This window comes from Streptomyces sp. NPDC016845 (assembly GCF_044332585.1).
In the GTDB taxonomy this organism is placed as follows: domain Bacteria; phylum Actinomycetota; class Actinomycetes; order Streptomycetales; family Streptomycetaceae; genus Streptomyces.
The window spans coordinates 360,802-418,472 of record NZ_JBIRPI010000003.1 but is presented as its reverse complement, the minus strand read 5'-3'; the positions used below and the strand labels follow the sequence as shown (position 1 = coordinate 418,472).

Below are 57,671 nucleotides of genomic sequence, written 5' to 3'. Positions count from 1 at the left end.
GTCGGCAGGCCCGACTCGGTGAACTGCGGGGCGCCCTGGGCCGTCGACGTGCCCTTCGCGGTCACGGCGCCGTAGCCGTGGGTGTACACGAAGTGGTCGTTGATCCAGTTGCGCTTGTCGAGCTTGCCGAGGTTCAGCTCGCGCAGGCCGACGACCGTGTCCACGCCGTTGTACCGGTCCACGTCCAGGGTGGTCGGGAACTGGTAGTACTTCCGCTGCTGTTCGAGCTGCTGGAAGGTGGGCGACACGATGTTCGGGTCGTTCAGGCGGTAGCTGGCGGCCGAGTCGGAGTCCGTGCGCTGCTGCTTGCTGTCGGTCCCGCTCTTGCCGCTGTAGTCGACCGGGTCCGCCTTGTCGATCCCGTACGCCTTGCGGGTCGCCTCGATGTTCTTCTCGATGTACGGGGCTTCCTTGGACTGCTCGTTCGGCTGGACCTGGAACTTCTGGACGATGGCCGGGTACAGGCCGCCGATCAGGATCGCCGAGAGCACCATCAGGCCGAAGCCGATGACCGGCAGCTGCCAGGTACGGCGCCACAAGGTCGCGAAGAAGAGCACCGCGCAGATGACGGCGATGCAGAACAGGATCGTCTTCGCCGGCAGGTACGCGTTCGCGTCGACGTAGCGCAGGCCCGTCCAGTTGTTGGTCGCCTTGAAGTCGCTGGACTTCACGGTGAGCCCGTACCGGTCGAGCCAGTACGCGACGGCCTTCAAGGTCACGAACACACCGAGCAGGACGGAGAGATGCCCCGTCGCGGCGGCGGTGGCGCGCGCGCCCGGGCTGGTCACGCGCAGCCCGCCGTACAGGTAGTGCGTCAGCGCGGCGGCGACCAGGCCGATGACGGTGGCCGCGAAGCCGAAGCCGAGGAGGAAGCGGTACCAGGGCAGGTCGAACGCGTAGAAGGACACGTCCAGGTGGAACTGGGGGTCCTTCTGGTGGAACGGCACCCCGTTGACGAACATCAGCCATGTGCGCCACTGGCCCGCGGCCGAGGCGCCCGCGATGAGGCCCACCAGGGCCGTGATGCCGAGCAGCAGCCACTTCTTGAAGGGCGCGATGCCCATGCGGTAGCGGTCGAGGCTCTGCTGCTCCATCGACATGGCGCTCAGCGGCGGGCGCAGCCGGTGCGCCAGCCAGATGTTCACGCCGACGGCCAGCGCCATGAGCAGACCGAAGACGAAGAAGAGTCCGATCTTCGTCCACAGCGTCGTCGTGAAGACGGACGAGTAGTTGACCGATCGGTACCAGAGCCAGTCCGTCCAGAATCCGGCGAACATGACGAAGGCCATGCCGAGCACGGCCAGGACGCCCAGCGTCAGCAGCAGCGTCCGGGCCCGCCGCGACGGGCGGCCCATTCTGATCCGCGGCCCCGTCGGGCCTCCGCCGCGGTCCGGCATCTGGAAAGCCAAGGTGCGCACCTCGAAGTTGAGTAATCGATCGGCCGGGCCCCCGAGATCGAGAACCCATCACCTATGCAACTTACTCACGCTTTACTCAGTTCCCGGTTCGGGGGAGGAACGAGGCAGGATTGTGACCATGTCCAACACTCCCATGGCAGCGAGCCCCCTCACCCGGGCCGTACTCGAGATCGACGAGTACGCCTCCGGCCTCGGCTGGGACCAGCCCGCTCGCCTCTTCGCCCTTGTCGACACCGGTGCCCTGCGCGCCCAGGAACCCGCTCTCGCCTCCCAGCTCGGTCTGGACGGCGAACAGGAGAGCACCGGCTACACCCCCATCGAGCAGGACGAGATCCCCGCGGGCAAGGCGCTGGACGAGTTCCTGGGCACCATCGCCTGGCCGGACGCCGTCGTGGGCTGCGCCCTGACGGTGGAGCGCCTCATGCTGCCGCCGTCGGCGGAGGCAGGCGTCCCGGAGGGCCTGAGCGAGAAGAAGCTGGCCGCCTGGGTCGCCGAGCACCCGGACCGCCAGGAGGTCCGTATGACGGTCGGCGTGCTGCGGGACGGCACCCGCGACTCCGCGCTGCGGCTGCGCGGGAAGGACTCCGCGACCGAGGTCCTGACCGGCTCGCGGCTGGTGCCGGGGCTCGCGGAGGCACTGTCGGCGACGTTCGCGGACTGAGGTCCGAGGTTCGCGGACCGAGGTTCTGAAATGCAGACGTTCGCGGACTGCGCGGACTGAGGTTCAGGGGCGCGCCGGAGATTCCGGCGCGCCCCTGACGTACTGACGCGTCGCTCTGGTCAGCTCTTCGTCGTGCACTTCGGCAGGGCGGCGGTGTTCCCGCTGCGGATGTCCTTCAGTGCGTCCATGGCGTCGTCGATGGTGTCCACCTTGACGAGCGTCAGGCCGTCCGGGGTGTCCTTCGCGGCGGTGGCGCAGTTGTCCTTCGGCGTCAGGAAGTACTGCGCGCCCTTCTGCCGGGCGCCGACGACCTTCATGCCGATGCCGCCGATGGGACCGACCTTGCCGTCGTCGTCGATGGTGCCGGTGCCGGCCACGAACTTTCCGCCGGTCAGGTCGGTCGGTGAGAGCTTGTCGACGATGCCGAGGGAGAACATCAGGCCCGCGCTGGGCCCGCCCACGTCGGCGAGCTTGATGTCGATCTGGAACGGGAAGGTGTGGTCGGTCCCGGCCTGGATGCCGACGATGGCGCGGTCGTCCTCGGCCTTGGCCGTCTTGATGGTGACCTTCTCCGTGCGGGTCGCCTCCTTGCCCTCCTTCTCGGCGGCGGCGGCCTCCTTGGCGGGCACGACGGTGAAGACGACGTTCTCGCCGGCCTTGTGCTTGGTGACCAGCTTCGCGACGTCGGCGGGCTTGGTGACCTTGGTGCCGTCGACCGCCTTGACGACGTCACCGGCGTGCAGCCTGCCCTGCGCGGGGCTGTCCTTGACGACCGTGGAGACGATCACCCAGGACTTCACGGGGATCATCAGCTCGTTCAGGGCGGCGACCTTGGCGCTCTCCTGGGACTGGCTGAACTCCTCGGCGTTCTCCTGCGAGGACTGCTCCTCGGTCTGGCCGTCCGGGTAGAGCGTGTCGTGCGGGACGACGATGTTGTCGTGCGCCAGCCAGCCGTAGACGGCCGAGACGAGGTTCATGTTGAAGTCGGCGCTGGTGACGCGGACCGTCGTCATGTTCAGATGGCCGCTGGCCTCGTACGTCTTGTGCCCGGAGATCTGGATCACCGGTTCGCCCTCGTGGTCCCCGAGGGTGTTCACCGTCGGACCCGGCGACATCTCCGCGTAGGGCACTTTGATGAGCACACCCGCGCAGAGCAGCGCGATCAGCAGCAGAGTCGAGGCGAGCATCGTCGCGGTGCGGCGTGGCATGGAACGACAGTACGGGACGTGTCTGTCGGCGCACCTGTGGGGCCGGAGCGTGCGGGGTCGGAGCGTGCGGGGCCGACCGTACGGGACCCGTGCATCGTCGGACCCGGGTGTCGGTCTCAGGCCCCGGAGTCGGATCTCTCCAGGGCGTCGGCCCGCTCGATGGCCTCTCGCTTCTCCATCGCCTCGCGGAAGCGCGCGTAGCCGTCGAGCTCGCTGTGGTCACCGGTCTGCGTGCGGCGCCGGCCCGCCCAGGAGCCCCACAGAGCGGCTCCGACCCCGGCGATGACCGGAATAAGCAGCCACATGAGCGCCCCCATGCCGACCTCCCGATCCCGTGTGCGACCGCAATTGACTGATCAGCAGACTAACCGCCCTGGGTGTCAACCGTCACAGCAGGGGTGCCGTTTCGCAACCGGAATTACACGGAGGGCACAACGGGCGTCAGCAGGCTCCGACCCACTCCTCGGTCCCGTCGGAGAGCGTCTGGTGCTTCCAGATGGGCACCTCGTGCTTCAGGTCGTCGATGAGTTTGCGGCACGCCTCGAAGGCCTCTCCGCGGTGCGGGCACGAGACGGCGACGACGACGGCCAGATCGCCCACGGTCAGGTCGCCGATCCGGTGGACGGCCGCGAGGGCGCGCACGGGGTACTCGGCGACGACCTTCTCCGCGACGCGCCGCATCTCCGCCTCGGCCGTCGGGTGGCACGAGTAGCCGAGCCGGTCCACGTCGGCCCCGCCGTCGTGGTTGCGCACCGTCCCCACGAAGAGCGCGGTGCCGCCCGCCGCGTCGTCCCCGACGGCCCGGAAGACCTCGTCGAGGGAGAGCGGCGTCTCCCGGACGGCGCACAACCTGATCGGGTCCTGTGCCGCCTGCTCGCCTGGGTGGTCGTGCTGGGTGGGTGCCATGCGCTCATCGTGCCGTACGCCGCCGACAACCGTGAATAGCGCTTTCACCCGGCACGCGCGCGTGGCGCATTGGAGCCTTCTACAGTCCCACGTGAGCCTTTCTTGGTGCCGCGTGAGCCTTCCGCGGTGCCCGTGTCCCGGGTAAACCTTTTGCGGTGCCGCGTGGGCCTTCCGCGGTGCCCGTGTCCCGGGTAAACCTTTTGCGGTGCCGCGTGGGCCTTCCGCGGTGTCGGGTAGGCCTTCCCGCGGTCCCGTGTGCGGCCGCGCGGGTCTCAGATGCGCCGCCGCGCCTTGCGCACCCGCCGGACCACCGCCGCCGTACCGAGGAGCGCCACCGTCGCGCCCGCGGCCCCCGCCGCCGTCGCGTCCTTGCGGCCGAGGCGGCGGCCCGCGACCGTGCGCCGCCCCGCGACCTCCTCGAGGAGTTCGGCGAGGACCTCCTCGTTGGTCCACCGGGGACGCCACCCGGCGTCGTGCAGCCTGCTGCCGCTGACGACCCAGGGGTACATCGTGTAGGCCAGGTCGCCGGCCGGGGAGGGCGTGAGGCCGATGCGGTGCAGTCGCGCGGCGGCGCCGAGCGCGACGGCCGACGGCAGCTCCATGCGCCGGATGCCGCTGAGCTCCTCGACCTCCTCCTGTTCCAGCCAGCCGTCGCAGCCGACCGCGAGCTCACCGTCGACCTTCTCCAGGACCGCGTGCTCCAGGGCGCTGCACAGGTCCTCCACGTGGCAGAACTGCCAGGCGGGCCGCGACCCGGCCACCACGAGGAGGCGCGGCGACTCGAAGTAACGCGTCAGGGCCGTGTCGGTACCGCCGCCCACGAGCACGGCGGGGCGCACCACGGTCACGTTGAGCCCGGGGTGGGCGCGCGGGGCGCGCCGGGCGAGCCGCTCGATCTCCAGGAGGTCGCCGACGCCGGTGGCCTCCGCCGTGGCGCGCAGCTCGGCGTCCTCGGACAGCGGCAGCTCATTGTCGTCGAGCGCGCCGTAGACCATCGCCGAGGTGCACAGCACGACGCGGTGCACCCCGGCCGCGGCGGCCGCGGTCAGCACGGTCTGGGTGCCGCGCACGTTGTACGCGGTGCGGGCCGCCGGGTCCGACTCCAGGTCGAGGTCGAGCGCCAGGTGGACGACGACGTCCGCGCCCCGCAGCTTCTCGGCGATGGCCGGATCCCGTACATCCAGGACGTGCCAGGTCGCGGAGGCGCACTCGCCGCGCCGCTCGTCGATCGCGAGTACCTGTTTGACGGCGTCGGAGGCGGCGAGCCGCTCGGTGAGCTGGGCACCGACGCCGGACGCGGCGCCGGTGACCGCGACGACGGGGCCGCGTGTGCCGTGACTGGTCGAGGGGTTTCGCGCTGCGCGAACCTGCGGATCTGGGGAACTCACCCGGCGTCTCCAGCGGTTGTCTTCAGTAAGTACGCGTATGACACGTACGTACCAGGAGGCATCCATCCTGCCGCAGGACATCAGTCGGCGAAGCACCGAGGCCCGATCCCGTCACGGTGTCTACGCTGGGTGTGTGTAGTCGGGCAGTCGCCGCCGGGACAGAACCGGTGGCCTTAACAGCCGAGGAATCCCGTGAGTGACACCCCATTTGGTTTCGGCCTTCCGCCGGAGGAGCCGGAGGACGGCGACGAGGGCAAGAAGAAGGGCCAGCAGGGCGGTGGCGGTCAGGGACCTGCCAACCCGCTCGGATTCGGTTTTCCGGGCCTGCCGGGCGCCGGCGGGCCGGGCGGCGCGGGCGGGGACAACCCGTTCGCGGCGATGTTCGGTTCGATGAACCCGAACGATCTGGGGGCGGCGTTCCAGCAGCTCGGCCAGATGCTCTCGTACGAGGGCGGCCCGGTGAACTGGGACATGGCCAAGGACATCGCCCGCCAGACCGTCTCCCAGGGCACGCAGGACGGTGTGAAGGACGCGAGTGTCGGCGCCGCCGACCGCACCGCGGTCCAGGAGGCGGTGCGCCTGGCCGACCTGTGGCTGGACGACGCCACGTCGCTGCCGTCGGGCGCCGGTTCCGCCGTGGCGTGGAGCCGCGCCGAGTGGGTCGAGGCGACCCTGCCGGTGTGGCGCGAGCTCGTCGACCCGGTCGCCGAGCGCGTCGGCCTGGCCATGGGCGACGTCCTGCCCGAGGAGATGCAGGCCATGGCGGGCCCGCTGATCGGCATGATGCGCTCCATGGGCGGCGCCATGTTCGGCTCGCAGATCGGGCAGGCCCTCGGCGTGCTCGCGGGCGAGGTCGTGGGCTCCACCGACATCGGCCTGCCGCTGGCCCCGGCCGGCAAGGCGGCGCTGCTGCCGCTGAACATCGAGTCGTTCGGCAAGGATCTCGGCATCCCCAAGGAGGAGGTCCGCCTCTACCTGGCGCTGCGCGAGGCCGCCCACCAGCGGCTCTTCACGCACGTGCCGTGGCTGCGCTCGCATCTGTTCGGCGCGGTCGACGGGTACGCGCGCGGGATCAAGGTCGACACTTCGAAGCTGGAGGACGTGGTCGGCCAGTTCGACCCGCAGAACCCGGAGCAGCTCCAGGACGCACTTCAGCAGGGCATGTTCCAGCCGGAGGACACCCCGGAGCAGAAGGCCGCCCTGGCGCGCCTGGAGACCGCTCTCGCGCTCGTGGAGGGCTGGGTCGACGCCGTGGTGCACGCGGCCGCCAAGCCGCGCCTGTCGTCCGCCGACGCGCTGCGCGAGACGCTGCGCCGCCGCCGCGCCTCCGGCGGCCCGGCCGAGCAGACGTTCGCGACACTGATCGGTCTGGAGCTGCGCCCGCGCCGCCTGCGGGACGCCTCGCGCCTGTGGGCCTCGCTCACGGACGCGCGCGGGGTGGACGGCCGGGACGGTCTGTGGGAGCACCCGGACATGCTGCCGACCGCCTCCGACCTGGACGACCCGGACGGCTTCGTCCACCGCGAGCAGCTGGACTTCTCGGAGCTGGACAAGATGCTCGGCGAGGCGGCCGGCGGCTCGTCCGCGGCGAAGTCGCCCGAGCGCCCGGCCGACACGGACGGCACCGACCGTTCGGGCGACAAGGACGGCAAGGACGGCAAGGGCGGCACGGACGACACCGGCAGCGAGGACGGAACGGACAGCACCGACGGCAAGGACGACACCGACAAGTGAGCCTGTACGACGACGCGGTCCTCGTGCTGAAGAGCTACGAGGACCAGCCGGAGCTGCGCCAGGCCTACCTGGACCACCTCGCCGCCCACGGTGACGCCGCGATGTGGAAACCCTGCACCGCGGGCCATCTGACGGCGAGCGCGCTGGTGATCGACCCCGAGCGCGGGCGCGTCCTGCTCACGCTGCACAAGAAGCTGCAGATGTGGCTCCAGATGGGCGGGCACTGCGAGCCGGGCGATCCGACGCTGGCCGCCGCGGCGCTGCGGGAGGCGACCGAGGAGTCCGGCATCGCGGGGCTCACGCTCCTTCCGGGCGGCCCGGTCCGCCTCGACCGGCACCCCATCCCGGGGCCCTGCACGCAGCACCTGGACACGCAGTACGCGGCCCTTGCCCCGGCCGGCGCCACGGAGGCCATCAGCGACGAGTCCCTGGACCTGCGCTGGTTCCCGTACGACGAGGTCGCGGGGGTGGCCGACGCGTCGGTGGTGCGGCTGGTGGAGGCGACGAGGGCGCGCCTCTAGCATCCCGCTCACGTGTGGCGTCACGATCACACGATCATGCGTAAGGGGCGGGCACCCATGGTGTCCGCCCCTTACGCGTGCCCTTACGCGTGCCCTTACGCGGCCCTTACGCGTGCCCTTACGCGTGCCCTTGCGGGGCGTCAGCTCCAGACGTTGCCCTGGTTCTGACCGCGGGCGCCCTGCTGCCCCATGCCGTACTGGGCCGCGATCCCCTGCCCGACGGCCGCGTTCTGCGGCGGCAGCAGCTCGCTGGGCTGGACGAGCGCGTAGCCGTGCCCCATGAAGCTGAGCTCCCAGCCCTCGCCGGTGTTGCCGCGCCGCCGCCAGACGCCCGAGGAGTGCGTCTGGGCCTGCATCTGCACCCGTAGCCCGGTCGACCAGGCGACGACGGCGTCCGCGTCGGCGTTGACGTACTTGTCGGGCGTGACCTGGAGCATCAGCGGCTGGCCCGACGTCATCAGGGCGACCTTGCCGCGCCCGGTGATGTTGAGCTGGTACTTGCCGGAGCCGGAGATGCCGAACTGGCTGTCCACGGCGATCACCTCGTGGTGCAGCGTCGAGTCCATCGCGAGGACGTAAGCGCTGTCGACGGTCAGGCCGTCCTGTTCGACATCGACCACATGGATGTACTGGGCGAGGTTCGCGAGGTAGACGGTGCCCTGCCCGTGGCACCGCATCAGGTCGAGTCCTTCGCCTGTGTACGCGCGCGAACTGCGCTGCCCGGACGTCTGGACCTCACCGTCGAACTCCATCAGGCCCTGGTAGGCGACCATGGAGCCCTTGCGGGCGAGGATGTCGTCGTGGCCGTCCAGGGCGACCCGCAGCATCTGCGGGTTCTGCACCGTGTAGCGCTCGTGGGTCTGCTGCTCGTTGTACGCGAAAAGCGGGCTCTGCATGGTGTGTTCGCTCCCCCTCAGCCCCGTGCTCGGAGACGGTCGGTGCTGTCCTCACTGGGCTGTACGACGACGATGCCCTCCCCGGAGAAGCCCATCTGGTAGGCCTCGCCGCTGCCGCGCCCGATGAGCGAGCCGGCTCGGAAGCTGCGCTTGCCCTTCACCTTCAGCGTCGGTGACCAGGCGATGAGCGCGTCGGGGTCGACGTACGTCTCGTCCTCGCCGCGCCCGCAGTCGACGACGATGGGGGTGCCGCGCGAGGTCAGGGCGACGTGCCCCTGCCCGCTGACCTTGATGTTCCACAGGCCCTGCCCCGCGAACTTGGCGAGGCCCTTCACGCGCTCGACGCCCCACTGCAGGTGCGCGTCGAAGGCGAGCAGGTTGGTGCCGTTGACGGAGATCGATTCGCCGCCGAGGTTGATGACGACGACGTCCGCCCCGTAGTCGGCGAGGTACAGCAGACCGTCACCGGAGCACTTCATGAGGGGCGCGCCCTCGCCGGTGATCCAGTCGCGCGCGATCTGGCGCACGGCGGGCGGGTTGGGCTCGTACTGGACGAAGCCTTCGTAGGCGACCATCGAGCCCACGCGCGCGTAGAGGTCGTTTCCGGTCTGCATGGCGACCTTCAGCATGTTGCTGCCGTGGTTCTCCATGCGGGCGGCTGCCGGGGTCGGGGCGAAGCCCGCGAGTGGCTGGTTCATGACGGGCTCCCTCAGACCTCGTACGGCTGGACGACGATGAAGTTGCCGGGTGCGCCCCGGAACTGGAGGTTGACGCTCTCCCCGCTGTCCCCGGGATAGGCGTTGCGGCGCATCCGCACCTGGCTGGAGACGATCGCCTGGGCGGCGGCGGACCAGGCGACGACCGCGTTGCAGTCGGCGAAGGTCGTCGGCGTCACCGGCAGCACGACGGGCGTTCCGTGCGTCTTCACGACGACGGTCCCCGTGCCCTGGAACTGCAGCACGAACAGGGCGCCGCCGGGGATGCCGTGCCCCTCGATCCTGCGCACCTCGTGCTGGAGGCTCTCGTCGAAGGCGAGGACGTTCTCGGCGGAGACGCAGATCGCGTCGCCCTGCAGCTCGATGGGGTGCAGGTAGGTGGCCTCCTCGGCGAGGAAGACCTGGCCGCGTCCGGTGCAGCGCATCAGCTGCATCTCCTGGCCGGTGGCGTTGCCGACAATGCGGCCCGCGAAACCCGCGCCCTTGTAGCTGAACTCGACCTTGCCCTGGTAGAGCACCATGCTGCCCTGCCGGGCGAGCACGGGCTGGTCCCCGCCGGCCCCGAGGTCGACGCGGACCAGCTTCTTGTTCTGCGGCGTCCAGCGCTGCCCGGTGGGCGCCTCGCGGTACTTCTCGAAAGCGGCCGCCACACCCGGCGTCCCGGTCTGCTGCGGGATGCCCTGGGGGGCGCCGTACGGGGATGGAGCGGCGGGCGGCTGTGCGTAGCCGGGCGGCGCGGACGGCGCCTGTGGCGGCTGCCCGTAGCCGGGCGGCAGGCCGGCGCCGCCCTGCCCCGGGACCTGGCCGTACGAGGGCTGTTGCGGTGGCTGCTGACCGTACGGGGCCGGGGCCGGGGGCGGCGGCACCGCGCCCGGCGGTGTGGTCAGCGGCGCGACGACGGTCGGCGCCGCGTGGACGGGGGGCGCGACCGGAGCCGGGGCGGGCGGCGGCGTCTGGGGCTGCGGGCTCTGAGGCGGCGCGGGCGCGGGCGGGGCCGACGGGGCTCCGAAGGCGGGCGGCGCGGGGGCCGGCGCCGGAGCGGGTGCCGTCGGCACGCCGAAGGCGGGCGGCGCGAAACCGGGCGCCTCCGCGGACTGCTGCGGCGCGGCGGGCTCCTCCTCGGCGACCTCTCCGCCGAAGTTCTTCAGCAGGGCGTCCAGACCACCGTCGAAGCCCTGTCCGACGGCGGCGAACCGCCACACGTCCTTCAGGTAGAAGTCGCCCAGCATCACCGCGCGCTCGGTGGAGAACTCGCCCCCGTGGAAGGAGTACCGGGCGACCTCCTCACCACCGGCGACGATGCGGATGTACCCGGGCGCCACCTGCGACATCTGCCCCGCACCGTCGATGGTCGCGGTGAACGACAGCTTGTGGACGGTCGCCGGGATCTTGTCGAGCGTGACGCGGAACGACTCCGTGTCACCGGCCTGCGCGCCGAGCAGCTGGACGGACTCCTCGGGCGTCTTGGGCTGGTTGAAGAAGACGAAGTACCGGTCGTCCGACAGCCGTTCCTCGGCGTCGAGCCCGAAGCAACTGATGTCGAAGGTCAGTCCGGGGCCGGTGATCTGCACGCCGACGTACAGATCCGTACCCGCGGTGAGGTCGCTGATCTTGGCCTTGTGGCCGCGTTGGAATTCCCTGGCCATGCGTAACGACCGTCCCCCATCCCGATGGTGATTGCGTCGCGTCAGGCTAACTGCAAACGCCAGGGGCGGAAGAAGTCGGTACAGCCCTGGTACAGAACCGGGCCAGTGGGACCGTCACTCGCCGCGCGCGGGCGGCAGGTGCGGAAGGCGGTCCGCCGCGACCACTCCTTCGAGGTACCCGCGCGCCCGCTCGGTCCGCGGATACGCCTCCAGGAGCCGCCAGAACCGCGGGCCGTGACCAGGCACGAGGAGATGCGCGAGTTCATGGACGAGCACGTAGTCGACAACGTACTCCGGCATGCCCTGCAACCGGTGCGAAAGACGGATGCTGCCCTCAGCCGGAGTGCACGAACCCCATCGGGTGTTCTGGTTGGTGACCCAGCGCACCGAGGCCGGGCGGGCCTTGCCGTCGAGGTACTGCCCGGAGAGGCGCTGGGCGCGCTCGACGAGTTCGGTGTCGCCGAGGACCCGCTTGCTCTCCTGCGCCGCGAGTTTGTCGAGCATGACGGTCACCCAGCGCTGCTCCTCGGCCTCCGACATCCGGGCGGGGATGAGCACCACGGTGCGGTCGCCCTCGCGGTAGGCGGAGACCGTCCTGCGGCGCCGGGCGCTCCTGCGGACCTCGACCGCGCTCACTCCGGGGCCGCCCGGCGGCGGACTGGTCGTGCTGCGCTGCGGTTTCTTGGCACGGTGCAGAGGGTCGGCGGCCACGCCCCGACGTTACCGGTTGCGCGGTGCGTAAGTCCCGTCTCCGGAACGGTTCGGTGCGCTGCCACGCTGCTCTGTGCGCCGCCTTGGCGCCACCGTTCAACTAGTACGACTATCACCCTCTGCCTGTGGACAACCTTCGGCACGGTTCTCGCCGGGCGAGCATGCTGGCCTTCGACCGGCAGATGATCGACAGACGGCTCGGCACGGGGGACACAGTCATGCATCCGATCTTGAAGCCTGCGTTGCGGCGCGGCTGGCACGACCTGAACACGGTGCAGTTCGGGCTCACCCCGGCGCATGCCGTGGTGCTCGGCCCGGTCGACACGGCCACGGGCAGCTTCCTGACCCTGCTCGACGGGACGCGCGGTGTGCCGCTGCTGCGGGAGGAGGCTCAGCGCATGGGCCTTCTCGACGGCCATGTGGACGCGCTCCTGGAGCGGCTCAGCGGGGCCGGACTGCTCGACGACGCCACGGGTGGTGGCCCGGACGCCGAAGCGCTGCGAAAACGGACAGAGGTGATGGACCGGCTCCGCCCCGATCACGCCGCGCTCACGGTGACCACCGCCGGGCCCGCCGAGGCGGCACAGAAGCTCGCGGCCCGGCACCGCATGCGGGTGCAGGTGCGGGGCGCCGGGCGCGTGGGGGCTCTGGTGGCGTCCGTCCTCGCCGCCGCGGGCGTGGGCCATGTCGATGTGCGGGACGGCGGCTGCGTCGAGCCGTGGGACGTGGCGCCGGGCGGGCAGCCTGCGGAGGCGGTCGGCGAGCGCCGGGACGTGTCGGCACGCCAGGTGGTGCGCGCCTTGGCACCTGCGCGGTCCCCGCGCCCCGACCGGCGCAGGACGCAGGACCTACGGGTGAGCCGGGAGCAGGAGGAGTCCGCGCTCTCCCTCGTGATCATCGCGCCGCGCGACGAACTCGCGGTCCACTCCCCCGCCCCCACGGCCGCCGAGGATCTGATCGCGGCGGGCATCCCTCATCTGTACGCGGGTGTGGTCGAGGCCACCGGGGTCGTCGGGCCCCTCGTCCTGCCCGGCGGCACCGGCTGCGCGCACTGTCTGCTGCTCGGCCGCACGGAGCGCGATCCAACCTGGCCCCGCCTGCTCGCGCAGTGGGGCTCGGGGCAGGCGGGCCGCCAGATCCAGGCGTGTGACCTGGGGCTCGCCACCGCCGTCGCGGGACTCGCCGCGGCTCATGGGCTCGCCTTCCTGGACGGGGAGCTGCCGTCGTCGACCGGGGCGCGCTGGGAGGCGGCCGCACCGGGTCTCGACTGGCACGCCCGGCCGGTCTGGCCACATCCGCAGTGCCCGTGCGGTGCGGGTGAGGGAGGTAACGGGAAGGAGACCTCCGTGGAGCGAGGGCCGCACGACACAATGGCGGTGTAAGCAACGGCTGACGGCGTCATGACGCCTGGGCATGCGCGGCACGGCTGTCCGGTACTTGGAGGGGTGTATGTCTGATCTTCCCCGGAAGGCGGTTACCCGTACCGCCAAGCTGGCCGCACTACCGATCGGCTTCGCCGGCCGCGCGACCTGGGGCATCGGCAAACGCATCGGCGGCAAGTCCGCCGAGATCGTGGGCCGCGAGCTGCAGCAGCGCACGGCCGACCAGCTGTTCAAGGTCCTCGGCGAGCTCAAGGGCGGGGCCATGAAGTTCGGGCAGGCGATGTCCGTCTTCGAGTCCGCACTGCCGGAGGAGGTCGCCGGTCCGTACCGGGCCGCGCTGACGAAGCTCCAGGAGGCCGCGCCGCCGATGCCGACGCGCACCGTACACGCGGTGCTCGAGGAGCGCCTCGGCGCAACGTGGCAGGAGATGTTCCTGGAGTTCGAGGACAAGCCGTCGGCCGCCGCGTCCATAGGCCAGGTGCACCATGCCGTGTGGCACGACGGGCGCGAGGTCGCCGTGAAGGTGCAGTACCCGGGCGCCGGCGACGCACTGCTCTCGGACCTCACGCAACTGAGCCGCTTCGCACGCCTGTTGGGCCCGCTGATACCCGGCATGGACATCAAGCCGCTGATCGCCGAGTTGCGCGACCGGGTGACCGAGGAGCTGGACTACGAACTGGAGGCGCGGGCCCAGCGCGCGCACGCCGAGGAGTTCGCCGACGACCCCGACGTCGTGGTGCCGGACGTCGTGCATCAGAGCGAGCAGGTCCTGGTCACGGAGTGGATCGACGGGACACCGCTCGCCGAGGTCATCAACGACGGGGACAGGGAACAGCGGGACCGCGCGGGCCAGTTGCTGGCGCGGTTCCTCTTCTCCGGCCCGGCGCGCACGGGCCTCCTGCACGCGGATCCGCACCCGGGGAACTTCCGGCTGCTCCCGGACGGCGAGGGCGGCTGGCGGCTGGGCGTCCTGGACTTCGGCACCGTGGACCGGCTGCCGGGCGGACTGCCCGCCACGATCGGCCGCGCCCTGCGGATGACGCTCGACGGCGAGGCGCTCGCGGTCTACGGGATGCTGCGGGAGGAGGGCTTCGTCAGGGAGTCGATCGAGCTCGAACCGGATGCGGTCCTCGACTACTTGCTGCCGATCATCGAGCCCGCGCAGGTCGAGGCGTTCACGTTCACCCGCTCCTGGATGCGCACCCAGGCGGCGCGGATCGCCGATCCCCGTTCCCCCGCTCACCAGTTGGGCAAGCAACTCAACCTGCCCCCGTCGTACCTGCTGATCCATCGTGTGACGCTCAGCACGATCGGGGTGCTTTGCCAGCTCGGCGCCACGGTGCGGCTGCGGGACGAACTGGAGGCGTGGGTACCCGGGTTCGTGGCCGGGGCGGAGGAGGAGCCCGAGCAGGAGTCGGCCGCGGAGGCCTGAGCACCGGCGACGGGCCGGTCACCACCAGTCGGAGTCCAGCCGGGTCTCGATGGCCCTGATGTGCTCACGGGCACAGGAGTCGCACACGTGTCGGCCCACCCCGTCCTCCACGGAGTACGACCAGGTGAGCGGCGTACCCTGCGCGCTCGTGCCGCACCGGGCGCACACCACGTACTGCTGGTGGTTCGGCTGCGCGGAGTCCCCGCCAGGAAGAGACGTCACTCCGCGACGATAACTCCATGGACCGATGATCGTCCGGTACAACGCACCGCGGGGACCGGCCCTTTCGGACCGGTCCCCGCGGTGCTGTGCCGGGTTTCACTGCATGACGGCCTGGGCCAGGGCCCGCCGGGCGCGCAGGGAGGCGCGCTCGGCGCGCCGCTGCATCCGGCGGGCGACCACCAGGCGCAGGGCCTGGCGCTCGGCATGGGCGTCCCGCAGCTGCTCGTGCATATGCGCACGGGCCAGGGCTTCTGGGATGAGTTGCATCTGACGGGTCCTGTTCTGGCGCGAGTCGTTCGCGTCGGACGTGGGAAAGTCTGGGATCGCGGAGCCGGCGGGCTCGCTCGTGGACGGCTTCATCGGGGCCTGCTTCTTGGGGTCGTGCGTCAGGGGGCGGTCGATCGTTCCTCGGGTGTTCATGCCGCGACCGGGTTCTTGCGCGGGCGGCCACGCGGCCGCTTCCGGGCGACGACGACGCCCTGGACGAACAGTTCGCCACCCCAGACGCCCCACGGCTCACGCCGCTCCTTGGCGCCGGCGAGGCAGGCCTCCATCAGCGGGCAGGTACGGCAGAGCGACTTGGCGTACTCGACGTCCGCCGGCGACTCCGCGAAGAAGACCTCGGGGTCGTAGGCACGGCAGGGGACGGGCACGCCGAGGTTCTCGATGGCGTCGTCGAGCGCGGTGAGCGCAGTCAGCGGGTTCAAGGTGGAGTCCTCCGTGGGGACGGGCGGGGGAAGAGGGTCCGAAGGCGGTACGGACGGGGCGTGCGCTTCGAGTTGCACGGTGTTGTCTTCCTCGTCTGGTCGTTCCGGCGGGTGTGCCGGGTGGCGGTGGTGCCGGGTTTTTTTGTTGTCCCGAGGCCCCTTCGAGCTGGCTCCTCGGAAGATCGCTGGTTCTTCCGGGAAAACAGAAGGGCCGCGGATCCCGGGTGGGGTTCCGCGGCCCTGAAGGCGCCGGCCTGATCGTCGATCAGGCTGGATCACTCCAGGGTTCGAGCCCACGGAAGGCCCACATCGTGTGGTGCTGCGTCGTCTGCTTCCGGAATCCGGCACCGGCCGCCGCGAAGGCATAGGCCTGAGCCTCTGCCGCCGCTACTGCTTCCGGTGCCTTGGTCGGTCGCTCATTGCCCTCGCGAATGGGAAGACCCGCGAGAGACAGGCCGGACTCCGGACGCATGGCGCTGACGCCAGACAGACCGGTGCCCAGGTTCGAGAAGCCGAGCAGGCAGGAAGCGACCACCGAGCGATCGGTCATTTTCACGGTGGTGATGGGGCTGGTGTTGATGCTGATCACTGGAATCGCCTCCTCTCGGCGTCTTGGGGACCGGGATGAACCGGTCCGACGGCTTGTAAGTACAGCACGAAACCAGTGCCTCCGAGAAGGCCGCTGCTTTCGTGCTTAAGAACCTATGGGGATCGCTGGGGCATGCGCAAACTATTTTTTCGACGAGTTTGCATCAGTCCCTCTCACCGGCCTCCGCCTCCTCGCCCTCCAGTATCTGACCTGCACAAATGGCCAGCACGTCAGATCCATGGGCCCGAAACTTCCGCACGCCGACGCCCGGGATGCGGGACAGCCCGGCCTCGTCCTCCGGTGCCGCCTCGGCGATCGCGATCAGCGTCTTGTCGGTGAAGACGCAGAACGCCGGCTGGCCGAGAGCTGCCGCCGTGCGGGCACGCCACTCCACGAGCCGCTCGTACACCCCCTCGTCCATGTCCGAGGGGCAGTCCTCGCAGCGCATCAGTTTCATCTCGACCGCTTCGAGCGTGCGCCCGCAGACCCGGCAGCGCGCCACCTTCCGGGCGCCTCTGCGGCGCACCGCGCCCAGCGGCTCGGCAGTGGCCGGCCGCGTCCCGTGCTCGACGCCACCGCGCCCTCCGCCACCGCTCCGGCCGACCGAGCCGGTGGAACCGGGCCGCAGCCCGTCGAGGAAGCGGCTGGCCCTGCGGGTGGGGCGGCCGCCGGGCGAGCGGGACAGCGCCCACGACAGGCTCAGATGGTGGCGGGCGCGGGTCACGCCGACGTACAGCAGCCGGCGCTCCTCCTCGATCTGCTCCTCCGTCTTGGCGTAGGTGATCGGCATCATGCCCTCGGCGAGACCTACGAGGAACACGACGTCCCACTCGAGGCCCTTCGCCGCGTGCAGCGACGCGAGCGTGACGCCCTCGACGGTCGGGGCGTGCTGGGTGGCGGCCCGCTCGTCCAGCTCGGTGACGAAGTCGGCCAGGCCGGCCGCGGGCTCGGCGCGCGCATACTCCTCTGCCAGCCGGGCGAGCGCCGCGAGGGACTCCCAGCGGTCGCGCACGACGCCCGAACCGGCAGGGGGCTCGGTCGTCCAGCCCTCGCCGGAGAGGACCGCTCTGACCTGGGAGGGCAGGTCCACAGCGTCGTCGAGTTCCGTGTCGTTCTTCCCGAAGCGCGCGGCTGCCCGCAGCCTTCGGTGCGCCTTGCGGACCTCGTCCCGCTCGAAGAACCGCTCCGCCCCGCGCAGCTGGTAGGGCACTCCGGCGTCGGCGAGCGCCTGCTCGTAGATGCCCGACTGGCTGTTCGTGCGGAACAGGACCGCGATCTCGCCCGCGGAGACTCCGGAGGCGATCAGCTCGCGGATGCGGCGGGCCGCGCCTTCGGCCTCGGTGGGCTCGTCGGCGTACTCGACGTAGGCCGGCTCGGGTCCGCTCTCGCGCTGCGAGATCAGCTCCAGGCGGTGCTCGGCGGCGCGGCCCCCGGCGCGTGCCAGGACTCCGTTGGCGAGGTGGACGACCTGGGGCGAGGAGCGGTAGTCGCGGACGAGTTTGACGACGGTGGCGTCCGGGTGGCGGGTGCGGAAGTTGAGCAGGTGGTCGGGGGTGGCGCCGGTGAAGGAATAGATCGTCTGGCTGGCGTCACCGACGACGCAGAGGCTGTCCCGGTCGCCGAGCCACAGGTCGAGCAGGCGCTGCTGGAGGGGGCTGACGTCCTGGTACTCGTCGACGACGAAGTGCTGGTACTGAGCCCTGACCTGGTCGGCGATGTCGTGCCGGTCCTGGAGGATGCCGACGGTGAGGAGCAGGACGTCCTCGAAGTCGATGACGGTACGGTCCCGCTTCAGGGTTTCGTAGTTCGCGTAGATCTGGGCGATCTCGGCCGGGTGGCGGACGGTCTCCCGCCCCGCCTTGTGCGCCGCGGCAGCGTAGTCCGTGGGGACGGTCTGGGTGACCTTGGACCACTCGATCTCCCCGGTCACGTCCCGCAGCTCACCGCGGTCGAGACGTACTCCACAGGCGGCCGCCGCGTCGGAGACGAACTGGATCTTGCGGTCGAGGAGCCGGGGCAGCTCGCCGCCGACGGCCTTGGGCCAGAAGAACTGGAGCTGGCGCAGGGCGGCGGAGTGGAAGGTACGGGCCTGGACCCCGCCCGCGCCCAGCTGGCGGAGGCGACCGCGCATCTCGCCCGCGGCGCGGTTGGTGAAGGTGACGGCGAGCACGCTGGCGGGCTGCAGGATCCCGGCGCGCACCCCGTAGGCGATGCGGTGGGTGAGCGCCCGTGTCTTTCCCGTCCCCGCGCCCGCGAGCACGCACACCGGGCCGTGCAGGGCCGTCGCCACGGCGCGCTGCTCGGGGTCGAGCCCGTCGAGCACCTCGTCGGCCGTCTGCGGAACCTGTGGGAACAGGGTGGAGTGCGTTGCTGCTGTCACCCCGCCATGCTGCCAGGTCGGCGGGGACGGATGCGTCGCGTTGTCCACAGGCGGCCGGGGTTAGTCGTACTAATGCGGAGGACGGGCGGGAATGGCGGGCCCGTCGCTTGCGTTCGTCTGATTGCGAACACGCACCCCAGCCCCTAAGGAGCGCGACGAACATGCCGGGCACTGTGACGATGTACAGCACCACCTGGTGCGGCTACTGCCAGCGACTGAAGAAGCAGATGGCGCGCGAGGGCATCGAGTACACCGAGATCAACATCGAGCAGGACCCGGAGTCCGCGGCCTTCGTCGAGAAGGCGAACGGCGGGAACCAGACGGTCCCCACCGTTCTCTTCGACGACGGCTCGACGCTCACCAACCCCTCGCTGGCGCAGGTCAAGCAGAAGATCGGCGTCTGAGGCCCTTACCGGCGAACGTACCGGCGGGCGCTCACAGCGCGTCGCTGGGCTTCGGCAGGGGCTCGCCGTACCAGAGCTCGATCAAGCGGGCCGCAATCGAGATGCCGTAGGGAGGCATGACCTCCCCGGTCTCGAAGGCGGCCCGCAGGTCGTCGCGGGAGAACCAGCGCGCCTCGTGGATCTCGTCACCGTCGACGTTGATCTCCGTCGAGGTGGCGTGGGCCATGAAGCCGAGCATGAGGCTGGAGGGGAACGGCCAGGGCTGGCTGGCCACGTAGGAGACGTCCCCGACGAGGACGCCCGCCTCCTCGAAGACCTCGCGGCGCACCGACTGCTCGATGGACTCCCCGGGCTCCACGAACCCGGCGAGCGTCGAGAAGCGGCCCTCGGGCCAGTGCACCTGGCGGCCGAGGAGGATGCGGTCCTGCTCGTCCATGACCGCCATGATCACCGCGGGGTCGGTGCGCGGGTAGTGCTCCGCCCCGCAGGCCGGGCAGCGGCGGATGTGGCCCGCGGCGGCGATGACGGTGCGTTCGCCGCAGCGGGAGCAGAAGCGGTGCAGACGCTGCCAGTTCTCCAGGGCGACGGCGTGCACCATGAGGCCGGCGTCGCGCTGCGACAGCAGGAGGCCCGCCTCGCGCAGCCCGGCGGGGCGCGCGGACTGGTCCATGCGCCCGGGAAGGCTGTCCTTCTGGAGCGCGAAGTAGCTCACGCCGTCCTCGTCGGTGCCCAGGAAGTAACGGTGGGCCTCGGTGAGGGGCGCTTCGAAGGCCGGGGTCATGACCAGTTCCGTCGCGCCGTCCGGCGTCTCGTCGATGAGCACCTGACCACCGGAGACCACGAAGACGCGGGTCGAGGGGTGGCTCCAGGCCGCGGCGAGCCAGGCCTCGTCGAGGCGGTGGTGTGCGGCGCGGTCGATCCCGCTCGGCGCGGCGAGCGTCAGCGGGCGGCCTGCGGCGAGGTCGGCGGTGCGGTCGGTCCAGGTGGTCACAGGTGCTTCCAACTCCCCCGGTCGTGAAAAGGGTGGTTCGGCGGGCGGTTCGACGGGTCGTGCGGCGGGGGCGGGGCTTCGTTCAGTGCGCATCCGTCCAGTTCTCCGCGAGGTCGCCCCACAGGTAGGCGGTGGTCTCGACACCCTTCATGAGGAGGTCGAGCTCGACCTTCTCGTTCGGGGCGTGCCAGCCGTCGGAGGGGACGGAGATGCCCAGGAAGAGCACGGGGGCGTCCAGGACGTCCTGGAGGTCGGCCGCCGGGCCCGAGCCGCCTTCGCGCGTGTAGCGGATCTTCTGCTCGAAGGCGCGGCCCATCGCCCGTACGACGGACTGCAGGGCCGGATGGTCGAGTGGGGTCAGACACGGCCGGGTGGCGGCCCCGAAGGTGATCGTGTGGCTGATTCCGGCGGGCAGCTGCTCGGCGACCCAGGCGGTGATCGCCTTCTCGACATGGTCGGGGTCCTGCCCGGCGACCAGCCGGAACGACAGCTTCAGCATGGCGGAGGACGGCACGATGGTCTTGCCGCCGGGGCCTTGGTAGCCGCCCCCGATCCCGTTGACCTCCGCGGTGGGCCGGGCCCAGATGCGCTCCAGGGTGCTGTGTCCGGCCTCGCCGTGGGTGGCGTGGGACTTGGCCGTGCGCAGCCACTGGCCCTCGTCGAAGGGCAGCTCCGCGAAGAGCGCGCGCTCGCGGTCGGTGAGCTCCTGGACACCGTCGTAGAAGCCGGGCACGGCCACGCGCGCGTCCTCGTCGTGGAGCGCGGCGACGAGGCGGGCGGCGGCGGTCGCCGGGTTCGGGACGGCGCCGCCGAACGATCCGGAGTGGATGTCCTGGTCGGGGCCGCGCAGTTCGATCTCGCAGTCGGCGAGGCCACGCATCCCGGTGCACACCGTGGGGGTGTCCTCGGACCACATGCCGGTGTCGGAGACGATCACGGCGTCGGCGGCCAGGCGCTGCGCGTGACGCTCGACAAGGGCGCGGAAGTTCGGCGAGCCCGACTCCTCCTCGCCCTCGACGAGCAGCTTGAGGTTGACGGCGGGGGCGGTCCGCCCGGTCACGGCGAGGTGGGCGCGCACTCCGAGTGTGTGGAAGAACACCTGCCCCTTGTCGTCGGCGGCACCGCGCGCGTGGAGCCGATCACCGATGACGACGGGTTCGAAGGGGTCGGTGTCCCAGCCGTCCTCGCGGGCGGCGGGCTGTACGTCGTGGTGTCCGTAGACGAGCACCGTGGGCGCCTCCGGGTCGCCCGAGGGCCACTCGGCGAAGACGGCGGGGGCGCCGGCCGTCTCCCACACCTCGGTGGTCGGGAAGCCGGTCGCGGCCAGTTGCGCGGCGAGCCAGTCGGCGCTGCGCCGCACGTCAGGAGCGTGGGCGGGCTGGGCGGAGACGGAGGGGATCCGCAGCCAGACCGCGAGGTCGTCGAGGAACGCCGCTCGGTTGTTCTCGATGTACGCACGGACCGTGCTGACCACACTGTCAGCGTTCTCGACGGGCTTGCTCATGGTCACGAGCCTAGTCCCCCACCGGAGCGTGCTCGGTCGGCGGCTCCTCGACGGGCTCCTCCGCCGTCCCCGCGTCCTGGGTGAGGAGTCGCTCCAGCTCGGCGCGGCCTGGCAGCCGCCTCGGCCGGACCGTCTCCCCGCTGCGTACGTAGACGAAGGCGGCGCTGACCGACTCCAGGGGGATGCCTTGCCGCTCGGCCCAGGCGAGCCGGTAGACGGCGAGCTGGAGGGGGTCGCCGTTCTGCTGGTGGCCGGTCTTCCAGTCGATGATCTCGTACGTCGCCGCGTCGCCGTCGCCCTGCTTGTAGACGGCGTCGATGCGGCCGCGCACGACGCGGTCCGCGACGGCCAGCTGGAAGGGCAGCTCGATCCGGTAGGGAGTGCGGTGCGCGTACGGGGTGCGCTCGAAGGCTTCCTTGAGCGTCTCCAGGTCCTGCTCGTCGGCGACCTCCGCGTCGCTGCCGGGCAGCTCCTCCGGGTCGAGCATGGGCAGGCGCAGCTCTTCGAAGCGGGCCTCGATCCAGGCGTGGAAGCGGGTGCCGCGACGGGCCGCCGGCTGGGGCGGGCGCGGCATGGGGCGCGCCAGCTCCTGCGCGAACCCGTCGGGGTCGGCGGCCAGGCGCAGTACCTGGGACGCCGTGAGCGAATGCGGCACGGGCACCTCGCGCACCCCGGCGCGAGCGCGCAGCAGCTCACCCGTGAGGGCGTCGAGGTCGCGGTCCCAGGAGGCGATGGTGCGGGCTTCCTCGGCGGTGAGCGTGGGCTCCGGGGCGGGATGCGGAACAGCGGGCAGGGCGGGCTCGTCCGGCGGCTCCGGCACGCGCGCGTGGGAGGGCGGTTCCGGCGTCGGGTGCGGGAGGGCGGGCCGCTCGGTGGGCAGGGCGTCCCAGTCGCCGGGGAGCTCCTCGGCCGACGTCTCGTCCGCGAAGGGCGGTTCCTCGTCGTCGGGCGGGGGCGGCCAGTCCGGATCCTCGAACGGGGGCTCGGTGTGCGCGGCGGGATGTGTCTGCGTGTGCGCGCGGCCTTCCGCCGGATCGGTGGCGCGCTCCGCATACGCGAGCACCGTGTCGGCCGCCGCGCGGCGGCGTGCGAAGGACGCCTCGTCGAGCGGCAGCGGCCAGGCGTGCTCGGCCGACGCCTCCTGGAGGGCCGGGTTCTCCGCGTCCTTTGCGGGTTCGTCCGCCCATGCCTCGATCTCGCCGTACCCGGCGGCGCAGTGCTCGTACAGCGCCTGGAGGAAGTCGGACGGGCCGCGCGGCTTCTTCTGGGACGGTCCCCACCAGTGGCCGGAGCCGAGCAGCAGAGTGCGGGGGCGCGTGAAGGTGACGTAGCCGAGGCGCAGCTCCTCGGTGTGCTGGTGGTCCTTCATGTCGGCGTGGAACGCCTTCATGCTCCGCGAGTCCCACGCCTCTATGCCGGGCAGGGTGGCGGCGTCGCCGCGCAGTTCGTGCGGCAGCACCTTGCCCTGCGCGGTCCACTTCTCGCGGCCCTGGCTGCTCGGGAAGGTGCCGTTGACGAGACCGGGGACGGCGACGACGTCCCATTCGAGGCCCTTGGACTTGTGGGCGGTGAGCACCTTCACCGTGTTCTCGCCGCCAGGCAGCGCGTTGTCGAGGCCCTTCTCGTACTGGGCGGCGGTGCGCAGGAAGCCGAGGAAGGCGAGCAGGGACGCGGAGCCGTCGTTGGCCGCGAAGGAAGCGGCGACATCGAGGAAGTTGGACAGGGTCTCGCGGCGGCGGGCGGCCAGCGCGTGCGGGGACGCGGAGAGTTCCACCTCCAGGCCGGTGACGGCGAGGACGCGGTGCAGGACGTCCATGAGCGGGTCGGACAGGGAGCGGCGCAGCTCGCGCAGTTCGGTGGCGAGCCGGGCGAAGCGCACGCGCGCGTCCGAGGAGAACGGCAGCCCGTCGTCGTCCCCGTCGGCCTCCACAGAGGTCTCCAGGAAGGTGTCGAGCGCGTCCGCCAGCGATATGACCTCGGACGGGTCGACGCCTTCGACGGCCTCGGCCAGGCGCCGGTCGGGGTCCTCCTCGTCGCCCCCGCGCGCGTGGGAGACCAGCAGGCGGGCCCTGCGCCCGAGGAGGGCGAGGTCGCGGGGGCCGATGCGCCAGCGCGGGCCGGTCAGCAACCGCACCAGTGACGCGTTGGCACCCGGGTCCTGGAGCACCTCGCACACGGCGACGAGATCGGCGACCTCGGGAAGGTGCAGCAGTCCCGACAGACCGACCACTTCGACCGGGATGTCGCGGGCGACGAGGGCGCCCTGGATCTCGGCGAAGTCGGTCGCGGTGCGGCACAGGACGGCGATCTCGCCGGGCTCCTTGCCGGTCCGCACGAGATGGGCGATGGAGTCGGCGAGCCAGGCGATCTCCTCGCTGTGGGTGGCAAGGAGTGCGCAGCGCACGATGCCGTCGCGTTCGGCTCCGGGGGCGGGCCGCAGGGCCTCCACGCCCGCGTGCATCGCGCGCAGCGGCTCGGCAAGGCCGTTGGCCAGGTCCAGGAGGCGGCCGCCGCTGCGCCGGTTCTCGCTGAGCGCGAAGCGGGTGGCCGGGCGGCCGTCGGCGTACGAGAAGTGGTGCGGGAAGTCGTCGAGGTTGGCGACCGAGGCGCCGCGCCATCCGTAGATCGCCTGGCAGGGGTCGCCGACGGCGGTCACGGCATGGCCGGTGTCGCCGCCGAACAGGCCCGCGAGGAGGATGCGCTGGGCCACCGAGGTGTCCTGGTACTCGTCGAGCAGGACGACGCGGAACTCGTCCCGCAGGATCTCGCCGACCTCGGGGCGGGTGCTGGCCAGGGTGGCCGACAGGGCGATCTGGTCGCCGAAGTCGAGGACGTCCCGCGCCCGCTTGGCCTCCCGGTAGCGGTCCACGAGTCCGGTCAGTTCGAGGCGTGCGGCGGCGGCTTCGGGGACCTTGCGCAGGTCCGCGTTGCTGAGCTTGACGCCTTCGAGGGAGCGCAGCAGCTCGTGGTCGTACGCCCGGAGGCGGTCGGGCCGTACGAGGTGCTCGGCCAGCTCGGAGTCGAGGGCGAGGAGGTCGCTGACGAGGTCGGCGAAGGAGCGGGTCAGGGCCGGGTAGGGTCCCGGTGCCTCGCGCAGCACGCGCGCGGCGAGCTGGAAGCGGGTGGCGTCGGCGAGCAGCCGCGTCGTCGGTTCGAGGCCGATGCGCAGCCCGTGATCGGTCAGGAGCCGCCCGGCGAAGGCGTGGTACGTGGAGATCAGGGGCTCGCCGGGAGGGTGGTCCGGATCGATGGTGTCGGGGTCGGTGACGCCCGCCTTGATCAGGGCCTTGCGGACGCGCTCGGCCAGCTCGCCCGCCGCCTTGTTGGTGAACGTGAGGCCGAGGACCTGCTCGGGCGCGACCTGCCCGGTGCCCACCAGCCAGACCACGCGCGCCGCCATCACCGTCGTCTTGCCGGATCCGGCTCCGGCCACGATCACCTGCGGGGCGGGCGGCGCGATGATGCAGGCCGTCTGCTCCGGGGTGAACGGGATGCCGAGGAGCTCCTTGAGCTGCTCGCAATCGGTGAGGCGGGTGGTCACCTCAACGAGGCTAACCGGCACCACTGACAGCGCCGGTCCGTTTCGACCCTGCGGAGGCGTACGTCACTCCACGACGTGCTGTCCCTCGGAGCGCGCGCTGCACGAGGCGCGGAAGGCGCAGTGCGTGCAGTGCTGGCCGGTGGTGGGGGTGAAGCGCTCGTCCAGGACCTTTCCGGCGGCGGTGGCCAGGAGATCGCCGACCCACTCCCCTTCGAGCGGCTCCTGCGCCTGCACCTTGGGGAACGTCTCGCCGCCGGCCTTCTGCGGGGCGCCCTGGCGCAGCTGCACCAGTTCGGCGCCGCCGGGGTGCGGCCTGGCTCCGTCGAAGGGCTCGTCAACGGCGCCCTCGCGCACGGCGAGCTGGTAGACGGCGAGCTGCGGGTGGCGGGCCACCTCGGCGGCGCTGGGCGCCTGCTTGCCGGTCTTGAAGTCGACGACGTAGGCGCGGCCCTCGGTGTCGCGCTCGACGCGGTCCATGGAGCCGCGGATGCGCACTTCGTAGGAGCCGGCCTCCAGGGTCACGTCGAAGGCGTGCTCGCTGGCGACCGGGGTGCGCCCGGAGCGGTCCATGACGTGCCACTGGAGGAAGCGTTCGAGCGCCACGCGCGCGTGCTCCTTCTCCTGCGCCGACTTCCAGGGCGCGTCGAAGGCGAGCGCGTCCCAGACGGAGTCGAGGCGCTCCATGAGGACGGCGAGGTCGGCCGGGGTGCGTCCGGAGGCGACCTCGTCGGCCAGGACGTGGACGACGTTGCCGAAGCCCTGGGCGGCGGTGGCGGGCGCGTCGGCCTTCACCTCACGGCCGAGGAACCATTGCAGCGAGCAGGTGTTGGCGAGCTGGTCGAGGGCGCTGCCCGAGAGCACGACGGGCTTGTCCCGGTCGCGCAGGGGGACCTTGCTCTCGGTGGGCTCGTACATGCCCCACCAGCGGTACGGATGGGCGGAGGGCACGAGCGGCCGGCCGTCGTCGTCGCTGAGCGCGGCGAGACGGGCGAGGCGCCGCGCGGCGGCCTCCCGCAGGGCGTCGGAGACGCGCGGGTCGACCGTGGTGGCCCGCAACTCGGCGACCAGGGCGGCCACGGACAGCGGGCGACGCGGGCGCCCGGTGACGTCCTTGGGCTCGACGCCGAGTTCGGTCAGGAAGCGGGAGGGCTGGTCGCCGTCGTCCGCGGGCGCCTTCACCGCGGTGACGACGAGTCGCTCCCGCGCGCGCGTGGCCGCCACGTAGAACAACCGCCGCTCCTCGGCGAGCAGCGCGCCCGGGGTGAGCGGCTCGGCGAGGCCGTCGCGGCCGATGCGGTCGGCCTCCAGGAGGGAGCCCCGGCGGCGCAGGTCCGGCCACAGTCCCTCCTGGACGCCCGCGACGACGACGAGCCGCCACTCCAGGCCCTTGGAGCGGTGCGCGGTCATCAGCCGTACGGCGTCGGGGCGCACGGCGCGTCCCGCCAGGGTGTCGGCGGCGATGTCCTGCGCCTCCAGCTCCTCCAGGAAGTTGCGGGCGCCGCGACCGCCGGTGCGCTCCTCCGCGCGGGCGGCGATCGCGAACAAGGCGCACACGGCGTCGAGGTCACGGTCCGCATTGCGCCCTGCCGCGCCGCCGCGACGGGCGGCGCGCTCCAGGCGATGGGGCCACGGTGTGCCGTTCCACAGCTCCCAGAGGGCTTCTTCCGCGCTGCCCCCGTCGGCGAGCTTCCGGCGGGCCGTGGCGAGGAGTGCGCCGAGACGCTGCGCACCGCGCGCGTAGGCGGGATCGTGCAGGGCGAGGCGCTCGGGTTCGGCGAGGGCGCGGGCGAGCAGTTCGTCGGAGGGCGGTGGCACGGGGTTGCCCGCGGTGCGCTCCTCCTCGCGCAGGGCGCGTCCCAGGCGGCGCAGGTCCGCGGCGTCCATACTCGCCAGCGGCGAGGTCAGCAGGGTGAGAGCCGTCTCGACGTCGAGACGGAAGGCGGTGTCGTCCGCGTCTCCTTCGGACGGGTTCTGTGCGACCGCCTTCAACGCGGTGAGCAGCGGCGCGACAGCCGGCTCGTGGCGCAACGGCAGGTCGTCGCCGTCGATGTCCAGGGGGACACCCGCCGCGGTGAGCGCGCGGCGTACCGACGGGATGCTGCGCGCCCCCGCGCGCACCAGGACGGCCATGTCGCTCCACGGAACCCCGTCCTCCAGGTGGGCCCGGCGCAGGATGTCCGCGATGTTGTCGAGTTCGGTGCCGGCCGTCGGATACGTGTAGACCTCGGTCCCGCCGCCCTCGCGCACCGGCGTGAGCGCGCGGTGGGCGCGCACCTTCTCGGCGGGCAGGCGGGTCAGTGGCATGCGCTGGGTGACGCGCCGGGTGGCCTCCAGGAGGCTGCTTCCGGAACGCCGGGACGTGGTGAGGACCTCGACCGGCGCGGGCATGCCGCCCGCGCGCGGGAAGGCGTCCGGGAAGTCCAGGATGCCGTTCACGTCGGCGCCGCGGAACGTGTAGATCGACTGGTCGGGGTCACCGAACGCGACCAGGGTGCGTCCGCCGCCCGCGAGCGCGTGCAACAGCCTGACCTGGGACGGATCGGTGTCCTGGTACTCGTCGACGAACACGGCGTCGTACTGCGCGGCCAGGTTTCCGGCGACCTCGGGCCGGTGGGCGAGGAGCACGGCGCGGTGCACGAGCTCCGCGTAGTCGACGACACCCTGCATGTCGAGGACGTCCAGGTACTCGGCGAGGAACGTGGCGGCGGCCCGCCAGTCCGGGCGGCCTATGCGGCGCGCGAACGCGTCCAGGGCAGCAGGCCCCAGGCCCAGCTCGCGACTGCGGGCGAGGACCGCGCGTACTTCGTCGGCGAACCCGCGCGTGGTGAGACAGGCGCGCAGTTCGTCGGGCCAGCGGACGTGCGCGAGCCCGCTCTGCTCCAGGCCGATCTGGCCGGCGAGCAACTCGCGCACGGCGACGTCCTGCTCGGGTCCCGACAGCAGGCGCAGGGGTTCGACGAAGAGGTCCGTGTCCTGGTGGGCACGGACGAGCGCGTAACAGAAGGAGTGGAACGTCGTCGCCTGCGGGGCGCGCGCCGCCCCTATGCGCAGCGCCATCCGGTCGCGCAGTTCGACCGCCGCCTTGCGGCTGAACGTGAGCACAAGGATGCGTGCGGGCTCCGTGCCCTTGGCGATGCGCGCCGCCACCGCTTCCACCAGCGTCGTGGTCTTGCCCGTGCCGGGCCCGGCCAGAACGAGCAGGGGGCCGTGGTCGTGGTCAACCACAGCCCGCTGAGGTGCGTCCAGACGAGGGGGGGCCGCGGGGGCCGGCGGGGTGCGCACCAGTCGATAAGCACCCGGGATCCCCTGTCGGACCGGGTGGTGCGACAGCTGCCTGGTGGACGAAGTGGAGCTCACGTGGATCGCTGGTCCTGGTGGGTGTGCGGGTGGTCGAAGCGCCGTCCGTGCGAAACGGTGGCTGTGGGGCGAAGGAGGTGTCTGCCATCGACGGTGCCGTCGACGCTACGCCGTCGAGTGTGGCGGAAGCCGCGCTTCCGACGTCTTCCTCACGCCACTCCGGGCACAGATGTGCCCAGTCTCACGAACGGACACGGTCGTGGCGAAGTGCCCCGAACGCGCCGTTTCCCCCGTACGGGCCATCGGCACCCCACCCGCGCGCGGGATGGCCGAAGCTGTCAATCGTGAGCTTCCGTACGTGTCCGGCCGTCCCATCGGGCCCGCTTCATGTCCAGACGCGGCAGGTGGCCGTCGGCGGAGCGGGAGGCGCCTCGCAGGGGGGTGCTCTCGTCCCGGTAGTGGCCGAGCGCTCTCAGTTCGTGGCCCGGGAGCAGGGCCCCGTCGGCGCGCACCACGCGCCACCACGGCACGCCGCCGCCGTAGAGGGCCATCACCCGCCCCACTTGGCGCGGGCCGCCCTCCCCGAGCCACTCGGCGACGTCCCCGTACGTCATGACCCTGCCGGACGGAATCAGTTCGGCGACCTCAAGGACCCGCTCCGCGTACTCCGGGTGGGCGGGCGGTCCACCCGCCGGTTCGCTCTCCTCGCTCATCCGGTCCATCCTGCCCCACGCCACCGACAACGCGGAGCCTCGTACGAAATGCACCCTGATGCCTTCCTGCGGCGGCGGGACATGCCACCATCGTGCGGGCGGTGATCGGTGATACGAGATCAACAAGAGACGACGGAGCAGCAGAGCGTGCACCCCGACAAGGCGGAGGGCACCTCTGTGACACCGGCGCGCCCTGACGACGCGGCCGGGGAGGCCGCCGAGACCAAGCACGAGCAGCCCCTGCACGACCCCGACTGTGCCGACACGGACACGCACGCGGAGCGGGTCGAGGGCGACGAACCGTTGCTCCCCGCGCGCGTGCACCGCCCTTCGGACCTGATGCGGCTGCTCGTGGGCGTGCTCGCGGTCGCCGTCCTGCTGGCCATCGCCGCGTTCGCGCACGCCACGACATCGGGCTTCGCCCAGGACATCAACAAGGGCACCGGCCAGGCGCCCGACCTGCTGACCAAGTTCGCCGGGCTCGCCTCCAGCATCGCCATCCTGCTCGTCCCGGTCGCCTTCGCCATCGAGCGGCTCATCAAGCGCGACGGACTGCGGATCGCCGACGGAGTGCTCGCGGCCGTCCTCGCGCACGGTGTGACGCTCGCGACCGATCTGTGGGTCGCCAAGGCCTCGCCGCAGTCCATCCAGGACGCGCTCACCAAGGTGTCTCCGGGCGACATCCACGCGCTCACCGACCCGGTGCACGGCTATCTCGCGCCCGTCATCGCGTACATGACCGCCGTCGGGATGTCCCGGCGACCACGATGGCGCGTGGTGCTGTGGGTGGTGCTGCTGCTCGACGCCTTCGCCATGCTCGTCACCGGCTACACCACGCCCTTCTCGATCATCCTGACGATCCTGATCGGCTGGACCGTCGCCTACGGGACGCTGTACGCGGTCGGCTCGCCCAATGTGCGCCCCACCGGGCAGACGCTCCTCGCCGGCCTGCGCCACGTCGGCTTCCACCCCGTCAGCGCCTCCCGCGAGGAGGTGCACGAAGGCGCCACGGAGAACGGCGACAGGGGGCGGCGCTACTTCGTCACCCTGGAGGACGGGCCACCCCTCGACGTCACCGTCGTCGACCGCGAACAGCAGGCGCAGGGCTTCTTCTACCGCGTGTGGCGCCGTCTGACGCTGCGCGGCATCACCCAGCGCCGCAGCCTGCAGTCGCTGCGCCAGGCCCTGGAGCAGGAGGCGCTGCTGGCCTACGCGGCGATCTCGGCCGGGGCGAACGCGCCCAAGCTGATCGCCACCTCCGAGCTCGGCCCCGACGCCGTGATCCTCGTGTACGAGCACATCGGCGGCCGGTCCCTGGACTCGATGCCGGACGAGGAGATCACCGACGACCTGCTGCGCGACACCTGGCACCAGGTGCAGGCGCTGCAGTCCCGGCGGATCGCCCACCGGCGGCTCGCGGGCGACGCGCTTCTGGTGGATCGTTCCGGCACGGTGTTCCTCACGGATCTGCGCGGCGGGGAGATCGCCGCGGGCGAGCTGGTCCTGCGCATGGACATCGCGCAGATGCTCACCACCCTCGGCCTGCGCGTCGGCGCCGAACGCGCGGTCGCGTCCGCCGTCGGCGTCCTGGGCCCCGACACCGTCGCCGACTGTCTCCCGCTGCTGCAGCCGATCGCGCTCACCCGCTCCACCAGGGCGACACTGCGCAGGCTCGGCCGGGAACGTGCCCAGCGCGAGCGCGAGGCCGTCCTGGAGGCGTCCAGCAAGGCCAAACAGGCCCGCCTGGAAGAGTCCTCCGCCGTCGATGGCGCGCAGTCCGTACGCGCCGAGAAGAAGTCGGAGAAGAAGTCCGAGAAGGCCGAACGGCAGGCCGAGAAGCGCGCCATAGACGTCGCCCTGGACGAGGCGCGCGAGGAGGACCTGCTCACCCAGATCCGCCACCAGGTGCTGCGCATCCGGCCGCAGGCGCCGGTCGAACCGGCCCGCCTGGAGCGCATCCGGCCGCGCACCCTGATCAGTTTCATCGCGGGCGCGATCGGCGCGTACTTCCTGTTGTCGCAGCTCACGCACATCGACTTCGGCGCGATCGTCGGCGAGGCCGAGTGGGGCTGGGTCGGCCTCGCGGTGGTGTTCTCCGCGCTCAGCTACGTGGCGGCGGCGATGAGCCTGCTGGGCTTCGTGCCCGAGCGGGTGCCCTTCATGCGGACCGTGGCGGCGCAGGTCGCCGGGTCGTTCGTGAAGATCGTGGCACCCGCGGCCGTCGGCGGTGTGGCGCTCAACACGCGCTTCCTGCAGCGCGCGGGCGTCCGCCCAGGACTCGCGGTCGCCAGTGTCGGCGCCTCGCAACTGTTCGGCATGGGCAGCCACATCCTTCTGCTGCTGACCTTCGGCTATCTGACGGGGACGGAGAAAACCCCGTCCTTGTCGCCGTCCCGCACCGTCATCGCGGGTCTGCTGACCGTCGCCGTGCTCGTCCTTGTCGTCACATCGATCCCCTTCTTGCGGAAGTTCGTCGTCACGCGCGTGAGGTCGCTCTTCGCCGGTGTCGTCCCGCGCATGCTGGACGTGCTGCAGCGGCCCCGCAAGCTGCTCACCGGCATCGGCGGCATGCTGCTCCTCACCGCCTGCTTCGTGATGTGCCTGGACGCATCCATCCGTGCCTTCGGCGACAACACGACGCACCTGAGCCTGGCCAGCGTCGCGGTCGTCTTCCTCGCGGGCAACGCGCTCGGCTCCGCCGCACCGACCCCCGGCGGTGTGGGCGCCGTCGAGGCGACGCTGACGGTGGGTCTGATCGCCGTCGGCCTGCCCAAGGAAGTGGCCGCCCCCGCGGTCCTGCTCTACCGCCTGCTTACCCTGTGGCTGCCCGTGCTTCCCGGCTGGCTGTTCTTCAACCACCTGACGCGCAAGGGCGCCCTGTAACGCGCGCGTGCCTCCCGGGGACGCCCGCGGCGACCTCACTCGCACAGCCCGCAGCCCGAGCGCACCGCACAGCGTCGCCGCAGGATGGACGCATGCCCACTCCGTCCCGGCCCCGCGCCGCCGCTCTGGCCGTCACCGCCGCTCTGCTGTCCACCTCGCTCGCGGCGTGCGGCGGGTCCGAGGACGATGTGGACCTGCCGTCGCAGAAGCTGAGCTGGAAGGACTGCCCCGCGCCCGCCGACTCGCAAGGCGGCGGTGACGCCCCGTCCCCCTTGCCCGGCGGCGCCCAGTGGCAGTGCGCCACGATGAAGGCGCCGCTCGATTGGGGCGACCCGAAGGGCCGGACGATCGACCTCGCACTCATCCGCGCCAAGGCGAGCGGCGACAAGGACAAGCGCATCGGCTCGCTGCTCTTCAACTTCGGCGGCCCCGGCGGCTCGGGCGTCACCAGCCTGCCCGCGTTCGCCACCGACTACGCGAAGCTGCGCACCCGCTACGACCTGGTGAGTTTCGACCCGCGCGGGGTCGGTCGCAGCGCCGGCGTCGAGTGCGAGAGCGACAAGGAGCTCGACGAGTACTTCCAGCAGGACTCCACGCCGGACGACACGGCGGAGCGGACGAGACTCGCCGCCACCATCAAGTCGTTCAACAACACCTGCGAGAAGAACTCCGGCAAGACCCTCCCCCACGTCCGCACCACCGACGCGGCCCGCGACATGGACCTGATGCGCCAGGCCCTCGGCGACGACAAGTTGCACTATTTCGGTATCTCGTACGGGACCGAACTCGGAGGCGTCTACGCGCACTTGTTCCCCCGGCACGTGGGCCGCGCCGTGTTCGACGGCGTCGTCGACCCCACACAGAACTCGGAACAGGGCTCGCTGGGTCAGGCCGAGGGGTTCCAGCTCGCACTCGACAACTACGCGAAGGACTGCACGTCCAAGGACGAGGGCTGCCCGGTCGGCGACACCCCCGAGGAGGTCAAGGAGAAGATCGCCAAGCTGCTCGAGGAGCTGGAGGACGAGCCGATCCCGGGCATCTTCCCCCGCGATCTGACCCAGACCGCCGCCACCAACGGCATCGCCCAATCCCTCTACTCGCAGGACTTCTGGGAGTACCTCACCGAGGGGCTGCAACAGGCGTACGACGGCGACGGCAAAGTCCTCATGATGCTGTCCGACTCGATGAACGGACGCAACGAGGACGGCACGTACAGCAACACCCAGGCCGCCAACGTCGCCATCAACTGCGCCGACGACAAGTCCCGCTACACGGCTGAGGACGTGGAGGCGAAACTGCCCGAGTTCCGTGCCGCCTCCTCGCTGTTCGGCGACTATCTGGCCTGGGGCATGCTCGGCTGCACCGGATGGGCCGTCGACGGCGCCGCCGACCACCCGGACGTCAGCGCCTCAGGGTCCGCGCCGATCGTCGTCGTCGGCAACACCGGCGATCCGGCGACCCCGTACGAGGGCGCGCGGAAGATGGTCGAGGCGCTGGGCGACGGCGTGGGGGTCGAGGTGACGTACAAGGGCCAGGGGCACGGGGCGTACGACAGCGGGAACAAGTGCGTGCATGCCGCGGTGGACAGCTACCTCCTGGACGGGAAGGTCCCGAAAGAGGGAACGGTCTGCTCGTGATCATGGAGTTGTCCACAGGCTGAAGCGGATGTCGGCACCGCCTCCTACGATGGCCTGACTGTTCCTCGAACCGGGGCAGTTCAGGGGGGAGGTGCCATGGCACCAGGACATGCACGTGCCTGCGCGGGCACACGCACACGGGCGGTCACAGGGGTCCGCGCACTCGCGCTGGCAGCGGTGGTCGTGCTGACCACCGGTCTGGCGACAGGCTGCAGCGGCACGGACGGAAGCGGTTCGGGCAGCGGCGGGGACGATCCGAAACCGTCGAAGAGCTCCGCCTCTTCTCCCGCCGCCGCGACCACGCCTCGCGCGGCCCAACCGCCCCCACTCCCCTCCTCCCTCACGGCTCAGCGCCTCGGCTGGGGCCGCTGCGGAGCCACGGAGGGCGCGCCCGCGCCCGGTTCCGACTGGCAGTGCGCGACGCTCGAGGCCCTGCTGGATTACGCGAAGCCGGACGGGCCCACGATCGGCATCGCACTCATCCGGGCCAAGGCCCAGGGCGACCGGGACGACCGGATCGGCTCACTGCTGTTCAACTTCGGCGGTCCGGGCGGCTCCGGTGTCGAGCGCATGCCGGCCTTCGCCCCACAGTACGAGGAACTGCGCGAGCGCTACGACCTGGTCAGCTTCGACCCGCGCGGGGTCGCGGCCAGCGAAGGCGTGCGGTGCCGCGGCGACAAGGACAGGCAAGCCGCCGAATCCGTCGACGCGACGCCCGACAGCCCTGCGGAGGAGGCCGCCTTCCTCAAGGACGCCGCCGACCTCGGCAAGGGCTGCGCGAAGGCCGGAGATCTGCTCCGCCACGTGTCGACCACCGAGGCGGCACGCGACATGGACCTGATGCGACGAATCCTCGGGGACGACGAACTGCACTACATGGGCGTCTCCTACGGCACCGAACTCGGCGGCGTCTACGCCCACTTGTTCCCCGACAAGGTCGGCCGACTCGCCCTGGACGCCGTCATGGACCCGACGGCGGGACGCATCGGGGAGGCCGAGAACCAGGCGCGCGGATTCCAGCGCGCCCTCGACAACTACTTCAGGTCGCGCGGCAAGGATCCGAAACAGGGGTCGCGCGAGATCACGGCGCTCCTGAAGCGGCTCGACTCTCGTCCGCTGCCCACGGCCGGCGCTCGCGAACTGAACGAATCGCTTGCTCTCACCGGCATGGCGGTCACCCTCTACAACAAGGACAGCTGGCCCGCCCTCACACGAGGCCTGCAGGACGCGGAGAGGGGCGACGGCACGACACTGCTCTCCCTGGCCGACGCCTACAACGACCGGGCCGAGAGCGGGCACTACGGCACCGCGAGCTACTCGCAGCGCATGATCTCCTGCCTCGACGACAAGGCACGGCCGACCGTGGCGCAGACGAAGGCCCGGCTCGACCGCTTCCGTGCGCTCTCGCCCGTCTTCGGCCCGTACATGGGCTGGGACACCACGGGCTGGTGCCACGGCTGGCCCGTGCCGGGGCACTGGGACGACATGGACGTGAGCGCGCCGGGTGCGGCGCCGGTGCTCGTCGTCGGCAACACCGGCGACCCGGCCACCCCGTACGAGGGCGCGCGCCGTATGGCCGACGAGCTCGGCAAGGGCGTCGGTATCGAGCTGACCTGGAAGGGCCAGGGGCACGGGGCCTACGGCCGCGGCAGCTCCTGCGTCGACTCGACGGTGGACGCGTATCTGCTGGAGGGCCGAATACCGCGCGACGGCAAGGTGTGCTCCTGACCGCGGAGGCGACCGGCGCGCGGCGGGCTCCGGACACGCCGGACGGGCCCCGCGCGCAGTGCGCGAGGCCCGTCCTGGTGAGTCACGACCGGGCGGTGGCCCGGCGGTCCGGCTAGTAGACCGGCTTGCCGGGCTCGATCTGGTTGACCCAGCCGATGACACCGCCGCCGACGTGCACGGCGTCCGCGAAGCCCGCGGACTTCAGCACGGCGAGGACTTCCGCACTGCGGACACCCGTCTTGCAATGCAAGACGATCTTCTTGTCCTGCGGGAGACCCTCGAGGGCGGTGCCCATCAGGAACTCGTTCTTCGGGATCAGCTTGGCGCCCGGGATGGAGACGATCTCGTACTCGTTCGGCTCGCGGACGTCGATGATCTCGATGCTCTCGCCGTCGTCGATCCACTCCTTGAGCTGCTTGGGAGTGATCGTCGAACCGGCCGCCGCCTCCTGCGCCTCTTCGGACACGACGCCGCAGAAGGCCTCGTAGTCGATGAGCTCGGTGACGGTCGGATTCTCGCCGCAGACCGCGCAGTCGGGGTCCTTGCGGACCTTGACCTGGCGGTACTGCATCTCCAGGGCGTCGTAGATCATGAGGCGGCCGACCAGCGGGTCACCCACACCGGCCAGGACCTTGATCGCCTCAGTGACCTGGATGGAGCCGATGGACGCGCACAGCACGCCCAGGACGCCGCCCTCGGCGCAGGAGGGGACCATGCCGGGGGGCGGGGGCTCCGGGTAGAGGCAGCGGTAGCACGGACCGTGCTCGGACCAGAAGACCGAGGCCTGGCCGTCGAAGCGGTAGATCGAACCCCATACGTACGGCTTGTTGAGCAGCACGCACGCGTCGTTGACCAGGTAGCGCGTCGCGAAGTTGTCCGTGCCGTCGACGATCAGGTCGTACTGGCCGAAGATGTCCATCACGTTGTCGGCCTCGAGCCGCTCTTCGTGCAGGATCACGTTCACGTACGGGTTGATGCCGAGGACCGAGTCCTTCGCGGACTCCGCCTTGGAGCGGCCGATGTCGGCCTGGCTGTGAATGATCTGGCGCTGCAGGTTCGACTCGTCGACCTCGTCGAACTCCACGATGCCGAGCGTGCCCACGCCGGCCGCGGCCAGGTACATCAGGGCCGGCGACCCCAGGCCGCCGGCGCCCACACAGAGCACCTTGGCGTTCTTCAGCCGCTTCTGCCCGTCCATCCCGACATCCGGGATGATCAGGTGGCGGGAGTACCTGCGGACCTCGTCTACGGTGAGCTCAGCAGCTGGCTCGACCAGGGGTGGCAGCGACACGGGGACTCCGTTGGTCGGTATCTACGTACGGTTGTTCTGTCTGCAACACTGCCACGCCCTCCTTCATTCCGAGACACCCGGTCCGACACGCGAGACGATCTCGTCCCAGTAGCCGGGCATCGATTCCCAGGGGTCGCTCAGTCCCCCACGGTCCGTGTGGTCGGTGAACCAGATCGTGCCCGCGCCCTGCCAGCGCGCGATGCGCAGCGCCTCGTCGAGATGGCCGCGGGGCGTGCCGTGGACGAAGTGGCAGAACCGCTCGGGCGGATGGTCGGCGGTCCACTCCGCCACCTGCGACCAGCGGTAGTCGCTCCAGGGGCCGGAGAACGTCACCAACTGGTCGGCGGTCTCGGCGTATCCGGGGTAGGGGTGGGTGCCGTGGCCGAGCACGATGTGGGCGTCGTCGACGAGCGCGCGCAGCGTCGCCACGGTGCGCCGGACCTCGGGCAGCGCGACCCGATCGGTGGGGCAGCGGTCGAGGCTGAACCCGTCGACCCGGTACCAGTCGAGGAAGCGGTGGGCGTCGGAGACGAGCTCGCCGAAGGAGCGGGCGCCGTAGGTCATGTCGAGGTGACCGAGGACACGGATGCCCGCGTTGCGCAGGCGGCCGGCCGCTTCCAGGCAGTGCGGGTCGGGCCGGGCGCCGGGGCCGCGGGCGACATTGAGGACGACCCAGTGCAAGGGGGTGCTCGGGCGGGTCAGTTCGGCCCACTCGGCGGGCGCGACGAGGGGGTGCGCGAAGCCGGGGATGCCGAAGCCGAGGCGTACGTCGGTGCTCGACAGGCCGGTCGCGGTAGGGGTCAGATACGGCATGCCGCCTCCATCCAGATGTCGGCGAGGGACTCTTCGAGGTTGATGCGGGGACGCCAGCCGAGCCGGTCGCGGGCCGTGCGCACGTCGGCCTGCTGCCAGCTGCCGCAGCCGTCCGGGTACGGGTACGCGGCGGGCGGCGGCCCCTGCGTCCCGTGGTCTGATTCGGAGCGGGGGTGGATGACGGATTGCCGCATCGGGCCCGGAGGCGCGTCGAGCTCGTGGAGGGCGCCGCCGAATCCGGCGACCCGGGCGAGGACCGCGGCGGCGTCGCGCAGGCGTACGGCGCGGCCCGAGCCGATGTTGATGACGCCCTGCGCGGCGGAGAGCGACGCGGCGTGCACGGCGCGCGCGACATCGCGTACGTCGATGAAGTCGCGCTGCGCGCCGAGGCCGCCGAGTTTCAGCTCACCGTCCCCGGCCTGCATCGCGCGGCGCATGGCCTCGGCGAGCCGGCCGAGCGGGGAGCCGGCGGGGGTGGCGGGCCCCGCGGGTGAGAAGACGCGCAGGACGACGGCGTCGAGGCCGGAGCCGAGGACGAGTTCCGTGGCGGCGAGTTTGCTGACGCCGTACGGGCCGCCGGGGCGGGGCACGGCGTCCTCGGCGGTGGACGAGCCGGGCTGCGAGGGGCCGTACTCGGCGCCGCAGCCGATCTGCACGAGGCGGGCGCCGCAGCTGCTGCGGCGCAGGGCCTCACAGATGGTGGCGACGGCGACTGTGTTGTGCCGGGTGAGGTCGCGGGCGCCGCCGCGGGTGGCGCCCGCGCAGTTGACAACCACTCCCGGATGGACGGCGTCCAGGAAACGGGTGAGCGCGCCCGGACTGCCGGTGGCCAGGTCGAAGCGGACGTCGGCGTCGTCGCCCCGGCCGAGCGCGGTGAGTTGCACGGCGGGGTCCGCCAGGAGTCTGTCGGCGACGAAGCGGCCGAGATATCCGTTGGCTCCGATCAGCAGGACCCTCATCGGACGCCTCCCGGAGTGCGCGCTCCGTGGGTGTAGCGCGGCCCGCGAGGTCCGGAGTATCCGGCATATCCGGCGCCTCCGGGGGGAGGGGTGGTCATCTGGCGTTCTCCTTATGCGTTGTGCCGTGAGTCAGCGGGGGAGCCCGCGGTGTCGGCCCCGCGGGAAAGGGGTGTGCCTGACTGGAAGGCAGATGGCGCGGCGCGCTCGGTGCGGCGCGCCGCGGTGGTCAGGGAGCGCCCCCCGCTGCGGCGCTGTCCGCGCTCGCGTGGGCGGAGGCTCGGGTCAGCGTGCGCATGGCGTGCACGAGCAGCGCCAGGGCGGCTCCGCCGCAGGCCACACCGGGTACGACACCCGCGCCCAGGGCGTCGACGGCTGTCTCGACGGGTGCGCCCAGAGCGTCGCAGCCGGGCAGGCGCGCGGCGAAGACGGAGGCGACGGCCAGGATCTCGACGGCCGCGGCGGCGCCGAGCACGACGGCGGGGGCGTGCGTGCGCCCGTGCGCGATGAGGAGTCGGGCGAGCAACAGCAGTACGCCGAGCGAGCCCGCACCGAGGTAGTCGATGTCCTGGTCGAGCAGGGCTCCGGACAGGCCGAGCAGGACGGTCAGGGCGAGCGCGCTCAGAGTGATCACGGAGAGGAGCAGCGGCCTCGCGGAGGCGGCGAACTCGGCGAGTCCACGGCTGCTGGCGAGACGGCGGCGGGCTCCGGCCGAGTAGAGCCCGGCGCACCAGGCGGCGGGCGCCACGGCCACGGTCAACGCGAGGAGCGGGGCGGTCGCCGGGGGCCAGGTGTCGTCGGGGCCGCCGGACAGGGCGACGATCAGCAGGTCGTCGCCGAGCAGGGCGTAGGCGAGGAGCCAGCAGCTCCAGAGGCGGGTCGCGAGGGTGGTCACCCGGATCGTGGCGCGCAGCGGTCCGTGCCGCAGGGCCGTACGCAGGGCGACCGCGCCGGCCAGCGCGCCGACGACACCGGTGGCCACTCGCGCGGTGCCGGAGGTGTGCGCGAGCGCGAGCAGAGTCAGTGCGCAGACCGCGCCGGGGACCAGCGCGAGCAGGGCCCATGCGCCGCGCACGCCAGTGGTGGGCGTGGGTGCGGCCGCGATCGGCTCGTCCTGCTCGCCGTTGCGCGGCACGCGCGCGTACATCTCCTCGGCGAGCGCGAACACGTCCTTGTGCCGGTAGCGGGCCGCGGCCCGGTCGGTCACGCCGTGCGCCTCGAGCCCGGCGGCGATCTCCAGCGGGTCGATGGCCCGCTCACAGAGTTCACGATGCCGGCGCATCAGGGCTTTGACGGGATCGGCGTTGGCGCGGCGGTGGAGGCTACGGGGACTCGCCGCCTGGGCCGGGACGGGGTGAGGGCGGAGAGGTGGGAGCGGGGTCGGTGTGCGGGAGGTCGCTTGCTGAGATCGGCCCGGTTCGGCGCGCCGGTTCTGACGGGCGCCGAGGGCCCAGTTCTGATCACCGCCCGGGTCCGGGTCGCCGCTGAGGTCCTCGCGCGGGTCCGGGTCGCCGCTGAGGTCCTCGCGCGGGTCCGGGTCGCCGCTGAGGTCCTCGCGCGGGTCCGGGTCGCCGCTGAGGTCCTCGCGGGGGTAGGCCTCGCCAGGACCCGGCTCGACGCCGATGTCCGCCCCGGTGGCCCGGTCCTGACCGGCGTCCGGACTCGGCTCCGCACGCCGGTCCCGATCAGCGACCGAGGTCAACTCACCGCCAGGGACCACACCCGGACAACTCGGCTCTGCGTGCTGGTCGGCCTCGCCAGGACCCGGCTCGACGCCGGCGTCCGCCCCCGCGGCCCGCTCCTGACTGGCATCCGGACTCGGCTCGGCACGCCGGTCCCGATCAGCGACCGAGGCCAACTCACCGCCAGGGACCACACCCGGACGACCCGGCTTGCCGTGCCGGTCGGCGCCGCTGGAGTTCGGCTCAGCTCCCCGGCCGTCCCGCCCCGCGGCGAGCGATTGTGCCAGGGCCTGGGCCGAAGCCGTTCCCCAAGCGGCGGCGCCCGTGGGCACGCGCGGCGTGTCCGTTTCGATGCGGCTGCCGATGCCGCTGTTCACGTCACCGTGTGCTGTGTGCGGACGCCCTCTCATGCCTTGCCCTCTCCGCCGCTCCGGCCCACTCCTGCCAAGTGCTCGCGCTCGCCACCCCCGGCACCGCCCGGGGCCCAACTGGGGACGCGGGCGGTGCCCGAGGTCCGTGCGGTCCAGTGGCCCGGGACGTGGGCCTCGGCCGGGTGGGAGAACGGGAGGGGGGCGCCTGCGTCGTCCATAGCGTCTCGGCGGACCGGGCAGTGCGAGACGATGTCGAGGTAAATGCTGTGAAATGCCGTGATGTTCTGTTCGACGGTGAAGAGCTCGAGAGCCCGCGCGCGGGCCGCGGCTCCGAGGCGTTCACGGCGCCCGGAATCGCGCAGCAGGGCCACGCACGCCTCGGCGAGCGCTCGCGGATTGCGGGGCGGGACGACGAGCCCGGTGCCGCCGATGACCTCGACGACCGCGCCCACGTCGGTCGACACGGTCGCGCGTCCGCAGAGCATGGCCTCGACCAGGCTGACCGGGAAGCCCTCGACGACGCTGGAGAGGACGACGACGCTGCCCGCGCCGTAGACCTCGGCGAGGTCGGACGTCTCGGGCTCGCCGAACTCCTCGAAGGAGACCGGGTTCTCGCCGACGGCGTGGATCCCCGTGGCCTCGTCGGGGAAGAGCTGCGCCGCCAGCGCCTTGCAGTGCCCGAGATAAAGCTCGGCCTCACGGCCCGCCTCGCTGTCCGTCGGGCCGCTCGCCGGGCTGCTCGCCGGGCCGGCCACCGGCATCGCCCCGACGATCCGCAGCCGCGCCTTCGGTTCCTCCTTGCGGATCTCCGCGAACGCGTGCAGGAGGGAAATGAGATCCTTGGCCGGTTCGACGCGTCCGACCCAGACGAGGGTGTCCGGCTCTCCCGGCTCCTCGCGCTCCCCGACCTCGGCGAAGCGGGACGCGTCCATCCCGGGGTGGACGGTGCGCATCTTGGCGCGGTCGGCTCCGCACCGCTCCTGCCAGCGGCGGGCGTGCGCGTTGCCCGGGGTGATCACGGTGGCCTGCCGATAGACCTCGGCGGCGAGCAGCCCGTGGAAGGAGGCGAGCAGCGCCCGCACCGGCGCGCTCAGTTCGGCGTCCCCCGCGGCGATGTACTGGGCCCTGAGCCGCACCCCGTACTCGGTGACGAGCAGCGGCACGCCGAAGAACTGTTTGGCGATCAGGCCGGGCAGGGCGGCGGCCCCGCCCGAGGTGGCGTGACACAGGTCGACCGAGCCGAGCCTGTCCCCCCGGGCCCCGGTCGCGTCATCCTCATGACGATCGAAAGGACGGTCGACGTACCAGTCGAGCGAAAGAGGGCGCAGGGCGCGCTCGATGTGCCCGGCGCAGGCGAGCAGATCGGGCACGCGCGCCGTACGGGTGGCGCGCAGGGCACCGGGCGCGCGGCAGGCGCGCTCCAGGATGCGTACGGCCGCCTCGGAGCGGAGCGCCACATGGAGGGAGCCCTCGTCGCGGGCGAGTTCGGCGAGCCCGTACAGAGCTGTGGCGAAACGGTCCGCCTCCTGTGGCGAACCCCCCGACACGCCCGTACCGTCCCCGCCACCTACGCCACCTACGCCACCTGGGCCGCCTACGCCACCTGTGCCACCCGCGCCGCCCGACTCGGGCCCCGTGCCGCGGACGACCGCCGCCGCCAGCTCCTCGTACAGCGCAGCGAACCGGCGCCGCGCGCGCCGCCCGAGTGGGCCGCCGCGCACCCCGCCCCCGCCCGCCGCGCTCCCCGTGCCGTTCGTCCACAGGCGTGCGGTCCGCACCTGGCTTACCTGCGGCGGCAGTTCGAGCAGGCCCGCCTCCTCCTGCTCCTGGCAGCGGCTGAGCGCGTAGAGGTCGAATTCGTGCTGCGCGAGCCCGCGCACGAGCCGGTCGCACCAGAGTCCGGTCTCACCACCCACATACGGGTAGCCACCTTCTGTCAGCAGTCCGATGCGCACGAGCACACCCCCGATCTCCCGTCTGGGGAGCCGCCGTTGACCGGCGGCTCACAGCGGGACGAACGTATGCGGACATGCCGGTGGTGCGATGGACGGTTGTCCATCGCACCACCAGAAGGGGTGAACGGCCGTGACTTTCCCGCGCGCGTGACGTTCAGTCGCGCTAGGGGGTTGAACCGCTACAGACAGCTACACTCTGTCAATCCTTGGGAAAGACCCAGGGGTTCGGCTTGCACGTGATGCCGTCGAGGCTGAGGAACTTGGTCTGCTGCTGCATGACCGGCGCGAGCGCGCCGTTCCGCGAGCAGGACACGTGGTTGTGGCCGAGCCGGTGGCCGACCTCGTGGTTGATGAGCATCTGCCGGTAGGGGTAGATGGCTTCGTCGTGCAGCACGTCGTCGTACGTCTTCGAACCCTGGGCCCACCGATAGGCGTTGATCATGACGCGGTCGGTGGCGGCGGAGTCGCACGACACGTTGTCCTCGGTCGTGTCGAGGCCGGACTTGGCGCACCAGGTGGCCGTGGTCCCGGGGCTGGCGAGGGTGATCACGAAGCGCGGCTCGCCCTTGGAGACGCGCTCGAAGGTGCGGGCTCCGTCGTGGGCCCAGCTCCGGTCGTCGTTCAGGGTCTTCTGGACCGCCTGCGCGAACAGCTTGCCGTCGAGCCCGAGGCCCTTCTCGACGTCGACGCGGTAAAGAACCTTGTCCGCTCCGGGCTTGGGAGCCTTGTCGGTGCCGGTGATCGTCTCGAAGTCCCCCGAGCCCTTCATGTTCGCGGCCAGCGGGTACTTCTCGCTCATCTTCTGCGCGTACGTCGCCGGGGCGGCCCGCGCCGTCTGCGACGGGGTCGCCCGGTCGTCGGAGCGCGAGGCCGAATCGGTGTGGGAGCGGGGGCCGTCGGCGGCCTGTGCCTGCGCGTCGCCCGCGGCGGCGCCGTGCTTGTCGGTGACCTGTCCGGCGACGACGACCGCGAGCACGGTGGTGACGGCCGCGGCGGCGATGCCGGTATAGGTGAGGCCCCGGCCGCGCTTCTCACGCTCGCCGCCGCCGTCCGGATCGGCCTGCGGATCCGGGGCCGTCCCCGGATCCGCCGCGCCCACGCCCGATCCCGCTCCGGAGCCCGCTCCCGAAGACGAGGGCGAGGAGGAGGACGAGGGCGAGGGCGAGGAGGAGGGCGCCGCCGCCTCTTCGTCCCAGTCGGTGACGGACGCGTACGGATCCCTCGACGACGAACCCCTAGGATTCGCGGGATTCGCGGGATTCGCGGGATTCGCGGGATTCGCGGGATTCGCGGGATTCGCGGGATTCGCGGGATTCGCGGGATTCGCGGGACTCGCGGGACTCGCGGGGCTCGTGCGGGATTTCGGAACCTTGGGAGTCTGCCGAGTCTGCTTGTCGAAGGCGTCGACGTACTCCTGGCGAGGCCGCTGCCGAGGCAGGACCGGCGACCCGGCCGGCGCCCGGAAGCCGCGCCCGCCGCCCTCACGACCGGGCGTGCCCCAGCCGCCGCCCGGCTCCCGCTGCTCGGGGTGGCCGCCGCGGCCGCGCGGCACCTCGGTCCCCGCGGACGTGTGCGACGGGGCCGAGGACTCCCCGGGCGGCGGCCCCGCGGGCGCCTTGCGCCGCCGCCCGGTGCCCGGACGCGCCGGGCCGGGTACGCCGGAGTCGCGGGGCTCCCCCGTCCGCACGGCCGCTGCCGGTGCTTCAGGTATGTCGACGCTCTCGGCGCCGTCTGCCGGTCCTCGGCGGCTGTGCCGTCCCACTGGCCGCCTCAGCTCCCCTGCTCCGTAGTACTGCCTGTATCTCCGGCACGGCTCGCGTGCCCCGTACTCACTGTATTTCCGTTCGCGACGCCGGCCGACCGGGCCGGAAGGTCACGCTCCCCCTTCAACGCCTCGGCGTCCGCGACAAGTTCCCGGAACGCCGTCGCGACCCTCTCGGGGTACTCCATCATGGCGACATGCCCCGCGTCCGGGAGCGTGAGAAGGCGTGAGTCGCGGAACGTGCGCGCCGCGCGCGCCGCCATCCGGTACGAGACGAGCTGGTCGCGCCCCCCGTAGATGAGGAGGGTCGGCGCGAGCACCCGCTCGGCCTGGCGCCAGAGCCCGTGCTGACCGCCGAGCGTGTAGGCGTCCACCACCCCGCGCGCGGAGCGGGCCATCGCGTCCCAGAAGTACGGGAGTTGAAGCCGTCGTTCCATCTCCTCCACGGCGGCCCGGAAGCCCTCCGGGGAGACCCGGCCGGGGTCGCCGTAGCAAAGGGCGGTGACGCCGCGTACGCGCTGCTCCGCCGTCCATTCCTTCGTCAGGCGCGTGAAGAGCGCGGCCACGCCGGGGACGGCGAGAAGCCCGGTCGGCAGGGCGGTGCGCTGCACCCGGAGTTCGGGCAGGGCCGGCGACACAAGGGTCAGCGTCCGTACGAGGTCGGGGCGGACGGCGGCGACGCGCGTCGTGATGGCGCCGCCGAGCGAGTTCCCGAAGAGGTGGACCGGGCCGCGCCCTTGCGCGTCGAGGTAGCGGATGACCGCGCGCGCGTGCCCGGTCACCGAGTAGTTGCCGTCGTCCGGCGGCGGGGAGTCGCCGAAGCCGGGGAGGTCGAGTGCCTCGCCGTCCACGCCGTCCTCGAGCAGCGGCATGAGCGCCGACCAGTTCTGCGAGGAGCCGCCGAGACCGTGCACGTACAGGGCGGGCGGCAGCCCCTCGCGCGTGCCCGGCCGGGACCGGACCGAGAGCGTGAGCCCCGGCAGAGCGACCGAGCGGAGCCGCTCCCCCTCCGCGACCTTGACGGTGCCCGGTCTGGGTACCGCTGCGGCGATGACGGGAGGCACGCGCGGCGAATCGGTCGAAGACATGCGGCATATGTTACGAGACGATCACGCAGGGGATCGTGTGTTCGCTGTCACAGACAGCTCATAGTTCTAGCCAAAGCTCAGCCGCTGCTCTATTCGCATCGCATCGCGCCGCATCAGGGTGTCTCCTACGCTCGAATCAGGGCACCCGCCCACTCAAGGAATCAAGTGAGGAAGGGAGCCGTTCATGACAGTCGACCCCGATGAGCCCGAGACCTTCGCGGCTGACGAGCCCCAGGAGATCGATGTGGAGGCGCCGGAGGCGGACATCGCCGAGCAACTCACGGAGGTCTCGCCCGGCGAGGACGACGCACCGCGGGCGACGGCCGCCCCGGACACCGCCGACGAAGGAGACCGGGCGGAGCAGGCGCGGGTCGTGGCTCTGGACGAGGACGACTATCGCTAGCGACCGAGGACGAGATCGGCGGCCATGAGGGCAACTATCGCTAGCGAGCGAGGACGCGATCGGCTGCCATCGAGGGCGACGATCGGTAGCGATCGTTGGAGGCCGGTCGGCGGTTTGCGCCGCTTTGCGTGTGTAGCGTCCCCGTTCGTTGCCTGTGCGTGGGACACACACGGCTTTCACAGTCGTCCGGTCCATGAAATTCTGCGCTCGCACCGCGCACATCCTGGTTACCCAAAAGTACGATGACGGCGCGGCGCACACCGCGCACGGACGATTTTGGGAGGCGGCGTGACAGCCATCGAGCAGACGGAGGCAGCGCGCCCCAAGGGCACGCGCCTGCCGCGCCGAGCCCGACGCAACCAGCTCCTGGGCGCGGCCCAGGAGGTTTTTGTCGCACAGGGGTACCACGCGGCCGCGATGGACGACATCGCCGAACGGGCCGGGGTCAGCAAGCCCGTGCTCTACCAGCACTTCCCCGGCAAGCTGGACCTTTATCTGGCCCTGCTCGACCAGCACTGCGAGTCGCTGCTCCAGTCGGTCCGCACGGCCCTGGCCTCGACGACGGACAACAAGCAGCGCGTCGCGGCGACCATGGACGCGTATTTCGCGTACGTCCAGGACGACGGCGGGGCGTTCCGCCTCGTCTTCGAGTCGGACCTGACCAACGAGCCGGCCGTGCGCGAACGCGTCGACCGGGTCAGCCTGCAGTGCGCCGAGGCCATCTCGGACGTGATCGCCGAGGACACGGGCCTGTCCAAGGACGAGTCGATGCTCCTCGCCGTGGGCCTGGGCGGTGTCTCCCAGGTCGTCGCGCGCTACTGGCTGTCCAGCGCGAGCCCTGTCGAGCGTGAGAAGGCCGTTCAGCTGCTGACGTCACTGGCCTGGCGCGGTATCGCCGGGTTCCCGCTGCACGGCGCGGACCAGCACACGGACCAGCACACGGACCAGCACTAGAGCGGCCCTGAGAACGGGTTCACACCCGCCCCGCGCTTTGTTCCCGTATCGCTGTTCGCTCTTGGCGTGCAGCCGCGGCGTCAGGTGTCTCGCCTCACCGGGCTAATGTTTGCTGCGTACGGCGCGCGGTCGTCCGCGCACATCACGGATCGTCGGAGGGACAAGGCCGTGGAGGTCAAGATCGGCGTGCTGCACACGCCCCGCGAGATCGTTCTGGAGAGCGGCCAGCCCGCCGAGGAGGTCGAGAGCGCGGTGGCCGAGGCGTTGTCCGGCAAGGCGCAGCTGCTCTCCCTGACGGATGAGAAGGGCCGCAAGGTGCTGGTACCGGCCGAGCGCCTCGCCTATGTGGAGATCGGCGAGCCGTCGGTGCGCAAGGTGGGCTTCGGCCCCCTGTAGCGCGCGGCAAGCAGTACAAGGCAAGAACAAGGCAAGTACGAGGAAGGGCCCGGCGGCATCGCGCCGCCGGGCCCTTCCTCGTTTTCACGTACGCACGTATGCACGTATACGCGTGTTCACAGGACACACACAGAGAGGGCGCGGAGGAGGATTGCGTTCCGGGTGCCAGGGGTAGACCGGGTAGGACCGATTTGCACCAACTGGCAGCGCGGGAGGGACCCTCACCATGCTTCTCGAAGCTCTCGGCTCCGCACTGCTCGGCCTGGCCCTCGCATGGGCCGCGGGCCTGCGGATGCCCCACCGCCTCCCGTCGCGCGCGCTCGTGCTCGCGACCGGGATCACCGGCGCCCTGTTCGGGGCGTTCATCACGCACAACGCGCTGGGCGCGGGCCACGTGCTCGCCACGCTCGTCGGCGCGCTCGTCCTGTCGGCGGCCCTGCTGTCGCTGCTGCTCCGCCCCACCCGGGGCAGAACTCATCAGCTGAGCCCGAACCCGTAGCGGTAGCGGTCCCTGAGAGTTACGCGGCGAGGCCCAGGGCCGCCATCCGCTTGGTGTGCGCCTCGGTGATCCGCGAGAACATCCTGCCGACCTCGGCGAGGTCGAAGCCGTCGGCCACGCCTCCGACCAGCATCGTCGACAGGGCGTCGCGGTCGGCGACCACCCGCTGCGACTGGGACAGGGCCTCCCCCATCAGCCTCCGGGCCCACAGGGCGAGGCGCCCGCCCACGCGCGGGTCCTTCTCGATCGCGGCCCGCACCTTCTCCACGGCGAACGAGGCGTGCCCCGTGTCGTCGAGCACGGCGAGCACGAGGGAGCGGGTGTCCGAGTCGAGCCGGGCCGCGACCTCCCGGTAGAAGTCACTGGCGATCGAGTCGCCGACGTACGCCTTGACCAGGCCCTCCAGCCAGTCCGACGGGGCGGTCTGGCGGTGGAAGCCGTCGAGGGCGCTGACGAACGGGTCCATCGCGTCGGTCGGCTCGACACCGATCGCCGACAGGCGGTTGCGCAACTGCTCGAAGTGGTGGAACTCGGCGGACGCCATCTTCGCGAGCTCCGCCTTGTCGGCAAGGGTCGGCGCCAGCTTCGCGTCCTCCGCGAGCCGCTCGAACGCCGCCAGCTCCCCGTACGCGAGCGCGCCAAGGAGGTCGACGACGGCGGCGCGGTAGTTCTCGTCCGCGGCCGCGGTGGCCCAGTCCTGGGCGGCGATCCCGGTCACGGCGGGGGTCGCTTCAGCGGACGGCTTGGCGTTGTCAGGCGTCTCCATGAAGCGCACAATAGCCCGCTCCACGCCCCCGGTAAGTCCCTGGTCAAAGAGTGTGACGACGGCTACGTGACCAATTCGGCCATCGCGCATGCGTGTTTCCGGGGTATGGTGGTAAAGAGCCCGCCGCGTGCAAGTCCGATTCCTGGCGCTTGCGCGTACTCGCGACGGGCCGCACGAATGAGGATGCCCGGTCGGAGGCCCGATCGGCTCCGACCCGACAGCCCTCCGGCTCGTCCGTCACACGACGTACGGCACGAGGAGGGGCCCTCAGCGGCACGAGCGCTCGAGCGTCGGCAGTGGTCCCGCGTCAACCGGTCCACCCGCACAGTGCACCCGCACCGTGCGGACCGAGGCCGGCGTACCACCGGCACGGTCACGACCCCCGCGTTCGCCTCGCACCGCACCTCACAGAAGAGGCAGCACCCTGACTACGCAGACTTCCACGTTCCGACAACTCGGCATCCTGTCCGAGACCGCCGAAGCCCTTGAGGCCGTCGGCATTGTCAATGCTTTCCCCATCCAGGAGATGACCCTCCCCGTCGCCCTTTCGGGCTCGGACGTCATCGGCCAGGCCAAGACCGGCACGGGCAAGACGCTCGGCTTCGGCCTGCCGCTCCTGGAGCGCGTCACCGTCCCCGCGGACGTCGAGGCGGGCCGGGCCAAGCCCGAGCAGCTGACCGACGCACCGCAGGCGCTCGTCGTCGTCCCCACGCGCGAGCTGTGCACGCAGGTCACCAACGACCTCCTCACCGCCGGCAAGGTGCGCAACGTGCGCGTCCTCGCCATATATGGCGGTCGCGCCTACGAGCCCCAGGTCGAGGCCCTGAAGAAGGGCGTCGACGTGATCGTCGGCACCCCGGGCCGCCTTCTCGACCTCGCCGGGCAGAAGAAGCTCAACCTCTCGCACGTCAAGGCGCTCGTGCTCGACGAGGCCGACGAGATGCTCGACCTGGGCTTCCTGCCCGACGTCGAGAAGATCATCAACCACCTTCCGGCCAAGCGCCAGACGATGCTGTTCTCGGCGACCATGCCGGGCGCCGTCATCGGCCTCGCCCGCCGCTACATGTCGCAGCCGACGCACATCAACGCCACCTCGCCGGACGACGAGGGCGCGACCGTGCGCAACACCGCGCAGCACGTGTACCGCGCGCACAACATGGACAAGCCCGAGATGGTCGCCCGCATCCTGCAGGCCGAGGGCCGCGGGCTGACGATGATCTTCTGCCGCACCAAGCGGACCGCCGCCGACATCGCCGAGCAGCTGCAGAAGCGCGGCTTCGCCTCCGGCGCCGTCCACGGCGACCTCGGGCAGGGCGCGCGCGAGCAGGCGCTGCGCGCGTTCCGCAACGGCAAGGTGGACGTGCTCGTCTGCACCGACGTCGCCGCGCGCGGTATCGACGTCGAAGGTGTGACGCATGTCATCAACTACCAGTCGCCGGAGGACGAGAAGACGTACCTCCACCGCATCGGCCGCACCGGCCGCGCGGGCCGCAAGGGCATCGCGATCACGCTGGTCGACTGGGACGACATCCCGCGCTGGCAGCTGATCAACAAGGCGCTCGACCTGAAGTTCAACGATCCGGTCGAGACGTACTCCTCCTCGCCGCACCTCTTCGAGGAGCTGAGCATCCCGGTCGGCACCAAGGGTGTCCTGCCGCGCTCGGAGCGCACACGCGCGGGGCTCGGCGCCGAGGAGATCGAGGACCTCGGCGAGACCGGCGGGCGGGGCGCGTCGCCGCGCGGCGGCCGTGGCGGGCGCTCGGGCGACCGTGACCGTGACCGTGGCCGCGACCGGGACAACGGTCGTGACCGCGACCGGGATCACGGCCGTGATCGTGACCGTGACCGTGACCAGGAGCGTTCCACCCGTACGCCGCGGCGTCGGCGCCGGACGCGCAATGGCGAGCCCGTTGCCGCGACCCCGGAGACGACCGCGACCGCCTCGGCGCCCGCCGAAGCCGCTGCCGGTGCGCCGGTGACGCCTGTCGCGCAGGACGCGACGGAGCCCCGTACGCCGCGTCGCCGTCGCCGCACGCGCGGTGGCGCGCAGACCTCCGTCGCTTCGGCTGCCCCGGTCGCTTCAGCTGCCCCGGTCGCAGCGGCTGCCCCGGTCGCTACGGTGGCTCCGGTGGCGGAGCCCGAGTCGGTCGTCGAGGCCGAGGCCCCGGTTGCGCCGCGTCGTCGTACGCGCAAGAAGGCGGAGACCGTCGTCGAGCAGGCCTCCGCGCCGGCCGTCGAGACCATCGAGGCCGTCGAGGCGGAGGCCGCCCCGGCCAAGCCGCGTCGTACGCGCAAGAAGGCGGAGGCCGCTGTCGACACGGCGGAGGCCGTCGAGACGAAGCCGACCCGTACGCGGAAGAAGGCCGTCGCCGCGGCTCCGGTCGAGGAGGCGGTCGCCGAGACCGCCGAGGCCAAGCCGAAGCGCACCCGCAAGAAGGCCGTCGCCGCCGCCCCGGTCGAAGAGACCGTCGCGGAGGTCACCGCACCCAAGCGCACGCGCAAGAAGGCGGTTGCCGCCGCCCCGGTCGAAGAGGCGGTCGCCGAGACCGCCGAGGCCAAGCCGAAGCGCACCCGCAAGAAGGCCGTCGCCGCCGCCCCGGTCGAGGAGACCGTCGCGGAGGTCACCGCACCTAAGCGCACGCGCAAGAAGGCGGTTGCCGCGGCTCCGGTCGAAGAGACGGTCGCCGAGACCGCCGAGGCCAAGCCGAAGCGGACCCGCAAGAAGGCCGTGGCCAGCGCACCGGTCGAGGAGGCTGTCGCCGAGACCGCCGAGGCCAAGCCGAAGCGGACCCGCAAGAAGGCCGTCGCCGCCGCCCCGGCGGAGGAGGCCGCGCCGAAGCGGACCCGCAAGAAGGCCGTGGCAGCCGCCCCGGCCGAGGAGGCCGCACCGCCCAAGCGGACCCGTAAGAAGGCCGTCGCGAAAGCCCCCGAGGCCTGATCGGTAGCGCTGTACCGCTGTACGGGCTGAAAGCCCGGCCCCCGCATTCGCCGGGGGCCGGGCTTTCGTCATACCCCCTACGCGCCCGCGAGCCCCGCACCGCGTACCCTCACCGGCATGAGCAGGCCCCCGACCTTCACGCCGCCGCCGGGTACGCGCGCCCACACCCTGCGCACCGCCCGCGGTGACTTCGCCGCGCTCATCGGTGAGCCGGCGTCCGGTGCGGTGCGGGGCACCGCGCTGCTGCTGCCGGGCTTCACCGGCAGCAAGGAGGACTTCATCGCGCTGAACGAGCCGTTGTGCGCGGCGGGGTACCGCACGGTGGCGGTGGACGGCCGGGGCCAGTACCAGACCCCGGGCCCCACCGACGACGAACGCCCGTACGCGCCGGCCGAGTTGGCGCGGGACGTGCTCGCGCAGGCCGCGACGCTCGGCCCGGCGAAGGTGCATCTCCTCGGGCACTCGCTCGGCGGCCTGATCGCCCGCGCCGCGGTCATCGCCGACGCGGCCCCGTTCGCGTCGCTGACGCTGATGTCGTCGGGCCCGGCGGCGGTCGCCGAGGCGCAGCGGCAGCGGATCGGGCTGCTCCGGGACGCGCTCGCCGCCCTCGGCATGGCCCAGGTGTGGGAAGCCATGCGGGCGCTCGACGCGGCCGAGGACGTCGTGGACGTACGGGGCGACGAAGACGCCCTGCGCCAGCGCTGGCTGAGCAACAGCCCGGCGCAACTCATCGCCACGGGGCGGCAGTTGCGTACCGAACCGGACCGGGTGGCGGAGCTGGCCGCGGTCGCGCCGCCGGTGCACGTGCTGTCCGGTGAGCGGGACGACGCCTGGCCGGTGCCGCTGCTCGACGAGATGGCGCGGCACCTCAAGGCGAAGCGCACCGTGATCCCCGGCGCCGAGCACTCGCCCAACACCGATCGCCCCGCCGAGACGGCAGCGGCGCTCGCGGCCTTCTGGCACCACCACCCGGCCGCCTGACCGGCACACCCGGCCGCCCGGCCGCCCGGCCGCCCGGCCAGCACACCCGGCCGCCCGACCAGCACACCCGGCCACCCGACCGGCACATCCGGCCGCATACTCGGCCCGCACGCCCGTCACGCGCCGCATCCGCACCCTCACGCTACCGCCAGGTAATTAGGCGCCCGAAAATTTTCTTTAGCGTAGGGAATGTTTGTTGGAGGCAACTCGTTGGCACCTACAGAACGCGGGGCACTCTAGCCCCGCAATCCACTCTTAACGGCCAGGCAACCGCCTGGCCGTACGGCAGGGCGAGGCTGTTGTCCTACGCCCTGCACCAGTAGTTCTCCTTCAGGAGGATCACCAGACGAAGGGAGAAGCCCTTGCGCTTCGAAATCATGCGACTCGACGACGTCGACGGCACCGCCGTGGACACCACCGTCGTGGACGCCGCCTCCGTCAACCGGATCGTTCAGCAGGCCGCCGCCATAGGGCAGCGCCTCTACATCCGCCCGGCCGAGTCGTCCGCCTCGTAACGGCGTAGCGACACCACACTCCGAAGCCCCCGTACGCACACGGCGTACGGGGGCTTCGTGCTGCGCGGCCCGCCGACGGGGCTCAGCTGTTCTGGATCACCTGCGTCACACCGTTGATGATCTGCTGCACGGCGATCGCCGAGAGCATCATGCCCGCGAGCCGGGTCACCAGGACCACGCCGCCGTCCTTGATGATGCGGATGATCACCAACGAGTAGCGCATGACGAGCCACAGGACGACGTGGATGGCGATGATCGCCGTCCAGACGGAGAGCTGCGTCGTGACCGAGTGGGCCTTCTGGACGGCGAGGATCACGGAGACGATCGCGCCGGGCCCGGCGAGCAACGGCATACCGAGCGGAACGAGGGCGACGTTCACGTCCTTCGTCTGCTGGGGCTCGTCGGTCTTGCCGGTGAGCAGGTCGAGCGCGATCAGCAGAAGCAGCAGACCGCCCGCGATCATCAGAGCCGGGACCGAGACGTGCAGGTAGTCGAGGATCTGGTGGCCCAGGACGCCGAAGACGGCGATGACGCCGAAGGCGACGCAGACCGCCTGGAAGGCCATTCGCTTCTGGACCTTGGCGGGGCGGCCCGCGGTGAGGGCGAGGAAGATCGGGGTGATTCCGGGGGGATCCATAATGACGAAAAGGGTGAGAAAGAGGGATCCGAAGACGGCGACGTCGAACACAGTGGGGGCTTGCCTTGCGGAGTTGAGCGCGGCTGGAGGGCGCGCGCGAGCTGAGCGGAAGGGGAGAAGACCGGGCGTACCCGGAGAGAGGGTCAGGCGCGGGGTCCGCCGGCGCCCGGGACCGGGAAGGCCCCCGTGGCGCGGCGCGTGATCTCCCCGTAGACCTCGGGGTCGGTCGTGTACTCGCCGAGCACACAGGTCTTGCGGCTGCCGTGGTAGTCGGAGGAGCCGGTGGTGAGCAGGCCGGTGTCGGCGGCGAGGCCGCGCAGCCGGTCGCGGGTGGCGGCGTCGTGGTCCATGTGGTCGACCTCGATGCCGTCGAGGCCGGCCGCGGCCAGCTCGGCGATGGCCGACTCGGGGACCGTCCTGCCGCGCTTGGCGGCGCCCGGGTGCGCGAACACGGTGACCCCGCCCGCGGCCTTGACCAGGCGGATCGCCTCGAAGGGGTCCGTCTCGTGCTTCTCGGCGTAGGCGCGGCCGCCGTCGGCCAGCCACCGGGGCGTGAAGGCGTCGGAGACCGTGTCCACCACGCCGAGTTCGACGAGCGCGGTGGCGATGTGCGGGCGGCCGACCGAGCCGCCCGCGGCGATCCGGGCGACCTGGTCCCAGGTGACGGGGGCGCCGAGCTCGTTCAGCCTGGCGATCATCTTCTTGGCGCGGGGGACGCGGTCGTCGCGGACCAGCTCGCGCTCGGCGAGGAGGCCGGGCTCCTCGGGGTCGAAGAGGTACGCCAGCATGTGCATGCCCACACCGTCGAGACGGCAGGAGAGCTCGGCGCCGGTGACCAGGGTCAGCCCCTCAGGGAGCGCGGCGATCGCCTCGGCGTGGCCACGCGTGGAGTCGTGGTCGGTGAGCGCCACGACGTCCAGACCGGCCGCCGCCGCGTTCCGCACCAGCTCGGCCGGGGTGTCCGTACCGTCGGAGGCGGTGGAGTGGGTGTGCAGGTCGATGCGCACGGCTGCGTACTCCTCCGGACTCGGACGGGGCTGGGTTCCAGTACCCCGCTCAGGCGGAGGGGGACGCTCCAGGGTAACGGGGATTTCGAACAACCCCGCCCTCCCCGCGTACGGCCCGGCCCCTCACTCCTCCCCCACCTGCTGCAGGATGCGCGGCGACAGCGCCCCGCACGGCAGCAGGTCCACCTCCGCGCCCGCGTCCCGCAGGTCGGTGAGCACCAGCTCGTCGTACATCAGCAGACCGGAACTTTCCGGCCAGACGACGGCCCACAGCCACAGTCCGAGCGCCTCGCCCGCGAAGACGGCGCGGTCGTCGGGGGTTCCGGAGACGTGCCACATGGGGGTGGGCCGCCCCGCCGCGAGGAGCTTGGCCTGCGGCGGGCCCGAGACGTCCATGTACGGGCCGGGGTCCGGGCCGTCGACGCCCGCGTAGCGCGCGCCCAGCCCGACGCCCAGTTCCTCGGCGACGAGCACCAGTTCACCCATGCCGCCGAGCGGTCCGGGTCCCGAGCAGGCGACGGCGGTGGCGCGGCCGCCGGTGCGGTCGTCCCCCGCGTTGGCGACCCCGGTGAACAGCCAGCCGACCGGGAGCGGCCACGGCATCCAGACGGGTACCCGGGCGCGGCGCACCACGACGCCGAGGGCCTCGACGCTGGGCGGGATCACGGGCTGCAGCGGGTGCACCGCCCCGTGCGCGTCGCACTGCCAGGAGTCGGCGAAGAGGCCGGGAGCCCTGACCCGGCCACCACACTTCGGGCAACTGGGTTCGCCCCTCATAAAGCCCCACGGTCCTCTCCGTCCCGCGTCGCGTCAAGGACGATCACCCGTCCGGAGGGCGCCGCGCGGAGGTGTTCCGCCGGGTGGCCGGAACCGATATAAATGCAGCTGCCATTAATTAGCTCAGCTAACTTATTTTTGGTCGAGCGGCACGGACCTGCGTAGCGGATCGCGCAGGTCCGTGCCGCCGTTCAGCCACTTCTCCTGGAGCGCCGCGGCGCCGTGCACCCGCTTCCACGCCGCCTCGTTCTGCGTCATCGGCAGCAGCGGCAGGAACCGTACGGGGTCGAGCGGCCCGTCCAGGGCGAGGTCCTCGACCAGGCCGCCCGGCTCCGCCACCAGGACCGAGGTGAACGGGGCCCCGGGCCACAGCGCCTCGCCCACGTCGAGCGACGCGCCCGGCGCCACGACGACGCCCTCGACCTGCGGAGAGGCGGCCAGCACCGCGAGCGGGCGCAGCACCTTGTCGGTCTCGGCGAGACCGGCGCGGACCGTGAGGACCAGCTCGGCGCGCGGTCCCTTCACCGGGTCGGCGAGGGCCGCGGTGGGGTCGGACATCGGGGACGCCGACATGCCGAGGGTCGCGTACCGCACGAGGCCCTGTTCGGCGTCGGTGAAGCGGAGCACTTCGATCCGGTCCGTGCCGAGGAACGTGACCGCCGCGCGCGCGTCCGGTTCGCCCAGGGCCGTGGTCAGCCGGGCCTCGACCAGCGCAAGAACTTCTGCCATCCCGCGAGCATAGAACTCGCATGCAATGGGTAAAGAGCGGGATCGCTCTCTTCAGGCGGCTGATAGTCTTGGCCGCCGGTCGGAATGGTGCGCGGTGCGCATCCGCCGGGGGCTCTCGGAGCCCTCGAAGAACCGACCCACACATGTCCCCCACGGGGGACCGGCCGGAGGAGGTGGGGCTGTCATGGATCGAAGTCGACCGTGCAGTACCACCCGTTCTTCCGGCCGCTAGGCCCGCACGCCCCCTTCGCAGTCAGCAGCACGACCGCTCCACCGTCTGCTTCCCGGGCTGCCCGCGTACGCCGGAAGAGCGCTTCGACACCGCCTGATCCCAGAGATCTCCCGATCTTGATCTGCATCAGTAAGCGAAGCCGCCCAGCGTCGGTGCGGTGCTCCCCGCTTTGTGGACGTGCAGCGTTTCCGGTTGCCAGGACGTCCTCATTCCGGGTAGTTCCACCCGCCGCGGCGCGGCTCCCGCCCGCGAAGGAGCCTGCCCATGTCGATGATCCGCGACCTGCGTGCCGCCGTCCGCCCCTCGCTGCGCAAGAGCGTGGCCCCCTACGGCAACGAAGCACGTAACACGTACGACGCCACCCGCGACCCCTCGGCCGTCTCCGCGGTCGTCGACTGCGCGGTCTACCGGGACGGCGCCCGCGCCGCGTCCCCCGCCGGGCTCACCCCGCGCGAGGCCCGCCTCCAGGTGCGCCGCGACGGCGGCTTCGCCTGGATCGGCCTGCACGAGCCCACCGAGGCCGAATTCGCCGGTATCGCCGCCGAGTTCGGGCTGCACCCGCTCGCCGTCGAGGACGCCGTCCACGCCCACCAGCGGCCCAAGCTGGAGCGGTACGACGACACGCTGTTCACCGTCTTCAAGACCATCCACTACGTCGAGCACGCCGAACTCACCGCCACCAGCGAGGTCGTGGAGAGCGGCGAGGTCATGTGCTTCACCGGGCGGGACTTCTTCATCACCGTCCGGCACGGCGGCCAGGGCTCGCTGCGGGCGCTGCGCCACCGCCTCCAGGAAGACCCCGAGCTGCTCGCCAAGGGGCCGAGCGCCGTGCTGCACACCATCGCCGACCACGTCGTCGACGGCTACCTCGCCGTCGCCGACGCCATGCAGGACGACATCGACGAGGTCGAGACCGCCGTCTTCTCACAGACCGGCAAGGGCTCCCCGCGCGGCTCCGACGCGGGCAGCATCTACCAGCTCAAGCGCGAGGTCCTGGAGTTCAAGCGCGCCGTCGCACCGCTGCGCCGCCCGCTGCAGCTCCTGAGCGAACGGCCGATGCGGCTCATCGACCCGGACATCCAGAAGTACTTCCGCGACGTCGCCGACCACCTGGAGCGCGTGCAGGAGCAGGTCATCGGCTTCGACGAACTGCTCAACTCGATCCTCCAGGCCAATCTCGCGCAGGCCTCCGTCGCCCAGAACGAGGACATGCGCAAGATCACCTCGTGGGCCGCGATCGTCGCCGTACCGACCATGGTGTGCGGTGTGTACGGCATGAACTTCGAGCACATGCCCGAACTGCACTGGCGCTACGGGTATCCGCTCGTCCTCACCGTCACGGTCGCCGCCTGTTTCGCGATCCACCGCACCCTCAAGCGCAACGGCTGGCTGTAGCTACGCTGACCCGTATGACGACTGAACTGCTCGATGCCGCCCTCGTCGAGGAGGCCACGAAGAAGTCCGGGCTCATCTGGGTCAGCGGCGCCGAAGGACCCGAGCGGGCGCTGTGGCACGTGTGGCACGAGGGCGCGGCGCTCGTCGTCGGCGACGGGCCCGGCGAGCAGCCGCTGCCCGGACTCGTCGACGGGGGCTCGGCCACCGTCACCGTACGCAGCAAGGACAAGGGCGGGCGGCTCGTCGGCTGGCAGGCGGCAGTTCTTGAGCTCGCGCCCGGAAGTGAGGCGTGGGAGGCCGCCGTGGCTG

General features: G+C 71.6%; 49 protein-coding genes (2 of these 49 only partly in view). 18 read left to right on the top strand and 31 right to left on the bottom strand.

Annotated features, from left to right (window positions below):
- Positions 1-1,397, bottom strand: the beginning of a protein-coding gene (locus tag ACH4RC_RS12245) for a UPF0182 family protein (protein ID WP_398199185.1). It extends 1,540 nt beyond the left edge of the window; the window shows 1,397 of its 2,937 coding nt (coding positions 1-1,397); it begins with the start codon at positions 1,395-1,397; its stop codon lies off the left edge, out of view.
- Between the two features lie 139 nt (positions 1,398-1,536).
- Between ACH4RC_RS12245 and ACH4RC_RS12240 the strand changes: the two genes are divergently transcribed.
- A complete protein-coding gene (locus ACH4RC_RS12240) occupies positions 1,537-2,079 on the top strand; it encodes a PPA1309 family protein (protein WP_398198749.1) in 543 nt (180 codons plus the stop codon).
- Positions 2,080-2,198: 119 nt separating this feature from the next.
- On the opposite strand, the gene ACH4RC_RS12235 is transcribed toward ACH4RC_RS12240, so the two are convergent.
- From ACH4RC_RS12235 to ACH4RC_RS12220, 4 genes are all read right to left on the bottom strand, one after another.
- A complete protein-coding gene (locus ACH4RC_RS12235; protein WP_398198747.1) occupies positions 2,199-3,287 on the bottom strand; it encodes a PDZ domain-containing protein in 1,089 nt (362 codons plus the stop codon).
- Positions 3,288-3,403: 116 nt separating this feature from the next.
- Positions 3,404-3,604, bottom strand: a complete 201-nt coding sequence (locus ACH4RC_RS12230) for a hypothetical protein (RefSeq protein ID WP_398198746.1) — start codon at positions 3,602-3,604, stop codon at positions 3,404-3,406.
- A gap of 124 nt (positions 3,605-3,728) precedes the next feature.
- Positions 3,729-4,193 carry a molybdenum cofactor biosynthesis protein MoaE gene (locus tag ACH4RC_RS12225; RefSeq protein ID WP_398198744.1) on the bottom strand — a complete coding sequence of 155 codons (465 nt, stop codon included), beginning with the start codon at positions 4,191-4,193 and terminating at the stop codon, positions 3,729-3,731.
- A gap of 272 nt (positions 4,194-4,465) precedes the next feature.
- Positions 4,466-5,581, bottom strand: a complete 1,116-nt coding sequence (locus tag ACH4RC_RS12220; protein ID WP_398198741.1) for an SDR family oxidoreductase — start codon at positions 5,579-5,581, stop codon at positions 4,466-4,468.
- A 192-nt stretch (positions 5,582-5,773) separates the two neighbouring features.
- On the opposite strand from ACH4RC_RS12220, the gene ACH4RC_RS12215 reads away from it, so the two are divergent.
- Both ACH4RC_RS12215 and ACH4RC_RS12210 read left to right on the top strand, forming a co-directional pair.
- Positions 5,774-7,315 carry a zinc-dependent metalloprotease gene (locus ACH4RC_RS12215; protein WP_398198739.1) on the top strand — a complete coding sequence of 514 codons (1,542 nt, stop codon included), beginning with the start codon at positions 5,774-5,776 and terminating at the stop codon, positions 7,313-7,315.
- Positions 7,312-7,836 carry an NUDIX hydrolase gene (locus tag ACH4RC_RS12210; protein ID WP_398198736.1) on the top strand — a complete coding sequence of 175 codons (525 nt, stop codon included), beginning with the start codon at positions 7,312-7,314 and terminating at the stop codon, positions 7,834-7,836. The genes ACH4RC_RS12215 and ACH4RC_RS12210 overlap by 4 nt, the downstream gene beginning before the upstream one ends.
- Positions 7,837-7,976: 140 nt before the next feature.
- On the opposite strand, the gene ACH4RC_RS12205 is transcribed toward ACH4RC_RS12210, so the two are convergent.
- From ACH4RC_RS12205 to ACH4RC_RS12190, 4 genes are all read right to left on the bottom strand, one after another.
- Positions 7,977-8,732: an AIM24 family protein gene (locus tag ACH4RC_RS12205; protein ID WP_398198734.1), complete on the bottom strand. Its 756-nt coding sequence runs from the start codon at positions 8,730-8,732 to the stop codon at positions 7,977-7,979.
- Positions 8,733-8,749: 17 nt separating this feature from the next.
- Positions 8,750-9,430 (bottom strand): AIM24 family protein, encoded by a 681-nt coding sequence (locus ACH4RC_RS12200; RefSeq protein WP_398198731.1) that lies wholly within the window; start codon positions 9,428-9,430, stop codon positions 8,750-8,752.
- 11 nt (positions 9,431-9,441) lie between these two features.
- Positions 9,442-11,094, bottom strand: coding sequence for a TerD family protein (locus ACH4RC_RS12195; protein ID WP_398198729.1), 1,653 nt, complete (start codon positions 11,092-11,094; stop codon positions 9,442-9,444).
- A 114-nt stretch (positions 11,095-11,208) separates the two neighbouring features.
- On the bottom strand, positions 11,209-11,805 hold the full coding sequence (locus ACH4RC_RS12190; protein ID WP_398198728.1) for a M48 family metallopeptidase: 597 nt from the start codon (positions 11,803-11,805) through the stop codon (positions 11,209-11,211).
- Positions 11,806-12,023: 218 nt separating this feature from the next.
- Between ACH4RC_RS12190 and ACH4RC_RS12185 the strand changes: the two genes are divergently transcribed.
- A complete protein-coding gene (locus ACH4RC_RS12185) occupies positions 12,024-13,187 on the top strand; it encodes a TOMM precursor leader peptide-binding protein (protein WP_398198726.1) in 1,164 nt (387 codons plus the stop codon).
- A 67-nt stretch (positions 13,188-13,254) separates the two neighbouring features.
- Positions 13,255-14,619, top strand: coding sequence for an ABC1 kinase family protein (locus ACH4RC_RS12180; RefSeq protein ID WP_398198723.1), 1,365 nt, complete (start codon positions 13,255-13,257; stop codon positions 14,617-14,619).
- A gap of 18 nt (positions 14,620-14,637) precedes the next feature.
- Here ACH4RC_RS12180 and ACH4RC_RS12175 read toward each other — a convergent pair whose 3' ends face one another.
- The 5 genes from ACH4RC_RS12175 to ACH4RC_RS12155 form a co-directional block, all read right to left on the bottom strand.
- Positions 14,638-14,841, bottom strand: coding sequence for a hypothetical protein (locus ACH4RC_RS12175; RefSeq protein ID WP_398198720.1), 204 nt, complete (start codon positions 14,839-14,841; stop codon positions 14,638-14,640).
- Positions 14,842-14,937: 96 nt separating this feature from the next.
- On the bottom strand, positions 14,938-15,261 hold the full coding sequence (locus ACH4RC_RS12170) for a hypothetical protein (protein WP_398198717.1): 324 nt from the start codon (positions 15,259-15,261) through the stop codon (positions 14,938-14,940).
- Positions 15,258-15,626, bottom strand: coding sequence for a WhiB family transcriptional regulator (locus ACH4RC_RS12165; RefSeq protein ID WP_361064445.1), 369 nt, complete (start codon positions 15,624-15,626; stop codon positions 15,258-15,260). Before ACH4RC_RS12165 ends, ACH4RC_RS12170 begins: the two co-directional genes overlap by 4 nt.
- Positions 15,627-15,813: 187 nt before the next feature.
- Positions 15,814-16,137 (bottom strand): hypothetical protein, encoded by a 324-nt coding sequence (locus ACH4RC_RS12160; protein ID WP_398198714.1) that lies wholly within the window; start codon positions 16,135-16,137, stop codon positions 15,814-15,816.
- A gap of 163 nt (positions 16,138-16,300) precedes the next feature.
- Entirely contained in the window at positions 16,301-18,517 is a 2,217-nt protein-coding gene (locus ACH4RC_RS12155) for an ATP-dependent DNA helicase UvrD2 (RefSeq protein WP_398198711.1), read from the bottom strand.
- A gap of 161 nt (positions 18,518-18,678) precedes the next feature.
- Here ACH4RC_RS12155 and ACH4RC_RS12150 point away from each other — a divergent pair, with 161 nt between their 5' ends.
- Complete coding sequence (locus ACH4RC_RS12150) at positions 18,679-18,921, top strand: mycoredoxin (RefSeq protein WP_394430652.1); 243 nt, start codon at positions 18,679-18,681, stop codon at positions 18,919-18,921.
- A 31-nt stretch (positions 18,922-18,952) separates the two neighbouring features.
- Here the strand turns inward: ACH4RC_RS12150 and nudC are convergent, their stop codons facing one another.
- The 5 genes from nudC to ACH4RC_RS12125 all read right to left on the bottom strand — a co-directional run bounded on the left by nudC (position 18,953) and on the right by ACH4RC_RS12125 (position 28,967).
- Positions 18,953-19,912: an NAD(+) diphosphatase gene (gene nudC / locus ACH4RC_RS12145; protein WP_398198709.1), complete on the bottom strand. Its 960-nt coding sequence runs from the start codon at positions 19,910-19,912 to the stop codon at positions 18,953-18,955.
- A gap of 82 nt (positions 19,913-19,994) precedes the next feature.
- Positions 19,995-21,416, bottom strand: coding sequence for a dipeptidase (locus tag ACH4RC_RS12140; protein ID WP_398198706.1), 1,422 nt, complete (start codon positions 21,414-21,416; stop codon positions 19,995-19,997).
- A 10-nt stretch (positions 21,417-21,426) separates the two neighbouring features.
- The gene (locus tag ACH4RC_RS12135) at positions 21,427-24,957 is read right to left on the bottom strand and encodes a UvrD-helicase domain-containing protein (protein ID WP_398198705.1); all 3,531 of its coding nucleotides are present in this window, start codon (positions 24,955-24,957) and stop codon (positions 21,427-21,429) included.
- 63 nt (positions 24,958-25,020) lie between these two features.
- Positions 25,021-28,314, bottom strand: a complete 3,294-nt coding sequence (locus tag ACH4RC_RS12130; RefSeq protein ID WP_398198702.1) for an ATP-dependent helicase — start codon at positions 28,312-28,314, stop codon at positions 25,021-25,023.
- 278 nt (positions 28,315-28,592) lie between these two features.
- Positions 28,593-28,967 (bottom strand): MGMT family protein, encoded by a 375-nt coding sequence (locus ACH4RC_RS12125; RefSeq protein ID WP_398198699.1) that lies wholly within the window; start codon positions 28,965-28,967, stop codon positions 28,593-28,595.
- A gap of 108 nt (positions 28,968-29,075) precedes the next feature.
- Between ACH4RC_RS12125 and ACH4RC_RS12120 the strand changes: the two genes are divergently transcribed.
- The 3 genes from ACH4RC_RS12120 to ACH4RC_RS12110 all read left to right on the top strand — a co-directional run bounded on the left by ACH4RC_RS12120 (position 29,076) and on the right by ACH4RC_RS12110 (position 35,215).
- Positions 29,076-31,850, top strand: coding sequence for a YbhN family protein (locus ACH4RC_RS12120; RefSeq protein WP_398198696.1), 2,775 nt, complete (start codon positions 29,076-29,078; stop codon positions 31,848-31,850).
- Between the two features lie 92 nt (positions 31,851-31,942).
- Positions 31,943-33,487 carry an alpha/beta hydrolase gene (locus ACH4RC_RS12115; RefSeq protein ID WP_398198693.1) on the top strand — a complete coding sequence of 515 codons (1,545 nt, stop codon included), beginning with the start codon at positions 31,943-31,945 and terminating at the stop codon, positions 33,485-33,487.
- Positions 33,488-33,583: 96 nt separating this feature from the next.
- The gene (locus ACH4RC_RS12110) at positions 33,584-35,215 is read left to right on the top strand and encodes an alpha/beta hydrolase (protein ID WP_398198689.1); all 1,632 of its coding nucleotides are present in this window, start codon (positions 33,584-33,586) and stop codon (positions 35,213-35,215) included.
- A 112-nt stretch (positions 35,216-35,327) separates the two neighbouring features.
- On the opposite strand, the gene moeZ is transcribed toward ACH4RC_RS12110, so the two are convergent.
- The 7 genes from moeZ to ACH4RC_RS12075 all read right to left on the bottom strand — a co-directional run bounded on the left by moeZ (position 35,328) and on the right by ACH4RC_RS12075 (position 45,133).
- Entirely contained in the window at positions 35,328-36,506 is a 1,179-nt protein-coding gene (moeZ, locus tag ACH4RC_RS12105; protein ID WP_398198686.1) for an adenylyltransferase/sulfurtransferase MoeZ, read from the bottom strand.
- Between the two features lie 63 nt (positions 36,507-36,569).
- Positions 36,570-37,319: a spherulation-specific family 4 protein gene (locus tag ACH4RC_RS12100; protein ID WP_398198684.1), complete on the bottom strand. Its 750-nt coding sequence runs from the start codon at positions 37,317-37,319 to the stop codon at positions 36,570-36,572.
- The gene (locus tag ACH4RC_RS12095; protein ID WP_398198682.1) at positions 37,307-38,278 is read right to left on the bottom strand and encodes an NAD-dependent epimerase/dehydratase family protein; all 972 of its coding nucleotides are present in this window, start codon (positions 38,276-38,278) and stop codon (positions 37,307-37,309) included. Before ACH4RC_RS12095 ends, ACH4RC_RS12100 begins: the two co-directional genes overlap by 13 nt.
- 226 nt (positions 38,279-38,504) lie before the next feature.
- On the bottom strand, positions 38,505-39,977 hold the full coding sequence (locus ACH4RC_RS12090; protein WP_398198681.1) for a hypothetical protein: 1,473 nt from the start codon (positions 39,975-39,977) through the stop codon (positions 38,505-38,507).
- A gap of 386 nt (positions 39,978-40,363) precedes the next feature.
- Entirely contained in the window at positions 40,364-42,283 is a 1,920-nt protein-coding gene (locus ACH4RC_RS12085) for a DUF3492 domain-containing protein (protein WP_398198679.1), read from the bottom strand.
- Positions 42,284-42,482: 199 nt separating this feature from the next.
- Positions 42,483-43,382: a DUF3152 domain-containing protein gene (locus ACH4RC_RS12080; protein WP_398198677.1), complete on the bottom strand. Its 900-nt coding sequence runs from the start codon at positions 43,380-43,382 to the stop codon at positions 42,483-42,485.
- 671 nt (positions 43,383-44,053) lie between these two features.
- On the bottom strand, positions 44,054-45,133 hold the full coding sequence (locus tag ACH4RC_RS12075; protein ID WP_398198674.1) for an alpha/beta fold hydrolase: 1,080 nt from the start codon (positions 45,131-45,133) through the stop codon (positions 44,054-44,056).
- A gap of 184 nt (positions 45,134-45,317) precedes the next feature.
- Between ACH4RC_RS12075 and ACH4RC_RS12070 the strand changes: the two genes are divergently transcribed.
- The 4 genes from ACH4RC_RS12070 (at position 45,318) to ACH4RC_RS12055 (ending at position 47,385) form a co-directional block, all read left to right on the top strand.
- On the top strand, positions 45,318-45,536 hold the full coding sequence (locus ACH4RC_RS12070) for a hypothetical protein (RefSeq protein ID WP_398198672.1): 219 nt from the start codon (positions 45,318-45,320) through the stop codon (positions 45,534-45,536).
- Positions 45,537-45,824: 288 nt separating this feature from the next.
- Positions 45,825-46,490 (top strand): TetR/AcrR family transcriptional regulator, encoded by a 666-nt coding sequence (locus tag ACH4RC_RS12065; RefSeq protein ID WP_398198669.1) that lies wholly within the window; start codon positions 45,825-45,827, stop codon positions 46,488-46,490.
- A 168-nt stretch (positions 46,491-46,658) separates the two neighbouring features.
- Positions 46,659-46,886, top strand: a complete 228-nt coding sequence (locus tag ACH4RC_RS12060; protein WP_361064504.1) for a DUF3107 domain-containing protein — start codon at positions 46,659-46,661, stop codon at positions 46,884-46,886.
- Positions 46,887-47,112: 226 nt separating this feature from the next.
- Entirely contained in the window at positions 47,113-47,385 is a 273-nt protein-coding gene (locus tag ACH4RC_RS12055; RefSeq protein WP_398198666.1) for a hypothetical protein, read from the top strand.
- Positions 47,386-47,404: 19 nt separating this feature from the next.
- Here ACH4RC_RS12055 and ACH4RC_RS12050 read toward each other — a convergent pair whose 3' ends face one another.
- The gene (locus tag ACH4RC_RS12050; protein ID WP_398199182.1) at positions 47,405-48,160 is read right to left on the bottom strand and encodes a ferritin-like fold-containing protein; all 756 of its coding nucleotides are present in this window, start codon (positions 48,158-48,160) and stop codon (positions 47,405-47,407) included.
- Positions 48,161-48,677: 517 nt separating this feature from the next.
- Between ACH4RC_RS12050 and ACH4RC_RS12045 the strand changes: the two genes are divergently transcribed.
- From ACH4RC_RS12045 to ACH4RC_RS12035, 3 genes are all read left to right on the top strand, one after another.
- On the top strand, positions 48,678-51,089 hold the full coding sequence (locus ACH4RC_RS12045; protein ID WP_398198664.1) for a DEAD/DEAH box helicase: 2,412 nt from the start codon (positions 48,678-48,680) through the stop codon (positions 51,087-51,089).
- A gap of 117 nt (positions 51,090-51,206) precedes the next feature.
- Positions 51,207-52,070, top strand: coding sequence for an alpha/beta fold hydrolase (locus tag ACH4RC_RS12040; RefSeq protein WP_398198660.1), 864 nt, complete (start codon positions 51,207-51,209; stop codon positions 52,068-52,070).
- A gap of 362 nt (positions 52,071-52,432) precedes the next feature.
- Positions 52,433-52,585 carry a hypothetical protein gene (locus ACH4RC_RS12035; RefSeq protein ID WP_181512666.1) on the top strand — a complete coding sequence of 51 codons (153 nt, stop codon included), beginning with the start codon at positions 52,433-52,435 and terminating at the stop codon, positions 52,583-52,585.
- Between the two features lie 82 nt (positions 52,586-52,667).
- Here ACH4RC_RS12035 and ACH4RC_RS12030 read toward each other — a convergent pair whose 3' ends face one another.
- From ACH4RC_RS12030 to ACH4RC_RS12015, 4 genes are all read right to left on the bottom strand, one after another.
- The gene (locus tag ACH4RC_RS12030) at positions 52,668-53,273 is read right to left on the bottom strand and encodes a MarC family protein (protein ID WP_324771142.1); all 606 of its coding nucleotides are present in this window, start codon (positions 53,271-53,273) and stop codon (positions 52,668-52,670) included.
- Between the two features lie 92 nt (positions 53,274-53,365).
- A complete protein-coding gene (locus tag ACH4RC_RS12025) occupies positions 53,366-54,229 on the bottom strand; it encodes a PHP domain-containing protein (RefSeq protein ID WP_398198657.1) in 864 nt (287 codons plus the stop codon).
- 123 nt (positions 54,230-54,352) lie between these two features.
- On the bottom strand, positions 54,353-55,006 hold the full coding sequence (locus ACH4RC_RS12020; RefSeq protein WP_398198654.1) for a DUF6758 family protein: 654 nt from the start codon (positions 55,004-55,006) through the stop codon (positions 54,353-54,355).
- Positions 55,007-55,138: 132 nt separating this feature from the next.
- The gene (locus tag ACH4RC_RS12015) at positions 55,139-55,735 is read right to left on the bottom strand and encodes a suppressor of fused domain protein (protein WP_398198651.1); all 597 of its coding nucleotides are present in this window, start codon (positions 55,733-55,735) and stop codon (positions 55,139-55,141) included.
- A gap of 496 nt (positions 55,736-56,231) precedes the next feature.
- On the opposite strand from ACH4RC_RS12015, the gene ACH4RC_RS12010 reads away from it, so the two are divergent.
- The gene (locus ACH4RC_RS12010) at positions 56,232-57,362 is read left to right on the top strand and encodes a magnesium and cobalt transport protein CorA (RefSeq protein ID WP_398198648.1); all 1,131 of its coding nucleotides are present in this window, start codon (positions 56,232-56,234) and stop codon (positions 57,360-57,362) included.
- 14 nt (positions 57,363-57,376) lie between these two features.
- A protein-coding gene (locus tag ACH4RC_RS12005; protein WP_398198646.1) for a hypothetical protein crosses the window boundary here: on the top strand, positions 57,377-57,671 show its 5' portion. 221 nt of this gene lie beyond the right edge of the window; 295 of the gene's 516 nt are visible here — the first part of the coding sequence; it begins with the start codon at positions 57,377-57,379; its stop codon lies off the right edge, out of view.

Excerpts from the sequence above, each read along its gene's own strand:
- ACH4RC_RS12095 (WP_398198682.1), bottom strand. The coding sequence starts at position 38,278 with ATGAGGGTCCTGCTGATCGGAGCCAACGGATATCTCGGCCGCTTCGTC.
- ACH4RC_RS12070 (WP_398198672.1), top strand. The coding sequence starts at position 45,318 with ATGACAGTCGACCCCGATGAGCCCGAGACCTTCGCGGCTGACGAGCCC.
- ACH4RC_RS12150 (WP_394430652.1), top strand. The coding sequence starts at position 18,679 with ATGCCGGGCACTGTGACGATGTACAGCACCACCTGGTGCGGCTACTGC.
- ACH4RC_RS12170 (WP_398198717.1), bottom strand. The coding sequence starts at position 15,261 with ATGAACACCCGAGGAACGATCGACCGCCCCCTGACGCACGACCCCAAG.
- ACH4RC_RS12115 (WP_398198693.1), top strand. The coding sequence starts at position 31,943 with ATGCCCACTCCGTCCCGGCCCCGCGCCGCCGCTCTGGCCGTCACCGCC.
- ACH4RC_RS12205 (WP_398198734.1), bottom strand. The coding sequence starts at position 8,732 with ATGCAGAGCCCGCTTTTCGCGTACAACGAGCAGCAGACCCACGAGCGC.
- ACH4RC_RS12055 (WP_398198666.1), top strand. The coding sequence starts at position 47,113 with ATGCTTCTCGAAGCTCTCGGCTCCGCACTGCTCGGCCTGGCCCTCGCA.
- ACH4RC_RS12195 (WP_398198729.1), bottom strand. The coding sequence starts at position 11,094 with ATGGCCAGGGAATTCCAACGCGGCCACAAGGCCAAGATCAGCGACCTC.
- ACH4RC_RS12240 (WP_398198749.1), top strand. The coding sequence starts at position 1,537 with ATGTCCAACACTCCCATGGCAGCGAGCCCCCTCACCCGGGCCGTACTC.
- ACH4RC_RS12110 (WP_398198689.1), top strand. The coding sequence starts at position 33,584 with ATGGCACCAGGACATGCACGTGCCTGCGCGGGCACACGCACACGGGCG.
- ACH4RC_RS12235 (WP_398198747.1), bottom strand. The coding sequence starts at position 3,287 with ATGCCACGCCGCACCGCGACGATGCTCGCCTCGACTCTGCTGCTGATC.
- ACH4RC_RS12040 (WP_398198660.1), top strand. The coding sequence starts at position 51,207 with ATGAGCAGGCCCCCGACCTTCACGCCGCCGCCGGGTACGCGCGCCCAC.
- ACH4RC_RS12100 (WP_398198684.1), bottom strand. The coding sequence starts at position 37,319 with ATGCCGTATCTGACCCCTACCGCGACCGGCCTGTCGAGCACCGACGTA.
- ACH4RC_RS12015 (WP_398198651.1), bottom strand. The coding sequence starts at position 55,735 with ATGGCAGAAGTTCTTGCGCTGGTCGAGGCCCGGCTGACCACGGCCCTG.
- ACH4RC_RS12045 (WP_398198664.1), top strand. The coding sequence starts at position 48,678 with ATGACCCTCCCCGTCGCCCTTTCGGGCTCGGACGTCATCGGCCAGGCC.
- ACH4RC_RS12125 (WP_398198699.1), bottom strand. The coding sequence starts at position 28,967 with ATGAGCGAGGAGAGCGAACCGGCGGGTGGACCGCCCGCCCACCCGGAG.
- ACH4RC_RS12185 (WP_398198726.1), top strand. The coding sequence starts at position 12,024 with ATGCATCCGATCTTGAAGCCTGCGTTGCGGCGCGGCTGGCACGACCTG.
- ACH4RC_RS12010 (WP_398198648.1), top strand. The coding sequence starts at position 56,232 with ATGTCGATGATCCGCGACCTGCGTGCCGCCGTCCGCCCCTCGCTGCGC.
- ACH4RC_RS12230 (WP_398198746.1), bottom strand. The coding sequence starts at position 3,604 with ATGGGGGCGCTCATGTGGCTGCTTATTCCGGTCATCGCCGGGGTCGGA.
- ACH4RC_RS12075 (WP_398198674.1), bottom strand. The coding sequence starts at position 45,133 with ATGTCTTCGACCGATTCGCCGCGCGTGCCTCCCGTCATCGCCGCAGCG.
- ACH4RC_RS12200 (WP_398198731.1), bottom strand. The coding sequence starts at position 9,430 with ATGAACCAGCCACTCGCGGGCTTCGCCCCGACCCCGGCAGCCGCCCGC.
- ACH4RC_RS12140 (WP_398198706.1), bottom strand. The coding sequence starts at position 21,416 with ATGAGCAAGCCCGTCGAGAACGCTGACAGTGTGGTCAGCACGGTCCGT.
- ACH4RC_RS12180 (WP_398198723.1), top strand. The coding sequence starts at position 13,255 with ATGTCTGATCTTCCCCGGAAGGCGGTTACCCGTACCGCCAAGCTGGCC.
- ACH4RC_RS12225 (WP_398198744.1), bottom strand. The coding sequence starts at position 4,193 with ATGGCACCCACCCAGCACGACCACCCAGGCGAGCAGGCGGCACAGGAC.
- ACH4RC_RS12020 (WP_398198654.1), bottom strand. The coding sequence starts at position 55,006 with ATGAGGGGCGAACCCAGTTGCCCGAAGTGTGGTGGCCGGGTCAGGGCT.